Genomic DNA, 57,671 nt, shown 5'->3' with positions numbered 1-57,671 from the left:
ACGTTCGCGTGCTTGCGGATGTCTTCCATCGATGCCGCGTTGTACCCTTTGCGGATGAACAGATCCCTGGCGCCTTTCAGGATCTGCTGCCGCGTGCGCTCGGTTTCTTCGGCGGTTTTCCTGGCCACTGTTTTGTCCGCTCCTTAATAATCTGACCGTTCGGTTTAATTAATGTATACTACAGACCCGCCGTCCGGCGCAAGCGGCCAACGCGGCAGGTCCCGGGATTTCCGCAGCCTTGCGCAGCGTGGCTCCGCAATCCCCCAAGACTGCCGCTGTTCCTGCGGCTGCGCGTCCCAACCAAAAATGAAAAGCCGCACACGGGTACGGTCTCCCGTTCCCTGTACGGCTCTTCCCCTGACTCCCGCAGGCATCATCCCGGCAGCACGATCGTGTTGAACGACTCCGGTTCCATCTCGAACACGTGCACATGCGCGCCGTCCGACAGCCGGAGCGTGCGGGCGTCCTTGAACGGATTGGAGATGACGACGACCCGTTCCCCGTTCGGCGCTGCGAAAGCGATGGCGTTGCCGGTCCACATGCCTTTGAGCCCCAGCCGAACCGAACCCGGCGCGACGAAATGCGAGTAATGCTTCATGACGTAATACTCCGGATTGAACACCGGCTGCGCGGTCTCCGGATCGGCGGTGATCATCGCGTTCTGCTCCCAGCCCCACGTGCTGCGGCCCTTCGGCTCCAGCACCATGTTCCAGTAAACATAGCTGCTTACGCCGTTGAAGAAATAATGCTGGAACAGATTGAAGACGTACCGGGCGTACTCCCACGTGTTGTTGCCGTCGCCGCATTCATTCTCGGTCTGCATGTAGCGCAGTTCCGGATAGCTGGCCACCGTGCGCTGGATCGCGTTTTTGCCGGCCCACTGATAACCGACGCCCTTGATGTATTTGTACGCCCCGGGGTCGCTGAGCACAGTGTGGGCATAGTCATCGTAGTCCGTCGATATTTTTTTGGTGTAGATGTCCCACATGTCCGGCGCGTTGATCGTGCCGAGCCAGATCTCGGCTTCAATCCCGTGCCGCTCGAAGGCCGGCCCCAGATAGTCGCGGATGAAATCGCGCAGTTGCTCGCTCGTCCAGACGCAGGACGGGAACTTCTGGTCCGCGACCACTTCGTTCTGCACGTGGATCTGGTGAATCGTGATGCCTTCTTCCCGATACGCCTGGACGAACTTGACGAAATAGAGCGCGTAAGCCTCCAGAATCTCCGGCTCCCATCGCAGCGTGCCGTAGTTGTAGGCCCGCGGATGCTTCATCCACGTCGGCGGGCTCCAAGGCGAAGCGAACAGCTTGAGCCGCGGATTGCGTTTCAGCGCTTCCCGGATGTACGGGATCAAGTATTTGCGGTCCCGCTCGATCGAGAAATGCGCCATCGCCAGATCGCCGTCGGTCTCGTTCAGGCTGTACCATTCGAGCGCATAATCGCTGGCCCCAATCGGCAGGCGGCACAGGTCGAGCTTCAGTTCGCCGTCGGGCGCGAACAGCGCGTCCAGCACCCGGTTCCGCTGCGCCTCGGACAGCCGGTTCAGGGCGACAAAGCCCAGCTCGTTGAAGCAGCCGCCGAACCCTTCAACAGTCTGGAACGTCTCGCCCGTAATCGTCAGGTTGGGATCTCCGAAATCCGCCGCCTGCTCACCGCCTCCGACCGTCTTCTCCTGCCACATCGCCTGTCTGGTGCTTGAATACCACCGAATCTTGCTCCGGTCCATGTCCGGCCCCCTCCTTGCGTTCAGTCCTTCCCTTGCTGCTCTTCGAGGATCAGCACGCCCCACGGTTCGATCGTCACGCGCTCGCCCGCCCGCACCGTCCGCCCGGACAGCAACTCGACCGCATCGGCGTGCGGATAATCGAACGCCGCGGCATCGCCGGAATAATTCAGCACATAACGGATGACGCGCCCGTGCCGGTTCACGCCGGATTTCGCAATCAACGGGAAGCGCAGCTCCTGATCCTTGCCCCACAGCCCGGCTTCCTTCACGGCCTGCTCCAGCAAGCCGGCCATGACCGCTTCGCCGGCCATGCATCCGATATAGTAAGCGACGCCTTCGCCATAGCGGTTCCGGGTAATCGCCGCATAGCCGCCCCAATACGGATGATCGTAATACGCCAGCACTTCCGCCGTCGTCGGCTGAATCAGCTCCATCCATGACTCGATGCCGTGCCCGTCCCGGCCTACGCCGAACGGTTCGCCCTTGAGCGCCACGCCGTTCGGCTCGACGAACAGGCTGTAGCCGATGCCGCAAGCTTCGCCGATGATGCCCGGCTGCACGCTCGTCCTGACCTTCAGGCACTCGTCGGAAAAACCGCTCTTGAACGTATAGACGACGTGCCCGCCGCCGGCCGCATACGCATTCAGACGATGCAGCAGCTCATCCGGAGCGGCGTACAGCGCCGGGACGACGATGAGCTTGTAGCGTTCCAGATCCTCGCTGCCGGGATGGATGAAATCGACGCCGACGTTCATCTTGTACAGCGCGTCGTACATCCGCCGGACGATGTCGTTGTATTTGATCTTCCCGCCGGGGATCGGGAACCAATCCAGCGCCGTCAGCGACTCGTTGCTGACCAGCATGGCCACCCGGTTCGTGATCTTCAGATCCGCCAGCCGGTCGGACAACCGCTCGAAATCCCGCCCGATCGTCTGCGCTTCCCGGTAGACGCGATTTGGCTGAAAGTCGTGGCTGAGCAGCCCTTTCCAGTACGTCTCGAACGAGTTGTGGATCGAATGCCAGTGCCAGTAGGAAACCATTTTGGCGCCCGAAGCGAGATGGCTGAACGCCTGCAGCCTGAGCTGTCCCGGATAGGGTACCCATTGGGGGAAGCCTTGCGCCTGCGTCTCCATCACGAGATAATTCCCGCCCCCGGCCATCGAACGGGCCATGTCGCCGCAGAACGAAATCTCGGCGCCCGTAAGCTGATCCTGCGACGGGTGGTAAATATCGACCGCCACGACGTCGAAGGGACGCGCCGCCTCGAAATGGTCCACATCCGGCTGCACGCCGTAAGAATACCCGCGCCATTCAAAATCGAAGTTCTGCGTCACGAACTGGTCCGGCCGCTTGTATTCATTCACGATGCCGACCTGCCAGGCGAGAAAATCCGTGACGAGCTTTCTCTGGAATTTCGCAAATTCCGCCCCCAGGCTGCCGTTGATCGTGCCGATGACGGAGGGGAAATCCTCCCAGCTGTCCACGCGGTTGCTCCAATAGTCGAGCCCGAACCGGCGGTTGATCTCGTCCAGCGAGCCGAACTTCTCGCGCAGGTACTTCACGAACTGCAATTGCACATTCGGCCCGGCCGTATGGTAATGTTTCGTCTCGTTGTCCGTCTGGTACCCGATGACCGCCGGATGATCCTTCACCCGCTCCAGCAGCTTGCGGATGATGCGCTCGCCGTAGTACAGATACGCCGGATGCGTGATGTCCATGATCTGCCTGGGGCCGTACTTGCCTCGGCCGCGCGGCGTCTCCGCCAGCACGTCGGGATATTCCTTCACCAGCCATGCCGGCACCGCGTACGTCGGCGTGCCGACGATGACGCGGATGCCCGCTTCGTGCATCGCGTCCAGCACCCGGTCCACGGAGCTGAAATTAAAGACGCCCTTCTGCGGCTCGTACGTGCTCCACGTCGATTCGGCGATCCGGACGACGTTGATCCCGGCTGCTTTCATCATCTCGATGTCCTGCTGCAACCGTTCATAAGGCATATACTCGTCATAATAGGCGACACCGTACAACAGCCGGTCCATCAAACCATCCTCCCCGTCCATTCTAGCCTTTGATCGCGCCTTCCGTGATGCCTTGCATGATGTACTTCTGGAAGAACGCATAGAAGATGACGACCGGAATCGCCGTCAGCACCAGCGAAGACAGGATCAGCGACCAGTCGTTGTTGTACTCGCCGAACAGCATGCTCGTCGACAGAATGAGCGTGTACCGCTGCACGTCCGTCAGCATGAGCAGCGGTAGCAGGAAGTCGTTCCAGATCCAGAGCAGGTCCAGAATCGCGATCGTGACCGTAATCGGCAGGAGCAGCGGGAAAATGATCCGCGCGAACGTCTGCAGCTCGCCGCACCCGTCCATGCGCGCCGATTCCTCCAGCTCCCGCGGCACCGACTTGACGAACCCGTGATAGAGGAACACGGCCATGTTGACCCCGAGGCCGATGTAGATGAACGCCAGCCCCCAGGTCGTGCCCTGGAAACCGAGATTTTTGGCCATCCGGGTAAGCGGGATCATGATCGAGTGGAACGGCACGAGCATCGACGCGATGAACAGGAAGAAAATGAATTGGCTCAGCTTCCCCGGCGTGCGGGACAGCTTGTAGCCCGCCAGCGACGCGCAGACGATGATGCCGGCGATGCCGATCACCGTCACGACCACCGTGTTCAGCGCGCTTTGCAGCATGTTGATTTCGTGGAAGGCATTCGAGTAGTTTTCAAAGTGCAATTTCACCGGAAGCGTCAGCACCGATTTGAGCATCTCGCCCTGCGTCTTGAACGAGTTGACGACCGCCATGTAAATCGGAAACACCGCATACGCCGCGCAGACGGCCAGGAAGAGCGTGATCGCCAGATCGCCGTATTTTCGCCGTTTCACGCTTCCACCTCCCGTTTCTTCAGCACGCTGACCTGGATGACGGTAATGATCAGCACCATGAGGAACAGAATGATGGCCTTGGCGCTTGCATAACCGTAGCGGAAGTTGTTCGAGAACGCTTCTTCATAAATGTTGAGCGCCATGACCTGGGTGCTTCTGCCCGGTCCGCCGCCCGTCAGGCCGTACACGACTTCGAACACTTTGAATGCGCTGTTGAGCGTCATGAACAGGCAGATCGTGATCGCATGGGTGATCATCGGCAGCGTCACCTTGAAGAACGTCTGCAGCGGCGTCGCGCCGTCGATCATCGCCGCTTCCTTCACCTGCTCCGGCACGCCCTGCAGCCCGGCCATGTAAATGATCATCATATAGCCGACGCCGTTCCAGAGCGAGACGGCCAGAATGGAGAAGAACGAAAACTTCGGATCGCCGATCCACGACTGGTCCAGAAACGTAAGACCCGTTTTGACCGCAAGCTGGGGCAGCACCTGGGAGAAGACGAACGTCCACATGAAGGCGCTGATGATGACGCTGATCATGTTCGGCATGAAGAAGATGGTGCGGAAAAAGGTTTTCAGCTTTTTTCTCGATTCAATGAATACCGCGAACAGAAGGGCAAAAACGTTCTGCAATACCACCATGAAGAGAACATATTTCAGCGTGAACCAGATCGAGTCCGTGAAGTACCGGTCGTCCCGCAGCGCTTCGACAAAGTTGCTCAGGCCGACAAAACTGTAAGTGCGGTTCAACCCGTTCCAATCCGTAAGACTGTAATACATCCCTCCGAAAGTGGGAATCAGGAGGAACACCAGATAACAGATGAAGGCGGGCGCCACGAACAACAGCAGAGACACGGTGGATTGATATTTTTTGATCATCTTGAACGCTCACCTTTTCCGGGTGGTTTCGAGAAACAAAGACAGCGCGAGGCTGTCTTTATTTCCCTTATTCCGCTTGCGGGCCCAACCGCTTATTTGTTGATCTTGTTGAAATCCTTCCATGCTTTGTCCAGCGAGGAAATGACGTCATCCTGCTTGGCCTGGCCGGTGTAGTATGCCTGCAGCACTTTGCCGGACTCGTCCTTGACGGCCTGCGGGATGGACGGGTCCTGATAAGCCTTGCCGGCCTTCACATATTCGGCTGCGTCGTTCACCCACGGATAGCTTTCGAACGTATGGTTCTTCGCCACCGGGTTGAACTTCAGGCTTTGATAGAACTCGTTCGTCACCTCGTCATCGAGGATGAAGTTGATGAAATCAAGCGCGACGTCCTTGTTCTTGCTTTCGGGCGACACGACGAACGTCGTCGACGTCGACAGGTTGATCATGGTCGCTTCCGGATTATCGTTGACCGGCAGCGGCGCGACGCCGATCTCGAAGTTCTCGTCGGCCGACAGAATCGTCTCCGCATGCCACGGCCCGTTCACCCACATGGCCGCCTTGCCTTCGGCGAATTGGGCCGAACCTTCGTCCGGACCGATCTCCATGGCGCGGTCGGTGCCATTGGCGTTGACCAGATCGATGATTTCGAACATGCCCTTCATTTCGGAGAACGAGCCGTTGTCCTGGTACATCCGGTCGATGAAGTCCTCGTTTTCCGAATTCGTCAGAGCGCCCACCGTCAGCGGCACGAACAGCTGCGGCATCCAGGCTTCCTTGTAGGTGAGCAGGAACGGCGTAATGTTGTTTTGCTTCAGAATTTCGATCGTTTCCTTCATTTCGCTGATCGTCGTCGGCGGCGTCAGGCCCAGATCGGCGAAAATTTTCTTGTTGTAGAGGTAGCCCCACATCAGCGTTTCCATCGGCACGCCGACCACTTTGCCGTCGATCGTGACGGACTCCTTCACGCTGTCGAGCAGCTTGTCGACGAACGGCTGATCCGACAAATCTTCCAGATAGCCCGCCTTGTAGAACGTCGGAATTTCGTTGATGGCATGGACGGTGAACACGTCCGGCGCATCGTTGGAAGCGAGGCGGGTTTTCAGAATTTGCGGCGCATTGTCGGCGTTGGGCATTTCAAGCTGGATTTTGACGTCGATGTTTTTCTCCGCTTTCTCTTTCTCGACGAACTTCTGGATGAAAGCGTCATACTCGTCCTTCAGACGGGGCTGCGGGATGAACAGCTTGAGCGTAACCTCGCGGGCCTTCTCGCCCTCTCCGCCCCCTTGCGACGATGAGGAAGAAGAATTGCCGTTGTCCGCATTGCTTCCTCCGCAAGCGGCCAGAAGCACGCTCATCAGAAGGAGCAGGCTTGCCACAACCAGGCTGCTTTTCTTCATTTCCGGTGACCTCCCTGTTTGATGTATGGTTGACTGCATGTTCCAGTATAGAAGCCGGAAGCGGTCACGTAATTCAAGAAAATTAACCGCTTTCATTGGACTTTGTTAACCTGGACGACGGCACCGGATTTGCGAATCTCGCCGGGCGTGACGCCGAATTGCTTCTTGAACAGCCGGTAAAAATAAGCGACGTCCTCGTATCCGACCAGCCCGGCCACCGCCTTGATCGACAGGCTGTCCTCCGCAAGCAGCGACATCGCCCGTTCCATCCGCAGCTTCAGAATGTAATCGGTTACGTTCCACCCGGTCTCCTGCTTGAACGCCCGGCTCAAATATTCTTTGCTGACGAAAAAGCGCCTGGCGATGGATTCCAGCGCCAGCGGCTCCGCGTAGTGCTGTTCGATATACTGCCGGACATCGCGCAGGTTGATCTTGTTCCGATACTTGCGTTCTTCCTGCAGCTTGTCAAAGGCCTGCTCATAGAGCTCCCGCAGCGCATCGACGGTGGTGCGCCAATCGGCGGAAGCGGGATCCCAGCGGCGATTCGGGTCGCGGATCTCGAGCCCGTGCAGCACGATCGTCTCTTCCCACTGTTTCCACAATTCGTGATAGACGCGATGGATGAGCGCCCGCGAATGTTCATGATCCAGGAACTTCCGGTACAGCTCTTCGAACGCCCCGCGCAGCGCCTCCCGCTCCCCTTCGGTCAGCAGCGCGGCCATTCGCTTGGCGGCCGCGTCGATGGCGGCGACCGTCTCGCGGTCCAGGACGCCCGGCGTCTGCCACTCCAGCCGTGCGGCAATCTCTTCGCGGCATTTGCCCAGGGCCGTGTTCAACTCCTGCGGATCGATCGGTTTCAGCAAATATTCGTGTACCTTGCTGCGGATCGCCTGCCGGGTATAGACGAAATCGTCATACCCGCTGATGACGATGACTTTCGTGCCGCCGCAATGTTCATCCAGGTATTGCAGCAGCTGCACCCCGTCAACGCCGGGCATGTGCATGTCCGTAATGACCAGCTGCGGCTGATGGCAGCGGATGATCTCCATCGCCTTCCGCCCGTTGTCCGCTTCGCCGATGATCTCCATGCCGAACTCTTCCCAGCGGCCGAATTGCTTGATGACTTCCAGCGTCCAGGGTTCGTCATCGACCAGAAGTGTTTTGATCACCGTTCATCCCGCCCTTCCGTACTGTAAGGAATCGTGACCGTCACCGTTGTCCCTTCGCCCCGTAGGCTGTCGATCCAGACGCCGTACGGCGGTCCGAAATGCATCCTGATGCGCGCGTTCACATTCCGGAGTCCGATTCGCTCTTCGTTCTCCCATACCGGGTCATGGCTGGCCTGAAGCTGCCGCTGCAACTGCGACAATCGCTCCGGCGCAATGCCCGCTCCGTTGTCCCGCACCGTGATGACGACCGTCTCCCCGCTTCTTGCGCAGATGATCCGGACATGCCAGTCGTCGCCGATTTCCGCTTCAAGGCCGTATTTCACCGCATTTTCGACGATCGGCTGAAGCGACAGTTTCGGAATGGCGCAGCCTTCAAGCCCCGGTTCGACTTCGACGGTGAACCGCAGTTTGTTCGGAAAACGCCGCTCCTGGATATACATGAAGTTGCCGACATGCGCGAGCTCTTTGCCCAGCGTCGACAGATCCGACTCCCGGACGATATAGCGGAACATGTCGCTGAGCGCGCGGATGACCTGATAGATTTCATGCGGCGGTTTGGACATCGCCATGCCGCCGATCATCTGCAGCGTATTGTGCAGAAAGTGAGGATTGATCTGGGCCTGAAGCGCTTTCAACTGGGCCGTTTGCCGCTGCAGATTGAGCACATACTCCGTCGTGATATGATCCCGGAGCCGCTCGGTCATGCTGGCGAACTTCGCTTCCAGCATGCCGATCTCGTCAATTCTGGATTTGCCGGGGCGAAAATCCGCAGGCCCCGTCGGCGCCAGCACATTGAACCGCTGCATCGACTTGGCCAGCCGGACGATCGGCTTGGAGGTCTGCAAAGCGATGAAGACGGCCATGCCGGCGGACACGAGCACGGAGATGAGGCCGATGACCAGTCCATATTGGCCGGTCTTGTTGGCGCTTGCATTGATCAGACTGGCCGGCACGATCTTGACGACGAAAAGCGGCCACGAGGGAGCCGCGCTGTAGAACACGTAATATTCGCCGTGTTCGACGACGCCCGCTTCGCCCGTCGCTGCCGCGTCGCGAAGAATGCCGGCGAACGCGGCCGGTTCAAGATCCGCGTCGCCGTATCGGTAGAGCGGATTGCCTTCTCCGTCGGCAATGTACACCAGGCTCTCGTCCTCCGGATTGGCCATGTTCAGCACGCCGCCGAGCATGTCCCAGCGCACATCAAGCAGGATACCGCCCTGCTTGCTCCGGTCTTCGAACCGGTTGATCGTCCGCATCAGATAGAACCGGCCGGGCTGCGACGGATGGTTCACGATCTGCACGTCCAGCCGGTTCTTGAACATCTGCTGCCACGGTTCGGGGATCGACTCGGTGTTGGTGATGGCGAACTCCTGGTTGCTGACATAGAACAGTTTGTTCTTCGTCATCGTGTACAGCTCGATGCCGTGCAGACTGTCAATCTCCGAATACAGCGTGGAAGTAAGCAGATCCATCAGGGCACTCTGCGCCGAGAACTGCCGGCCGAGCGAATCGGAATCGAGCAGGTCGATATTGTCCACGTACGCGGGGCTGTAGAGGATGGAATAGATCAGATTGTTCAGCCGCCGCAGCCGTTCGTCCAAATATTCGCCGACCCAGGTCAGCCTGGAACGGTTGGACTGGATGATTTCCTCCTCCATCGAATCGTGGGCATTCCGCATGGCCAGCAGCGTGACCACGATGACCGGAATGGCCGCGATGAGTACCATGCCCAGCATCAGTTTGTTGCGTATGCTTTTCCTGAAAGGCTGCACCAGCCATCGGAACATGTTCCGCACCGCCTGTCTTTGCCGCATTCAGCCCCTTCATTATACGAGGATTTTCGACTCCGGTGGATACTCCTTTTTATGACTCGGCAGCGCTCAATTTCCGGTTCAGCCCGGCAATCCAGTCATCCAGCTGCCGCTCGGTCAGCTTGCCGCCGCTGAACGACACGAGATTGCGCAGCGGCAAATACCGGATGATCGCCTCGAACATGCCGCCCGCATCCTGCTCCGCGGCCCCGCCGAACGGATTGAACGCGTCCAGCAGCTGCCGCGCAGCCACGGTCCAGGGCTTCGCCTGTTTCATCGCCCCCTCGAAGCTCGCCAGATAGATTCCCCTCAGCGTCCGCTCGTCAAGGACAGCGTCGACCGACATCCGGCGATGCTCCTGGTTGTTGACGGCGAAATGCTTCAGCGAGGTGCCGACTCCCTGGCTCTGCACGCCGCGAATGTGGCTGGCCGCCATTTCGGAAGACAGGTAAGGATCCTCCGAGAAATATTCGAAATTGCGGCCGCACAGCGGGGAACTCTTCGCACATTCCCCCATCATGGATATTAACTTCCAGAGTAGGGGAAAACCGGCGGCCGGTCATTTCATTAGATTAACCGCTTTCATTGGATAATGTTTACCTGATGCTTTGCGACGCACGCCGGTTCATTCAGCTCGCCGATGCATGCGCCCCCTGTCACGCCGTCACGACATCCCGAACCTTGAGTCCGCGGACGAACCAGGCGGCAAAGAGCACCCCGTACCCCGCATTCATCGTCCAGAACAGCGCCTCCTGCAGCGGATCAAGCGCATCCCGGCTCAGCACATGCATGCCGATCGTCAGCAGCGAGTACGGAAAACAGAGCCCCCATTTCGCCACATACAGCCCCAAGCCGATGAGCACCGCCGCCAGACTGAAACCGACGGGCACCGCGAAACTGCGAATCCGGAGCGACAAGCCGAGCTGCAAGGCGCTGATGGACAGGCAGGCGTACCATCCGCGCAAGGCCCACCCGATCGTCTCCGCCGGGAACGGCCCGGGCAGCGCAAGCAGCAGGCCCGCGATCCCGTACAGTCCCATGAACAGCGCCTGGACAAACAGGATCAGCAGCGAGGCGACGATCCATTTCGCCATGAAGACGGCGGCGACCGGCACGGGGGCGGTCATGACCAGGTTCCAGTTGCGGTTCAGATGCTCCAGCCGGCACACCCAGGCGCTCACGATGGCGACGAGGACGGGCAAAAAAAAAAAAAAAAAATACGCCGTAGAACAGGCTGACCTGCGTCCACAGGCTGTACCAGCCGTTCGTCAACACTCCCCGGTTGAGCGCGTAGTTCGCGCATCCGATCAGCAAACTGATGACCGGCAGCACCGCAAGGACTATGCCGATCCGGGAATGCCGCAGTTTGAGCCATTCGGCCGACAAACTCTGTCTCATCGCACCCACTCCTCAAATTTCTTTCCGGGCAACATGCAGGTTGCCGAAGATGAAGAACAGGAGGGCTGTCCCCAGCGCCGCCATCGCGATTCCGCTGTTCCAGGGCTGTGCCGCGAACGTGCCCGCGGATTCGGCATACCGGTACGTCACCGGGGCGAGGTCCAGATAACAGGACCAGATCATCCACCGCCGGACGCCCGCCGGAAACAGCGGCGCGGTAAGCCCGATGAAGCTGCCGAGCATCCCCAGGCACAGCGCGAACGCCTGATTTTTGACGGCCATGGCGATCCATTGCTGAAGGGCCGCAACGGCGAGCGTCGCCAGCATCGTCCCGCCGATGAACCGGAGCAGCCATGGAGCGGGCAGCCCGCCCGGAAACCCCTGTGCCAGACCGTAGACCGCCATCACCGCCGCCTGCACCGCAATGGCGAGCAGCAGCAGGCTGCCTGCGCACCCGTATTTCGCCGCATACAGGCGTCCGCGGCCCACATTGAGCGCGGCGAGCAGCTTCCACGTGGAGCCTTTGTGCTCCATGTCGCACATCCGGGAGACGACGATGGCGGTGATGAGCGGCATGAACAGCCCGTTCAGGGAGGCGGTCATGAACAGGATCGACGCCCACACGGCCTGATCCGGATTGCGGGAGACGGACAGGCTGTTGGACATGCATGCCCACAGCATTTCCGCCGCGAGCAGGAGCAGGATCATGGGAACGATTTTCTTGCGACGAATTTTGTAATATTCGAGCTTGAGCACCCGCATCACAGGCTTCTCTCCCTTCCGGTCAGCTCCAGGAAAATATCCTCCAGACTGCGCCTGTGCTCCTCAATCCGGGTGACCGGAATGTCCCGGGCCACCAGCAGCCGGTTGATCTCCGCCACTTCCCGGTCCGCGAGCGGGCCGAACACGAGCCGGCCGCCGCTCAGGGCCGGGCGATACCCGTGGACGGCAAGCAGCCGTTCCGCCGCGGCATTATCCCCGGTATGGAACCGGATTTCGCCCCGGCTTCGGGATCGCAGGCTGTCGAGACTGCCCTGGAACACCATCCGGCCTTCGTTGATGATGCCGACCGAAGTTGCGATCTGCTCGATTTCCGCCAGCAGGTGGCTGGACAGCAGCACCGTCATGCCGTAGCGCCCGGGGAGCGTCTTGATCAGTTCCCGGATTTCCTCCATCCCCGCAGGGTCCAGGCCGTTCGTCGGCTCGTCGAGGATGAGCAGCCGGGGAAACGCGAGCAGCGCCATGGCGATGCCCAGCCGCTGCTTCATGCCGAGCGAACAGGCTTCCGCTTTCTTGTCCCGGTGTTTCTCCAGCCGGACGATCCGCAGCGCTTCCTCCACATTGCGGTCCGGCAGGCCCCGCAGCCGTTGCACAACTCGCAAGTTCTCCAGACCCGTCAGATGGCCGTAGTACGAAGGCGACTCGATGAGCGAGCCCGTCTGCCGCAGAATCGTAGGACAACTCCGATCTCGGGGAAGAAGAGCGGCGGCAGGCCGGCATCATCCGGCGCCAGGGCGAGAAGCTGCGCTCCCTCGTCAGCGACCTGAACTTGGTCTCGATGCTGGAGTACGAGATGCAGCCGATCCGCCGGGAGCCCGTCCGTCTCTCGGCGATCGCGCGGCAGGCGGCCGCGGATATGCTGAACGGCGGACTCGATGAGCGGTATAAGATCGTGCTGCGGCTGGCCGATGAAGAGACACAGATCGACGGGGACAAAAGGCTGCTGCTCCGGGCGATCGCCAATCTCATGCAGAACAGCGTCCATCACAACCCGGAAGGCTGCCGCATCGCCATCGAGACATTCCTGTCCGAAGACCGGACCCTCTGCCGTCTCGTGGTTCGGGACGACGGGCGCGGCATCCCGCGGGAGCAGTTGGCGGAATTGACGGAGCTTCCGTATTCGTCCAAGCGGAAGCAGCCTCCCCGGCACGGGCACGGCCTGGGTCTGCCGATGGTCGCCCGAATCGCGAAGGCCCACCACGGCAGACTTCTGCTCGACAGCCCGGATGGGGGTGGCTTGACCGCGGCGATGGAATTTCCCGCGGAGGGGGCGTGAGGCCGGATGCGGCCGTCAGGGCGCCACGCCGATCCGGCCCCCGCTCGGCGCCAATAACGGCACGGCGTGCCGTTAATCGGCCTGCGCCTGCCGTGCGCACAGGCAATAACGGCAAAATCTGCCGTTATTGGACGCAGTCAGGCCGATCCGTCCCCCGCTCGGCGCCAATAACGGCACGGCGTGCCGTTATTCGCCCTGCGCCGCCCGCACGCACGGGCATTAACGGCAAATTATGCCGTTAATTGCCCGCATCCTTGCCTTCGGCAAGTCAACCGCCCGCTTCCGCTTCCCCGTTGATCGCCGACACCGCGATGGCTTCGATCCGGATTTCCCCGCCGGACAGGTGCCGCAGCTCGATCGTCCGGGACTCGCCCGGGAACAGGTCGAAGAAATTGTCCGAGCAGACGACTTCCTCCTGCGGAATATCGAGCATGACGAAGCGCGCGAGCCGGTCGGCCGTCACCGCGATCGTCCGCCTTTCGGCGGATCGCTCAACAGACAGCTGCGCCGGCGGGAAGCGGAGATCCTTGAAATCCCGCAGGTAATACACATTGTCCGGGAACCGGCCGCCGTGCGACCTGAGCCGGACGGCGACCGCATCCGGCGCGGCGCCGCCGAGCAGCTCTTCCTCGGCATATTCCGCGAGCTTCCGGGCTTCATTGGGCCCGACGGAAACCGCGACCGCTTCGGTCCGCACCACCCTGCCTTCAAACGTGACGACTTCCAGCACCAGCTCGTCTTCCACCGCCTCCTGTAAATCGTTGACCAGCCAGACGGCCAGCGGCTTGCCGGGATCGTGATCGATCGATGCCGCGACCGGAGCGAAAAATTTCCGCGCGTAGTAATAGGACGCTTTCGGCAGCAGACCGTAATCGATCAGCGACCAGCTCGTTCCCGGCCAGCAGTCGTTCAGTTGCCAGATGAGCGCGCCGGCGGTGAACGGCTTCCGGCGCCGGTAATGCTCGATGCCGTATTTCAGCCCTTCCGCCTGCGTCAGCATGGAGTAGCGGATGTACTGGTCCAGATCGCGGGGAACGCCGGTGTACCCTTCCATCAGCAGCATGCCTTTTTCATGGAAGATGTCCTTGTTGCGGTACGCCATCTCCTCGCTCTGCCAGTAAAACTCGCCTTCCGGAATGTACCGTTCGAGCGTATGGCGGTTGGACGAGGCGTGCATGCCGAATTCGTTGGAGAAGCGCGTGCGGTCCTTCTTGTAGTTTTTGAACGACACGCCTTCCACCGAAATATTCTGCAGCGCGGGTTCCCCGAACTTCCGCGGCTCCACGTTGCCGTGCCAGACCTGCCAGTTGTGGCGGTTGCCGACGTCCTCCGCGTTGTGGTCGTTGCCGCCGTAAGGGGTGCTCGGCCGGTAGACCCGGGTGGGGTCCAGCTCGTGCAGCAATTCCGGAATGAGCTCATGCCAGATTTTCCGCCCGTACAGCGGCGTGGTGATGCGGCCCGCTGTCTTTTCCCGCTCATAGAGCCAGTCGATCTCGTTGTTGCCGCACCAGAGGGCGATGCAGGTGTATTTCCGGAGGCGCCGGATCGCCTTGGCGGCCTCGTCGCACACGTTCGCCATGAAGTTGCGGTTGTAATCCGGGTACAGGGCGTTCGCGAACATGAAATCCTGCCAGACGAGGATGCCCAGCCTGTCGCATTCGCGGTAGAAAACATCCTTCTCGTAAATGCCGCCGCCCCAGACGCGCAACATATTCATTCCGGCATCCCGCGCCAGGGCGAGCAGCTTCTTGTAGCGTTCGTCCTCCGCCGCTCCGATGAAGCTGTGTACGGGAATCCAGTTGGCCCCCTTGGCGAAAACGCGGACCCCGTTCAGGCGGAAACAGAACAGGTTCTCCCCGCTCTCATGCCGCTCCTCCAACACAAGCTCCCGGATGCCGAAATCCTGTTCAACCCGGTCGAGGACATGGCCTTCGGCGTCTTTCAGCGCAACCGTCAGCCGGTACAGGAACGGTTCGCCCAGATCGTGCGTCCACCACAGCTTCGGCCGGTCCACTTCGAGGACGATCGTCGCCTTCTGTCCCGGCAGGCGGACGTCGGCAAAAAGCGACCGCCCGTCCGCCGTCAGGCCGGCGCATCCGGTGACGGACCGCCCGTCCCCCGTCAGGCTGACCTCCACGGTCAGCGGCTCCCCGCCGCACGGCCGGCGCAAAATCTCCGCGTCCACTTCCACGACCGCCCTGCCGTCCAATACGGCGGCTGTGCGGGGAAAGACGGAGAAGATCCGCGCCTTCCTCCATTTCCGCAGATGAACGTCCTTCCAGATGCCGACCGTCGCCAGGCGCGGCCCCCAGTCCCAGCCGAAGTTCATCGCGGCCTTCCGCACCCAGATCCGGTCTTTCTCGAATCCGCACCAATAGTTTTTCTCCTTGTCCCTGACCGGAAGATGCACCGGGTCGAACCGGACCGCCAGGACGTTGTCCCCTTCTCGCAGCAGTCCGGTGACGTCGAACGCGTGCTCCACCAGCATATTTTCCGTGCGGCCGAGTTCCAGACCGTTCAGGTAAACGGTCGCAAACGTATCGAGCCCTTCAAACAGCAGCTCGACGACCTCGTCGTCCTCCGGCTCCCCGTCCCAGGCGAATCGGGTCCGGTACCACCATTCCTTGTCCTCCACCCAGCGGCATTTCATGTCGTTGTGCCCGACGAACGGATCGTCGATCACCTTCTTTCGAACCAGGGTGGAGTGCACGTCTCCCGGCACCTTCGCGTCGAGCCAGAAATAATCGGTAAAATCGGGCGAGGCGATTTCCAGAGGCGCCCGGGTTCCCGGCTCAAACCACTGCAGCTTCCAATTGCCCGCCAGTTTCATTCCCATTCCCTCCGCGTTCCTCCGTTTGACGACTCGCATTCACACGCCGCCGGCATACCGCCGCAGCACCCGGTCGACGGCGGCGCCGTACGCTTCGCCGAACAGGATCAGGTGCACCAGCAGATGGTACAGTTGATAGATCGGTTTGCGCTCCTCGTATTCGGGGGCGACGGGGTACGCTTCCCGGTAGGCCGCGTAGAATCGGGCGGGAAAGCCACCGAACAGCTCCGAGAACGCCAGGTCGCACTCCCGGTCGCCGTAATAGACCGCCGGATCGATCAGCCAGGGACGCCCGTCCAAGCCGGCCAGCCAGTTGCCGCTCCACAGATCGCCGTGCAGCAGCGACGGGGCGGGCCGATCCGGCAGCCACCGGTCCAGACGCTCCATCAATCGGTACAACCTGTCCCTTCTGTGCTTCGGCAGCATCCCGCACTCATCCGCCAGCTTCGCCAGCGGCAGCAGGCGTGAGTCCCGGTAGAAGGCCGCCCAGGAACTGTCCGGCGTGTTCACCTGCGGCAGCAGCCCGATGTAATTGTCCGTGCGAAGCCCGTACCGCCCGTCCGGGCTCGTCTTGCGGTGCTGCGCGGCGAGACCGGCGCCGAGCGCTTCGATCGTCTCCGGGCGGGCCGGTCCGGTCTCGATCCACTCCAGCACGATCATGCCGCCCGTGCCCGTCTGTCCGGGAATCTCCCCGGCGTAGAGCGGCTCCGGAACGGCCAGCGCTTCCGCTTGCCCGAGCAGCGCCAGCCCTTCCGCTTCCCGCTGAAACATGAGCGCCGGCATGTCCCGGCGCACCTTCACGAAGAGCCGCCGCCGCTCCGTGTCGATGCGGTAAGACTCCCCGATATCGCCGCCCCTCGCCTCCCGGACGGACACGATCCGCTCGTCCGCCATTCCGGGTACGGCCCGGGCGACGGCTGCCTGGAGTTCGTCATCATTCATCCGCGCATCCCTCCTGTCGCGCCTCTTCACGCCGTGCGGACGATGTCTGCGGCGTCTCGATGGCGTGGTGAAACGCAATGCACGCTTCGCCGGTTTCGGCATTGTACGCCCTGGCCGCCCCGCCCATCTTCGCCGCAAGCTGCCGCACGATGTAGAGCCCCAGCCCGGCATGGCCGCCTTTGCTGCCGCGGGCTTCCGCGCCGCGATAGAACCTGCGGAACAGGTTCTCCAGATCTTTCTTGCTGAACGGCGGCCCCGTATTGCAGATTTCATACTCGGCCCGGTCGGGGCGGACACGGACGGCGATCCGGATCCGGCCGCCCGGAGGCGTATGCTCCAGACTGTTCGTAATCACATTGTCCAGTATCCGCTCCGCCATTTCCGCATCGAACCGGACCGGCGTATCGGCATCGCCGCGGATGTCCGCCTCGATGCGGATCCGGCGCTGCCGCGCCTCCAATTCATAGTGAGACAGCTTCTGCCTCAGGAACGGGCCGATCCGGACCTCGACCGGCCGGACTTGCAGGCCGGGGCCTTCCAGTTCGGCGATGTACAGCATCCGCCGGACGAGGGCGGAGCATTTCTCCGCATTCTCCCGGATAATGTCCAGGTATCGGGCCTGTTTCGCCGTGCGCGCCGCTTCGGGATCGTCCAGCAGCGCTTCCGCATAACCGAGAATGAGCGACAGCGGCGTCTTCAGATCATGGGCCAGCGCCTCGGTCATGCTGCGCCGCTCTTCCTCCATTCGCCACTGGGCGGACAGGGAGCGCTTCAGTTCGTCCTTCATCTCGGAGAACGCGGCGCTCAGCCGCCCGAGCTCATTGTCGGCGCGGTAATCGAGCTCGAAGTCGAGATTCTTGTTCTTGATCTGATGGGCAGCCGCCATCAGCATCTGCAGCGGCTTGTTCACGCGGGCGGCAAAACGTTTCGTGAAGAACAGAATCGCCAGCACGAAATAGATGAACGGCGTCGCGATCATGACGATAAGCAGCGCCGCGATCCAGTAGCGCCCGCTGTCGCTTGCCGGCGACACCTTCAGCTCATAGGCAAGCAGCACGGCGCCGGACAGCCCGTCCTGACCGCTCACGACGGGCACGGCCCGGACGAATCTGCCCCTGGCCGGGAAGGTCGTGTTGAGCCGGCGGATCAAGTCTTCCGGCTGCGCGACGTAGGCCGCATCGCTCGAGCCGTACACCCGGTTCCCGGCCGCGTCGAACACCTGATAGTCCATGCCGTCCCGCGGAATGACCCGCTCCAGCCGTTCCCGGGCGGCCGGATCGATCAGCGCCCCGCCCTGCTCCCGGATGTACGCTTCAATGCCCGGTATTTGAGCCTCATAATAATTTGCGGGGTTAATCTTTTTGTACAGCAAATAACTGAACAGCCAGATCCCCGCCGCATACGTCACGATCGTCGCCAGCAGGCTGGAGACGACGATCAGCACGATGGTCAGCCGGATTTGCGATTTGAGCGGTTTGTCCTTCACGAGCGCGCGCTCCTTCAGCAGGCATTCAACGTTTGTTCCACTTGTAGCCGATCCCCCACACCGTGGCGATGTACTCCGTATCCGGGTCGACGGCTGCGAGCTTGGCGCGGATTTTTTTTACATGTTCGACGACGGTGGACGAATCGCCTTCCGCATCGAAGCCCCACACTTCCTCGTAAATTTGCTCGCGGGAGAACACCTGCCCGCTGTGCGTGGCGAGCAGTTCAACCAGGTCGTATTCCCGCCGGGTCAGCGGGACGGGCTTGCCGCCGATCGAGAGGGTCCGCTCTTTCAGATCCAGCCCCAGATCGCCGAAGTACAGCTTCGACCGCTTCCGCTCGGCGTTCAGATACTGGGCCCGCCGCTCCCGGCGCAGATTGGCTTCGATGCGCGCCATCAGTTCACGCAGGCCGAACGGCTTCAGTACGTAATCGTCGCCGCCGAGGTTGAATGCGGTGATCCGGTCCATCTCCGACTGCTTGGCGCTCAGGAAAATGATCGGGCACATCACCTCGTCCCGGATCGCCCGGCACACCTCGTAACCGTTCAGATTCGGCATCATGATGTCGAGAATGATCAGATCCGGCTGCTTCCGGGCCTGCCGCACCCCTGCCTCGCCGTCGCTCGCGGTGAGCACCGTGTGCCCCCGCGCCTCCAGCTCCTCCCGCAGCAGGGAGACCAGGTCTTCTTCATCGTCGATGATCAAAATGCAGGCCATCCCCTCACCCCTCAACATCGAAAAAGCTTGCGTCCGTCCCCATCATCAGTCTTCGCCGCGCCGCCCTTCCCATCGGCCGAACCACGCTGCGCCGCCCATCGCAAGTACGGCGAAGAGCAGCAGGGCCGGCAGCAGTCCGCGGGTCAACGCATCCGGCTCCGCCGGGAACTGCGCCAATCTGACCGGCCATGCCCACGGCACAAGCGGCCAGATCCGATCCCCGACGCCGGTTGCGCCGACGATCGCCGCCATCAGCAGCCCGGCTCCTCCGATGCCGACGCTCGCGCCCCATCCGAGGGCGAGGCCGAGCCACTGGTGCAGCGCGATCTGCGGCAGCGCGCCGGCGAAGGCAAGCAGCACGCCGCCATGGAACAGCCCGGCATCCGCCGCGGCAAGCCCGGGGATCAACCGCATGCCGAGCAGCAGCATCGTCGCCGCGCACAGCAGGCCGCCCGCGTTGATGAGCACAAGCAGCAGCAATCTGGCGGCATAGACGACCGGTCTGGATGCGGTGGAACCGAGCAGTGCGCCGTAATGCCCCGCATGTTCCTCCTGCAGGCTGAGCAGTCCGGCCAGCGCTCCGATGGCCAGCGGGAACAGCACGGTCCAAACTTCGAGGAAAACGCCGGGCATCCGCTGCGCCGCGTTGACCGGCAATTGCGACATATACCAGAGGAAGAGCAGCGCGTACGCCGCGGGAGCGGCCATGACGGCCCAGCGGAGCGGCGTCCGCCTCGTCTTCATCCAATCCGCCCGCATCAGGCGCAGCATCGTCACGGCCGGCATGCTTCGATACGGTTTCCTTCGGCGCAGTTCCGGCATGGTCACCGCACCTCTCGGCCCGCGAACCAGCCGGCGGTCAGCGCGGAAGATACGATGAGAAACAGCAGCGATGCCGCGATGCCGAGCGGGATGGTAGAAGGCTCAAGCATCGGATCGCCCGGCTGAAGCGGCACGCCGTTCGGATGCACGCCGATGAGCGGCGCCATGAGCCGGGTCGGCCAGCTCCACGGCACGGCGATCCAGTACGGCTTGGCCGCCGCAAGCACGCCGGCCGGCATCGCCGCGATGCCGAGCGCAAGGCCCCCGAAGGCGCCGAAACGGGCCGCCGCAAACAGGTGGATCGGAATAAGGCTGAGCGAGACCAGCCAGATCAGCAGACTGGCCGCCGCGATCTTCATCAGCGGAACGCTTCCGCCTGCCGTCAGGAGACCGGCCGCTGCGGCCGCGATGATCAGCACGACGGACGACAGCAACTGATAATAGCCTAGCACAACAATTTTGCTCAGCCAAAGCTTCCCGGGATTGATCGGGTTGGCGCGGAGGCTGCGGTAGTTCCCCGCTTTCTTCTCCCGGTTTTCCGCAAGCACGCAGAGCAGCGAAACCCCGATCGGGACGAACAGCACCGGCCACCAGTTGAAGATCATGGCGAGCAGCGCGCGCCAGGGCAGCATGGTCTGATCCGGCAGGTAGAAGCGGATGACGGCGCCGTACAGCGCGAAGAAGAGCGGTGCGGCCAGCGCAAGTTTCTTGGCGAAGCTGCGCTTGTATTTCAGCCGTTCGGCGGTAATCAGGTTCTTCATCTTGCGCCCGCCCTCCTGTCGGAGGCGCGGACGACTTCCATGAACAGCGCCTCCAGATCGGCGTTTTTGTCCAACGGTCCCTGATAGCGCAGTTTCCCGCCGCTGATGATGCCGATGTCGTCGACGATCTGCTCGACTTCGTTCAGCGCATGGCTCGACAGCAGCACGGTGATGCCCTGCGCGGGGAACGAACGGATCAGTTCGCGAAGCTCCTGGATGCCGAGCGGGTCGAGGCCGTTCGTCGGCTCGTCGAGAATGAGCAGCCGGGGCCGCTTCAGCAGCGCGATCGCGATGCCGAGCCGCTGTTTCATGCCGAGCGAGAAATGCGCGGCGCGCTTCTTGCCGGTGTCCGTCAGATCCACCGTCTCCAGCACTTCATCAATGCGGCGCTCCGGCAAACCCAGCATCATCGTGTGGACGTTCAAATTCTCCCGCGCGGTCAGGTTGCCGTACAGCGCGGGCGATTCGATCAGCGCCCCGATCTGTTCGAGGCTGCTTCGGCTCCACGGCTTGCCGTCGAACCACATGGCCCCGCCGGTCGGGCGCAGCAGCCCGGCGATCATTTTGAGCAGCGTCGTCTTGCCGGCGCCGTTCGGCCCCAGCAGGCCGTACACGGTGCCTTCGCGGACGGCGAGCGATACTTCGTCGACGGCCGCCGCATGTTTGAACCGCTTGCTGATGCGGTCGGTTCGCAGGATGCACGTTTCGTTCATGCGCATCATCCCTCGTTTCATCGATGTTCCGTGCCATGAACGAAGCGTATCAGGGAAAAATAAAGAAACGCTAAAGTGTGCGGAAAATTGTGCGGATGCGGATCGGCGGGCAACGGGAAAAAGGGCGCGGAAGCGCGGGAACGAAAGTCGGCGGGACGACGGCGCCGACTTGGAGCGGACGCGGGAGCTGGAACGGAACCGCGTTCCGTAACCGCCCCGCCCGCGCACGGCAACTCAACACCGCAGCCAGACGCTCATCTCGCCGGGCTCCCGGTTCCCCCACAAGTAGTACGGGATCGCCTTAAGCCGCTTCGGCCGCGACGCGTTCCGGAGCGGCCGGTACGGCGCATCCTCCGGCCAGTCCATATCGGCCGGCACCTCGCCGCTCCCCTCGACGACGACGCAGCCGCCCAGCAGATCCGGCACGAACGCAGCGCTCAGCGCGGGATCGTCCGCCAGCGACAGCGCGGCGAGCGGCGCGCCGTTGTCCGCCTCCTCGACGCAATACACGAGCGGACCGCGCTGGATCGCCGCCTTGCCGGCGTTCGCGCGAATCTCCGGACGCGCGCCGATCAGCACCGTCTCCATCGGCAGCAGCCATTCCACACGATCGCCGTCCGACCATTCCCTCTCCACGACCGCATAGCCATTTTCCACGCGGTACGGGCAGGCTGCACCGTTCACCGCAAGCCGCGGCTCAGCCGTCTGGAACCAGTTCGGCACGCGCAGCGCCAGCGCGAACCGCGCTCCGCCCGCTTCCCCGGGAACGGACAATTCGAACCTCACCGTGCCGTCCCACGGCAGCCCCGAGCGCTGGCGCAGCGTCACGGCACGTCCCGCCATTTCAAACCCGGCTTCGCTGCCGATGTACAGGTGAACGTACACCTTGCCGGCCGCCTCGTCGATATCGTAAATGTAATCGTCCAGCGAGCAGAGCAGCCGCGCCACGTTCGGCGGACAGCACGAGCAGCCGAACCATTTCTGGCGCACCGGCTTCACGTGGCGGCGGTCCGGATTCCGCATGCTCGCCTCCGGCCACACCTCCAGCGGATTGACGTAGAAGAAATGCTTCCCGTCCCGGGCCATGCTGCCGAGCACGTTGTTGTACAGCGCCCGTTCCATCACATCGGCGTACTCGCTCCGCGCTTCCAGCCGGAGCATCCGCCGCGCCCAGAAGATTAAGCCGATCGAAGCGCACGTCTCCGCATATGCGAGATCGTTCGGCAGGTCGTAGTCGAACGTGAACGCCTCGCCGAGATGCGTCGACCCGATGCCGCCCGTGATATACATCTGCTTCTTCGTCGTGTTGAACCAGAGCCGTTCGCACGCTTCGCGCAGCCGAACGTCGCCAATCAGCCGGGCCAGATCCGCCATCGCGCTGTACAGGTAAACGGCGCGGACCGCGTGGCCGACGGCCGCCGTCTGCTCGCGCACGGGCAGATGGGCCTGATACACTTCCAGATCCGGCATCCCGGGGTTCCAGATCGGCGTGCGGCCTCGTTTCCATTCCGCGATAAAATAATTCGGCTGTTTCCCGCGCTCATCGACGAAAAACTTGCTCAGTTTCAGATACCGCTCCTCGCCCGTTGCCCCGTACAGCTTCACGAGCGCCAGCTCGATCTCGGGATGCCCGCAGTACGCCCGAAGCTGCCCTTCGCCGGGCCCGAACGTGCGGTCGATCAGATCGGCGAACCGGCAAGCGATGTCGAGCAGCCTCCGCTTGCCCGTCGTCTCGAAATAGGCGACCGCGGCCTCGAACAGATGCCCCGCGCAGTACAGCTCGTGCGCTTCATACAGGTTCGTCCAACGCTTGTCCGGTTCACGAATCGTGAAATACGTGTTCAAATACCCGTCTGCCTGCTGGGCTTTCCCGATCAGCCCGATCACTTCGTCCGCGATGCGCTCCAGCTCGGGATCGGGCTTGAGGCGCAGCGCGTACGCCGCCGCCTCCAGCCATTTGTAGAGATCGCTGTCCTGAAAAACAAACCCGCCGAACTCGCCTTCCTCCAGCCCGGCCGCGATGCGGAAATTGCGGATCGCATGGCTCGGCTCCGCTCCTTCGATCCGGTCGTTCAGCGCTTCCCACTGATAGGGAATGACCGTGCCCGTCACCAACTCCTGATAAGCGCTCCAGAAGTCGTCGCGAATCCGAATGGCTGCTCTGCTCATACCGGCTCCACCTCGGGGATGATAAATTTTGACTCTTCACGACCACGAGTATATGCGGTATCGTCAAGAAGGAACAGCATAAGAACGCGCTTATTCTTATAAAAAATGAGACTGAATCCGGAGAGATCCATGAGCGAGACAACCGTCATCGAACTTGCGACTCCGCCGCTGCCTTATTATCGGGAGTCCGGCTGCGCGGTGTACCAGGCCGGAGACCGGCATCCGAACCGCGCCGATTTCGGGCTGTTCGATCTGCTCGTCGTCGCATCGGGCACGCTGCACATCGGGGAGAACGGGCGGGAATGGAGCCTGAGCGAAGGGGATACGCTGCTGCTGCTGCCGAAGGGAGCGCACTATGCGGTAAGGCCGTGCGAGGAGGAGACGATGTTCTATTGGCTGCATTTCGAACATGCGGACTGGCGTGAAGTTCCCGCGCTGCCCGAAGCGGAAGCGCCCGCTCCTTCGTCGCCCTTCGACCGGCCGAAGACGATCCGGCTGCCGAAGCATGCGCCGCTGTCCGATCCGCGGCTCGCGTTCGACAAGATCCGGCGGCTGCTGGCACTGCCGATCGGAGAAAGCTTCTGGGAGAAGCAGCAGCTCCTGTTCCAGCTGCTCGCCCTGCTCGAACGTGAACAGGCCGGGTCCGCCGAGACGCCGGCCGCGCGGGTCGCCGAGCGCGCCGCATTCTGCCTGCAGCAGCGCTACAGGGAAGAGATCACGAACGAGACGCTCGGCGAATGGCTGCACTATCACCCCAGCTACATCGTCCGCTGCATGAAAAAAGTCTACGGCGTCTCGCCCGCCCGCTACCTGCAGCAATATCGCATCGAACAGGCCAAACGGCTGCTCATCTCAACCGCATGGCCGGTCGAACGGATCGCGGACGAGGTCGGTTTCCGCCATGCCCCGTACTTCTCGGCCTGCTTCAAGCGCTGCACGGGCATGACCCCGCAGGAGTACCGGAGAAGCGCGCATAGACGCGGCGCGCTGCGGAAATAAGCTTGTCCGGCGGCAGCCGGCTGACCGCTCATAATGCGGCAGCCGCTTCGCGGAGCAGCCGTGCCAGCAGCCCGGCATCGACCGGCTGCCCTTCCCTGATTTTCATCGTTCTCCGTTCCGGCGTGAATACTCCTCCTCCATTTATTTGTCCCGCGTATCAGCACCCGCGCCGAGCATCCGCAGAATGTACACCATGCTCAGCGGAATGACGGACATGTTCTTCAGGAAGAACAGCGCGGCGGTGTACACCTGATCGTAGTCGTACTCCTCCATGCCGAGCAGCACCATGTAGCCCTTCATGAAGGCCGGATTCAGCAGCCATTCGAGCGTGGTGTTCATGAGCACGTACAACCCGATGATGAAAACCGCGATCTGGGCGAGGAACGTCACGGGCCAGTTCCGCTCCAGTTCGATCTTCAGGCTGCGCTGCCATCGCTGCCACAGCGCGGAATCGAACACGTCCCGAAATCCGGAGCGGTGCATGAGCGCGAGGATGAGCAGAAAAAGTACCACCCGGGTCGATTCGACGGCGATTTCCATCCACAGCGGCGTATTCAGGTCGTTCCACATCTGGATGAAGCGGAACGTCGACGGGATCAGCGAGAGCAGCACGAGGCTGAGATGCCGGTAGAAAAATCCGATACTCCAGACAAACAAACGGACTCCGTCAGATACGGCATTACGGATTGTCCTGTCCATGAGTCAACTCCCGGGCGGAAAGTATTTCTGGAACCAAAGATAACGTCAAGCGAGTCTGGTGTATTGTAAGAATCGGAACAGCACTTCCCCGCGCATCCCAATACTGTTCAATCCATGGAACACGTGCTATATTTCGTCATAAGCAGAATTTCCTGGAACGAATGGAGGCGAGATCCGGTGAGCAGGCTGACCGTCAGACGTTTGACGCCGCGGATGGAATTGCGGAAATGCGTGAAAGACATCTGGGTGTTCGAAAGCGCCGGAGGCCTGTCCGAGGAGGAGCTGCAGGTCGTGGTTCCCAACGGCTCCGCCAAGCTGATGCTGTATTACAAGGGAGATTTCACGGGGCTGGTGTGTCAGCGCGCATACAAGCTTCCGGAGCACAAGCTGTTCATCCTGGGGGTGTCCGACTGCGCCGCGGTTGCCGAGTTCGACCGGGACAAGCCGTTCGGCTGCATCTGCTTCGAGCTTCATCCCGCCGGCGCCTACAGGCTTCTCGCCGTTTCGCATCATGAGCTGCGCAACAACCTCGTGCCGTTCGAGGAGATCGACGGCGGACCGGTCTACCGCATGTTCGAAGAGCGGATTGTCCTGGCGTCCGACCCGGCGCAGAAAGCGATTTTGCTGCAGGATTATCTGATCAGGCTGCTCTCCCTGACGGAGCCGGACGCGAAATTCGAATACAGCATCCATGCCATCCGGAACTCGCGCGGTCTCCTGCCGATCGCGGATCTGTCGCAGGATCTGGGGGTAAGCGACCGGTGGCTGCGCGCGAAATACGCGGAGCGGCTCGGCCTCAGCCCGAAAACGTTCGCTTCCATCGTTCGTTTCCAGCATTGCTTCCAGGCCTTGATGCGCGACAAGCGCGGCTTCATGGAGAACCGGCAGTTCCAGGATTATTACTACGATCAGGCGCATTTCATCAAGGAATTCAAGCGCTTCATCGGCCACTCGCCGGCCAGGTATTCCTCGCTGCAGAACGAGGTGGGCGAGATTATTTATACGGACAATCCGTGACTCCCTCGGCCAAGACGCGTTCATTCAATACGGCGAAGAGCTGGCCGCCTCGAGATGAAGAAAAGCAACGTCTACAACATCCTCTCCCGCGCCCGTTCGAAAATGAAGGCGACGGAGTGGTATTCGGACTTGGAACGAACTTCACGATCCGTTCGGCGGCCTGCCGTTCATCGCGATGGATCCGGGCGCCGATCTGCTGTTTGACGACGGCCGGCTCAGCGGTTCGACGGCGGTTGTCGATCCGGACAGCGGCTCCGCCGTCCACGCAAAGCCGCTCGCCGTTCTGGAAGCGCCGGACCTTTCAGCCATACACACGTACCTGCGCGGCAAGAACGTCCCGGTTTCCGGGATTGCGGACAATTGGGGCAGCCGGTATTTCACCTTCGTCGATCCCGACGGCAACGGCGTCATCGTGCGGGAAGCCGCGGGCTGAACCGCTTTTTCTCATCTGTTTTTAATGTGCGCGGCGTACAATGGGGGCAGCCATTCCTGTGAAAAAGGAGGGTTGCCCCCATGCGCGTTTTGGCCGTGGAAGACGACCGCCGTCTGCTGGCGACGATCGTGAACATTTTGCGGGAGGAAGGCTATGAGGCCGACGGGGTGGAGACGGGCGACGACGGATTGTATCTGGCGCAGCAAGGCATCTACGATCTGCTGGTCGTGGACATCATGCTGCCCGGCATGAGCGGGCTCGACATCGTCCGAACGCTGCGCGCGGAAGGCGCCGCCACGGAGCGGCCGAACCGAACGGGGATGTGCGCTACAACCGTCTGACCCTGAACACGAAGAAACGGGAAGCCGCCGTCGACGGCGAGCCGCTCGAACTGACGCACAAGGAATTCGAGCTGCTGCTTTTTCTGCTGCGGAACCGGGAGCAAATTTTGACGCGGGACCAGCTGTTCTCGCGGGTGTGGGGGCTCGATACGGAGATCGGCTGCAACGTCGTCGATGTGTACATCTACTATCTGCGCAGGAAGCTGAAGCCGCACGGTTACGACCACGTCATTCAGACGGTTCGGAACGTCGGCTACATGCTGAAGGAGAGCAGGCCATGTTCGCCAAAACCCGGGCCCGGCTGACGCTGCTCAATGCGGCCGTGTTCCTTGTCGTGCTGGCGGTGATCGGGACGGTCGTCTATGCGCTGCTGCGCGCGCAAATTTATGACCGGCTGGATGCCGGGCTCATGGCCGCGGCGCAGCGGTTCGCCCCGGCGGATGAGCCGAGCCGCCGCTACGAGCAGCAGCTGGGCGCGCCGGCGGGCGAAGCCGGAACGGCGGCACGTCCGCCCCTGGAGCGCGGCCCCGTCGTGCTGCTCTGGGACGGACAGGGCGTGCCGTATCCCGCTTCGCTGGCGGATGCGGGGTACGAATCGTTCTATGCGCAATTCGGCGCGCACCGGTCGGCGGAAAGGCCGGTTACGGTGCAGATCGGCGGCCATTATTACCGCACCTTGTTCCTGGCGCTGCCCTCCCCGTTGCTGCTGCATCGGAGCCACAGGCCGCCGGGCGGGGCGGAAGCGGACGTCGGCGCATCCGGCGGGACGGGTTCGGCGTTTGTCTACGGCAGCGATTCCGGCGGGACGGGTTCGGCGTCCGGTAGCGGCTCCGGCGCGGCGGACCCGGCGTCGTCCTCATCACCGGCAGCGCCGATCCCGATCATGCACGTTCAGGCCGTCGTCAATATGGATGCCGAGCAGGCGATGCTGAACAGGCTCGCCGACTGGTTCCTGATCGGGCTCGGGCTGGGCGGCGCGCTGACCGTTCTGGCCGGCCTGTACCTCGCCAATCAGGCGCTCAGGCCGATTCGCCGTTCCTGGGAGCAGCAGCGCCGGTTCACCGCCGACGCTTCCCACGAGCTGCGCATGCCGCTGTCGATCATCCAGGCGAATGCGGAGCTGATGCTGATGCATCCGGATCGCTCCGCGCTGGAACACAGCGAGCAGATCTCGATGGTGCTCGCGGAAGCGAAGCGGATGGCCAAGCTGGCGGACCTGCTGCTGCTGCTCGCCAGGTCCGATTCCGGCCGGGAGGAGCTGCTGCTCGGCGACGTGCGGCTTGACGAGCTGATCCGCCATGTGATGCGGCTGTTCGAACCGCTGGCGGAATTGAACGGGGTGCGGCTCGAGGCGGAGCTCGCCTCCGGCGTCGAGCTGACGGGAGACCGCGACAAGCTGCAGCAGCTGCTCGTCATCCTGCTCGACAACAGTTTGAAGCACACGCCCGCCGGCGGCGCGATCCGGGTCACGCTGACAAGACGCGGCCAGCAGGCGGTCATGATGGTGGAAGATACGGGCGAAGGCATTGCCGGGGAGGACTTGCCGCACATTTTCGAGCGGTTCTATCGCGGGGACCGGTCGAGAAGCCGCGGCGACGGCGGCACGGGCCTTGGCCTCTCCATCGCCCGCTGGATCGCGGAGAAGCACGGCGGCGCGATCACGGCGGCAAGTCAGCCCGGGCGCGGCACGACGATGACGGTCCGCCTGCCGGCCGCGCCCGCGGGAAAGCGGATCGGGCGGTTCAAGTAGGTTTATAATCTGATTTTTATTTGCCGCTCCCATAATGGTCTCCGAAATCTGCGATTCAGGAGGCCATGAACGATGAAGCTTGTGTTGAAACACCGACGGATGCGGAAAATCGCCGGCATCCTGCTCATTGCCGCAGCGATCGCCGGATGCGAGTCCGGGGCCGCGCGAGGCGGGCAGGCCGCGGGAGAGCCCCTTGCGACCGGCGCGGGGCCCGGTCCGGCGAGTCCGGCCGTGCAGCTCGACGCCGCCGTGCGCAGGCAGGTGGCGGAGGCGTTGGCGCAAGCGCTGACGGAGCATTATGTCTACGAAGAGATCGGCCGTGAGATGGCCGAGGCGATCCGGAACAAGCTGCAAGAAGGCGCGTATGACGGCATCCGCTCGCCGGTCGAATTCGCCGACGCCCTGCAGGCCGATCTGCGGGAGATATCCCGCGACGGGCATCTCGGCGTCCGGTATGAGCCGATGCCGCCCGCGCCGGGGGCTGCGCCGGACGGTCCCGCGCCGAGGGCGGCGGAGCCGGGCGGACCTGCGCCGGGCAGTCCCGTGCCGAGGGCCGCGGTTCCAGGGCCGGCCGTCCCGCTTCCGCGCGATGCGGGACCGATGGCGCCGGGCCTGACCGCGCCCGAGCCGGATGGTCCCGCCAAGCCGATCGGTCCGGCGCCGAAGGCTCCGCTCGCTCCGGCGCCCCGGGCGGCCGGGCCGGACGCGGCGGCGCTGCCCGACGTGCGCATCCTCGACGGCAACATCGGCTACATGGCGGTGAACGCGATGCCGCCGTCCGAATCGGCCATGCGGGCGATCGCGGCGGCGTTCGCCCTGCTGAACGGGACCGACGCGCTCATCCTCGACCTGCGCGGGAACACCGGCGGATCGCCGGCCGTCGTCGGCCTGATCGAAGGGTATTTGAGCGAAGGCTCGCCCTATACGACGAACACGGTGCACTGGCGCAACGGCGACCGGCCCGAGCGGCTGCGCACCGCCGATGTCGGCGATCTCGCCTACGGCAGCCGGAAGCCGGTCTACGTGCTCACTTCGCCGGCAACCTTCTCCGCGGCCGAACAGCTCAGCTACGATCTGCAGGCGTTCAAGCGGGCGACGATCGTCGGCGAGACGACCGGCGGCGGCTCGCACACGTCGAACATCGGGCCCGTCCCGCTCGGCCACGGCTTCGTCGCGAATATCCCGACCGGCTATCTGATCAACGCCGTCACCGGCACGAACTGGGAAGGGACCGGGGTGCGGCCCGACGTCGAAGTCCCCGCCGAAGAAGCGCTCGCTGCAGCCTGGTCGCTGGCGGCGCGGACGCTGGCGGAAAGCGCGCCCGACCCGGCGGCCCGCGCCGGGCTGGAGCTACTCGCCGAGGCAAAGCTGAGCGGCGAACCCGATCTCGAGTTCGCCGCTCTGGAAGGCGAATATGCGCCGGTCCAAGGCGGAGGCCCCGGCATGCCGGCGGCGATCCGCCGGGAGGACGGCGCGCTGCGCATCCGGATGCGGGCCGGCTCCTTCGTCCGGGACGCCGCCCTCGTCCACGCCGGCGGCAACCGCTACACGCTGGATGGCTATCCGAGCGGCTTCTCCTGCGCCTTCGTCAAGCGGGAAGACGGCATCCGGCTGCTCGTGTCGGACGCCGGCCGTCTGACCGTCCTCGGCAAACCCGGGCGGTAACGTCAGCGGTCGGACACCGCCCCCATCAGCGCGTAAAAATAAGCGGCCTCGCCCGTGCTGTAGTAATGGTACCAGGCTTCCAGCGCTTCTCCGGACATGACGTCCAGCCGACGCATCACCTCGCGCGCCAGCAGCAGCGCGCCCGCCGAACCGGTCGTGATCAACCGGCCGTCGACCACGACCGGTTCGTCCCTGTAGAACGAAGCGCCCCGGTAGTTCGGGCAGAAAAACGTCAGAAACTCGAGGCTGTTGCTGGTGTGCGGGCGGTTGTCCAACAGGCCCGCTTCGGCGAGCGCGGCGGTCGCGCCGCATATGGCGGCCACGAGGCAGCCGCTGTCCAGCAGTTCGGCCGTTTTGGCCAGAATCGGTCTGTGCCGCGGATCCTGCCAGGGAGTCCGAGAAATTCGCCGTAACGCCGGGCCGCTCCGGCGACGCGTTCTTCGGTGACGCCCGAATTCTCGAACGGATGGACGGCCAGCTCCACGCCTTGCTTCCCGATCGACCTCCGCCAGATGCCCGCGATTTCGCCGCCGACCACCAGCATCGGAGCGTACACGCCGTTGCCGCCGGGGACGACCTTCGGGGCATGCTCCGGCTTGAGCATCGCGCTCCTGTCCTTGTAGCCGAGCAAATATTCGTCGTACCCCGCCAGCAGCGCGATCCCGGGCATCTCCGGGCCATCCCCGCGCTTTTCGCCGCCCGACCAGTAAGCCGTACCGCCGATCGTTTCGGAAAAAAGCACGCCGTCCGCCGCCGCGACCGCTTTTTTCGCCTCCGTGATCGTCAGCCCCGCCCACCAGCCGAAATCGTGCAAAGTCGCCGGACCGTGACCCGTGAAATACCGGACCGCAAGCTCCCGCAGCGCTTCTTCCCCGGACAGGTCGCGCGGGTTCGGCGCCCAGTCCTCCAGCGGCACGAACGTCTGCTGTTTGCCTTCCAGCGGCCCCAGGCAGATCAGCCCGGTCTGGGCCAACACCCACAGGATGTGGTAACCGCGCTGCGGCTTCGTGCGGATCCCCGCCTGCTCGAGCATCTCCATCAGCTCGGCGCGGGTCATCCGCTTCCGCTCCCTCAGCGCGCCCTCGATCAGCCGCCCGCATTGCGCGATCAGCCGGTCATCAATCTCGAGCTGCTGTTGTCTGCGCTTGTCGCGGGCGAGCACGCGGGGAGCGGACAGCCGGACCATCCAGCGCGCGTCTTCCGCGGGCACCGCATGCAGCGTGCCGCGCAATGCCCAGGTGAGCACGATGCGCCGGTCGGCGATGGCCCGCTCGACATCGGCGAGGGTCGCGCTTTCCGTGCGCAGGCCGATCGCCCACGCCGCCTGCGCGTAGTCCTGCGCCTGCAAGGCGCCGAGCCGCCGCACAACTTCGGCGGGCGTCTCCGTTTTCAGGCCGCTGATGAGCAGATTCCGCATTCTGCGGGAGGCGATGGCGGCATGGAGCATGGCATCCACTCCTGATCATACGGATTTCCGGTGTTTGCGATATGATCGTATCGCGCGGGGGCGCCGGCTGTATTGTAAATTTTTGTCCCGGGTAGTCAAAACATCGGCAGGTGGCAGGGGTGCATGCTCGCGGTGAGGCGGTATTCGGTCGGCGTCAGGCCCGAGAAAGCGTGGAACTCTTTGATGAAATGCGCCTGATCGTAATAGCCGCACGCATAGGCGATATCCGCCCAATGGATGTTCTCCGGCTGCCGGATCAGACGCAGGGCCTTCTGGAAGCGCATCAGCCGGCAGAAGCGCTTGGGCGTCATGCCGACTTCGCGCTTGAACTGTTCGATGAACCGCTTCGGGCTGACGTTCAGCCGCTCGATCGTACCGCCGACCGACAGGCCGGCCGGAGCACGGCGGAATTCCGCCAAGGCGTGCGCCACGGCGGCGTCCGGCGTCAGGTCGGAGTGAATGCGGGCGAGCAGCCAGGTTTCGAGGATAAGAAAACGTTCGGGGAGCGACGAGGCGTACAGCAGCTCGTCCCGCAGATCGGCCGCGCCGGGACCGTGCAGATCGGTCAAATCGAGGATCAGGCCGGCCGCTTCGCATGCGGGAACGCCAAGGAACGCGGCGGCGGCGGCCGGCTTGAACTGCGCGCCGATCATCGTCCGCTCGCCCGCGTTGTCCATGATGAAGCAATCCGAGCGGGGACCGATGACGACGGCGTGGCCGAACCGGCCCGCGTCAAGCCGCCGATCCCGCATCGGATCCGGTCGTCGCGCAAGTTCACGACCAGTTGGATCACACCCTCCGGGAGATTGCGCTCCTTCGCTCCCGGAGGGTTGATTCCCGAGAAGAACCAGAGGAAATCCACGAACCGCGCGAGCGGTTCGCGGGGAATGAACGTTCTGTAGATCATATGTCCATTATACACCAGGCTCCGGCAGTTCACGATACGTGAAATAGTCGAAGTCCGCATGTTTTCCCTGTCCGCTCAAGTCCTGCACGCAGATCCCCAGGAAGGCGCCCGTGAAGCCCTGGTCGATCATGCGGCCTTCGATCTTCGCTTCCACGTTCTCGTCGGAAATGACACTCGCGTCCAGCTCCGGCCCGATCGGCGTCCAGTCCTGCCCGTCCCGCGAATAGAGGAACTGCAGCCGGTCGTAACGGAGCGACGCTTTCAGGTGGACGCGCTCCCACCCGTCAACGGACACCGGCTGCTCCAGCGGCTCGTCGTACAGCCCGCGGTCGCTGCACATGATGTTCAGGCATTTGCCCAGCTCTTCGTCGCGGCTGATGTACAGGTAGTAGTAGTTTCGCGTGTTGTAGTAATGGATGAGGCCCGCCAGCTGCTGGAACGTGTCCGGCTCGAACTCGACCGCCGTCTCCGCTTCCGCAACGAACGCTTGCTGCCGGCGCGCGATCAGGCTTTGCCGATGCTTGGAGGAGAGCGATTCCCGCCCGATCAGCCGCAGGTATCCCGACCGCGCGGTCAGCGACGCCCACTGCTCGTCGAGCGGCTCGCGCAGCGTCTGGAAGTGGATGGAGATCCGCTCTCCGTCGAAATGGTCCGTCTCCGGCTCGGGCGGGAACGGATGGTCCGGCAGGTCGGGCGCGGGCACGACCGCCTTCGGGCTGTTCCCGCCGCCGGCCGGGCGCAGCCAGCCGTCCTCCGTCCATTCCACGGGCAGCAGCGCCGTCTCCCGGCCGAGAATGCAGCGCTCCGACGGGCGGAGCGGCCGGCCGCACAGGTAAGCGAAGTACCAGTCGCCGGTCTGCGTCTGCACCAGGCTGGCGTGACCCGCCCGCTGCAGCTCCAGTTCGGGTTTGTTCGCCGCGGTCAGGACGGGATTTTCGGGGTCGACCTCGTACGGACCGAACAATGATCTTGATCGCGCGACCGTCACCGCGTGGTTGAACCGGGTGCCGCCTTCGGCCGTGACAAGGTAGTACCAGCCGTTGTGTTTGTAGAGATGCGGCCCTTCCGTGAGCCCCAGCGGCGTGCCGCGGAAAATGTTGCGGATCGGTCCCAGAAGGCGCCGCTCTTCCGGTGAATACTCCTGCAGCGCGATTCCGGCGAACTTGTTTTTGCCCTTGCGGTAGTCCCAGATCATGTTGACCAGCCACTTGCGGCCGTCGTCGTCATGGAACAGGGACGGGTCGAACCCGCTGCTGTTCAGGTAGATCGGCTCGGACCACGGCCCTTCGATGCTCGGGGCGGTCACCAGATAATTGTGGGTGTCCTTGAACGGGCCGACGTGGCTCTTCACATCCGTGAATACGAGGTAGAACAAGCCGTCGGCGTAGCTCAGGCAAGGCGCCCAGATGCCGCCGGAGTCGGGATTGCCGAGCATGTCAAGCTGGCTCCGGCGCTCGAGCGGCCGGGCGGCCAGGCGCCAGTGGCGCAGGTCGCGGGAGTGGTGGATCTGCACGCCGGGGAACCACTCGAACGTGGAGGTCGCGATGTAATAGTCGTCCCCCACCCGCAGGATGGACGGGTCCGGGTTGAAGCCGCGCAATACGGGGTTGTGGATCGTCTTCAATGGAATTCCCTCCTTTACTCTATCATGTCATAAAGCCGGTCCGACGCGTCAATCATCATTTTTTAGAATGTCGGTCCGATGCGCCAAATTCCGAAGTCGTGCTGCTTCAAAATTTCCGACCGGGTCAGCTTGCCCGAGCAGACGGCCAGCAGCTCCCCGTACAGCCGGCCGCCGACTTCTTCGATCGTCTCCGTGCCTTCGATCACCGTGCCCGCGTTGAAATCCATATTGTCGCCCATGCGGCTGTACATATGGGAATTCGTCGCGATCTTGATGACCGGGGCGATCGGCGAGCCGGTCGGCGTTCCCCGGCCGCTCGTGAACAGGACGACCTGCGCCCCGCCGGCCACCATGCCGGTGAGCTGCTCGATGTCCTGGCCCGGCGTATCCATCCAGACAAGCCCCTTCTTGCTCGGCCGCTGCGCGTAGTCCACCAGCTCCTGCAGCGGGCGGCTGCCCGCCTTGGCCGCGGCGCCGAGCGATTTCTCCTCAAGCGAGCTGAGCCCGCCGCGGATGTTGCCCGGGCTCGGGTTGCCCGTGCGGATGTCCACGCCCATCATGAACGCGCGGCTCTCCATCGCCTGAATCACTTCATATACCCGTTTGGCCACCCGGTCATCGGCGGCCCGGGCCGCGAGCAGATGCTCCGCGCCGATCAGCTCGGTCGTCTCCGCGAGGATGGAGGTGCCGCCGGCGTCCACTACAGCGTCGCTGACCCAGCCGACGGCCGGGTTCGCCGAGATGCCCGAGCAGGCGTCCGAACCCCCGCATTCGGTGCCGACGATCAGCTCGCTGACCGGCACCGGTTCGCGCATGAGCCGCGAGGCGTCCGCGACCATCGCCGCCGCGATTCTCGCGCCCTGCGCGATCGCCATCAGCGTGCCGCCGTGGTCCTGGATCGACACCACCTCGACCGGCTTGCCGCTCTTCGCGATTTCCTCCGCCACGCTCCGCGCCTGGTGCGTCTCGCAGCCGAGCCCGAGCACCACGACGCCGTAGACGTTGGGGTTCGCCCCCATGCCGGCGTAAGTGCGGAACGTCTGCTCGAAGTCGACGCCCACCTGGGCGCAGCCGTGCTGGTGGATGAACGACACCGTTCCCGACACGAGCTGCGTGATCTGATGCGCCGCCTGGGCCGCGCAGGTGATCGTGGGCAGAATGAGCACGTGGTTGCGCACCCCGACCCGTCCGTCCGGCCTCCGGTATCCCCAAAATTGCCCGTCATGATTTTGCAAGTTGATCCCCCCTGCCCCGAACCCCTTCGAGATTGTGAATGTGGACATGCTGCCCCGGGCGAATGTCGGATGTCGCGCGACCCGATCACTTCGCCGTACTTGAGGATGGACTCGCCCGCCGCGATCGGCCGAACCGCAAACTTGTGGCCGAAATCGATCGGCTCAAGCACTTCAACTTCGAAAACGCTTTCTCCGCAAACGACGCGAACCCTCGTGCCGGCGGGAATGTCCGTCAGGGCGACGGCCACGCTGTCGACGGGCTTCATCATTACCACTTTGTGCGCCTTCTGCACGTTGGTCCACGTCGCTGTACACACTGATTACGCTGCTTGTGTGGCAGTTCGGATCACCGATGATTATCTTCCTGGCGGGGCTGAAGCAGATCCCCGAAACGTTGTATGAAGCCGCGGCCATCGATGGCGCGGGACCGTTCAGAAGGTTCTGGAACATTACGCTGCCGTCGCTGACGCCGATCATCTTCTTCAATCTGGTCATGCAAATCATCAACGCGTTCCAGGCGTTCACGCCGGCCTACATCGTAGGCGGCGGACAGGGCGGCGCGATCGATTCCACCCTGTTCTACACGCTGTACCTGTACATCAAGGCGTTTACGGAGTTCAAAATGGGCTATGCCTCGGCGCTGGCCTGGGGGCTGCTGGTGATTTGCGGCGTGTTTACCTGGTTGTTGTTCCTGTCTTCGAGAAAATGGGTTCATTACGAAAGCTGAGGGGAGTACGGACATGTCCCGCGTCTATGCCGCGAACAAAGGCGCCTCCGTCATCAAGACGGTGATCGCCGTCATTGCTTCGGCCGTCATGCTCTACCCCTTGCTCTGGATGCTGGCCAGTTCGTTCAAACCGCAGCATTTGATTTTTCAGGATCTGAGCCTGTGGCCGGATGTTTTCACGCTGGAAAACTACATCAACGGCTGGAACGGATTCACGAATCTCACATTCGGAACGTTCTTCAAAAATTCGTTCATCGTCGTCCTGTTCTGCATCATCGGGAACCTGCTCACCTGCTCGATGGCCGCCTATGCCTTTGCAAGGCTTGAGTTTACGGCCCGCAACTTCTGGTTCGCGCTCATGTTCGGGTCGTTGCTGCTGCCGCACCATGTGGTTCTTATTCCGCAATACATCCTGTTTGACAGTCTGGATTGGATCAACACGTACATGCCGCTTATCGTGCCAAAGTTCCTGGCTTCGGACGCCTTTTTCATCTTCCTGATGGTGCAGTTCATTCGCGGGCTGCCCCTCGAACTGGATCAAGCGGCGAAAGTGGACGGTTGCGGCCACATCCAGATTTACGGCCGGATCATTGTGCCTTTGCTGCTGCCGGCCATCGTGACAACGTCCATCTTCACGCTGATATGGACATGGAACGATTTCTTCAGTCAGCTGATCTACATCAGCGATCCGCGAAAACTGACCGTCGCGCTTGCGCTGCGGTCGTTCATGGACACAATGGGCCAATCCTCCATGGGTTCGCTGTTCGCGATGTCCATTCTGTCGCTGGTCCCGATCTTCATCTTCTTCCTGGTGTTTCAGCGTTGGCTGATTGAAGGCATCGCGACTTACGGTGTGAAAGGTTGATGCATGCCGAACCGTTCAATGGCGACATGGAAATCACAACTTTAAGAAAAAGGGAGAATGGCTTGCATGCACTTGGAAGGCAGAACCGTGTTAATCACCGGCGCAGCTACCGGCATCGGCAAGGCGATCGCCCTGAAATTCGCATCGCACGGCGCCAACATCGTCATCAAATACTCCAAGTCCGAGGCGGAAGCGGAGGACACGCTGCGGGAAGTGGAGCAGCAGGGCGTGAAAGGCCTCGTATGCCGGGCAGACGTCTCCATCGACGAACAGGTCCGCGGCATGGTCGATTCAAGCCTTTGGCCGCATCGACGTGCTGATTAACAACGCGGGAACGACGCAGTTCGTGGCGCTGTCTGATCTGGACGGCATGACCGAGGAAATCTGGGACCGGGTATTTGATGTCAACGTCAAGGGCGTTTTCTTCACCAGCCGCGCCTGCGCACCGGAGCTGGTGCGCAACCGGGGGTGCATCATCAACATCACCTCGATCGCCGGCTTCAGCGGGCACGGCAACTCCTTGGCCTACGCGGCGTCGAAGGCGGCGGCGATCAGCATTACCCGGTCGTTCGCCCGGGTGCTGGCGCCCCATGTCCGGGTCAATTCCATTGCGCCCGGCGTCGTTGTCACCCGTTGGGTAGATGGGCATGACGACCACATCCAGAACTTCGCAAAAGCGACTCCGTTCGGCCGCGCGGCCACGCCGGAGGACGTGGCCGACGCTGCCTGGGGGCTGGTGTGCGGCGGGCAGTTCATTACCGGGCAAACCCTTGTGGTGGACGGCGGTTGGAGCCTCAACAGCATTGTCTGATGTTCCGCCTGCCGCTCTGCGAAAGTTGAGCATACAGGGTTTGAAATCTTTTTTCAGCGGAGGGATGTACCATGGCCACATTGTTTATGGGTGAAGGATTCGGCAGGCCCATCATCATCCATCTGAAGCGGGGGGACCTGCTTCTGGAGAGCATCCGCGACCTGCTTGCGAAGGAGGGGGTGAAAAATGCGGTCTTGTTCGGCGCGGTGGGTTCGATGCGCAAACTGGTCTACCACCTGCCCACCAGCACTGGGCCGACTTCGGACGACCGGTTCATTACCGTGGAAGGCAACGGCCCGATCGAGCTGGGCTCCCTGTCGGGGAACGTCATTGACGGCGATCCGCATCTTCACATCGTCGCCCAGGACGCAAAAGGCACCTATGTCGGCCACCTGGAGGAAGGCACCGAAGTGCTGTTCCTGGCAGAAATTATTTTGGCGGAAATCAAAGACCCGGGCATCCATCGCGTAAAAAATGAACACGGAGTCGTCTATCTGGACCGAAAACCGCAATGATTACGCTGTTCATGACCATTTGCTTTCTCACCTTTCCATTCAACCATAACAATACATGCATTGGAGGTAATCCCGCATGGCCATGACTGACAAAGAATTGATTCAAGAGATTCGAAAATGCCGGCTGGCTGACCTGTCTGACGGAATGGACGCGCTCGGGCTGGTGAACGTCGGCTCGATGTCGACCGAGATGCGCCCGCTGCGCCCCGGCATTTCGTTCGCCGGATTCGCCTGGACCGTCAAGCTCGTTCCCGCACAAAAGACGTTCCATGCCTGCAAGACGGTCGAAGAGTACAAGAAGATGAACGGCGAATGGTGCTCCGACGTCTACACGTTCGCCAAAATTTTGAAGCAGGAAGACATGACCGACAAAGTGCTCGTCATCGACCAAGGCGGCTATCCGGGCGGCGTGCTCGGCTCCGAGAACACGATGGACTACAAGCTGCGGGGCGTGGTCGGCTACGTGGTGGACGGCGGCTGCCGCGACTCCTACGAGTGCAACCGGCAGCAGGCCAACGTCTTCTGCACGAAGCGCACGTTCCACCACGTGTCCGGCCGTCTGGTGCACGGCGGCGTCAACATTCCCGTCGAGTGCGCCGGCGTGACGGTCAATCCCGGAGACATCGTGTGCGCGGACGACGACGGCGTGCTTGTCATTCCCCGCGACCGCGCCGAAGAAGTGCTCATGTTCGCCAAGGCCATTCTCGAAGACGATATGAAAGTGCGGGCTCAACACTATGAAGCCCTGGGCTTCGAGCCGGACGAAACGTTGAACAGGTTGAACGATTGAAGATTGGAGTTTTGGAAAGTGAGCAAGGATTACAAGTTTGAACCGATTGAAACGCACTCGCTGGTCGTCGAGCTGACCAAGCGCCTTCTGAATTACATTCTTTCGGGCAACGTTCGCCCGGGCGATAAGATTCCGGCCGAACGGCAGCTGTCCGAAGCGCTGGGCGTCGGCCGCTCGGCCATCCGGGAAGCGATCAAGGCGCTGTCCGTTCTCGGCATTCTGGAAGTCCGCCAGGGTTACGGCACCTACGTGAAACAGACGAGCTCCTCCCTGCTGACCCAGAGCATCGAATGGGGGCTCCTGCTGGGAGAGAAACATACGATGGATCTGGTGGAAGCCCGGATGCTGTTCGAGGTGGACATCGCCCGCCTCGCCGCCCAGCGGTGGGAAGGATCGGAACTGGATGAACTGCGGGACATTCTCGCCAGGATGAAGAACGCCAGCCTGTCCGAGTTCGTGGACGCCGACGTCCAGTTCCATATGAAGCTGTGCGACATGGCGAAAAATACCGTTCTGAAAAACGTGCTGTCCAGCATCCGCACCCTGCTGCGCACCTGGATTCAATGCGTCATCGACAAAGCCGGCGAGACCGCGTTCTCGTACGAAGACCACCACGCCATCTACCTGGCGGTCTCCGAACGGGACCCCGACGCCGCGGCCAGAGCGATGGAGCATCATATGAGCGATGCTTCCAAACGGCTGATCGAGGTGCTGCGCGAAGCGGACGAAGCGGACAGCGCATCCTGAATCATCCATCCTGGATATTGAAGGAAGTCAGGGCCATGAACTATCGATTCTCGATCCCAACCACGGTGGAGTGCGGAACGGGCATTTCCGGACGCGCCGGCGAATTTCTGCGGGCACGGGGCGCCAGCCGCGTGTTCGTCGTCACCGACGCCGGCATCCGGAATGCTGGACTGCTGGAGCCGGTCCTGCATTCGCTCGAGGAACACGGATTGAAGTACGACATCTTCGATGAGACCGAGCCCAATCCGAGCGCAGAGAGCGTTATGACAGGATTGGAACGGCTGAAGCAGAAGCCGCATGACCATATCCTCGCCCTTGGTGGCGGAAGCAGCATTGATACCGCGAAAGGTATCGGCATTATGGCGACCAACAAGGGGCACATTCTGGATTATGAGGGGGTGAACCGAATCCCGCATCCCGGCCTCCCCGTGGTGGCCATCCCCACCACGGCCGGCACCGGCAGCGAAGTGACCGCTTCGACGATCATCACCAATTCGCAGACCCATTTCAAGGCTGCGGTGATCAGTCCGTACATTTTCCCGCAGCTGGCGCTGCTCGACCCGCAACTGACCGAGAAACTGCCGCAAGAGTTGACAGCCGCCACCGGCATGGACGCGCTGACTCACGCCATTGAGTCGTACACGTCCAAGACGGCAACATCGTTCAGCCGGGCGCTCGCCATCGAAGCGATTCGCATGATCGGGCAGAATCTTAAAAAAGCGTACTTTGTCGGCAACGACCCGGCCAGCCGCGAACAGATGCTGGTCGCGTCGGCAATGGCCGGCATGGCATTCGCGCAGTCCCGGCTGGGCAACGTGCATGCCATATCCCACACGCTGGGCGGCGTCTTCAACATCCCGCACGGCATCGCCAACGCCGCGCTGCTGCCCTACGTGATGAAGTACAATCTGCCCGCTTGTCCGGAGAAAATGAAAGATATTGCGGAAGCGCTGGGATGCCGCGTCGACGGCCTGCCGCTTGATGAGGCGGCGGAACTTGCCGTGCAAGCCGTAGTCGAGTTGAACCGGGCGCTCAATATTCCGTCCAACATTCGCGAGCTCGGAGTCGATTTGAAAGCGCTCCCCAAACTGGTTGAAGATTCGATGCGAAGCGGCAACGTGCTCGTCAACCCGAGATGGACCCGGTCATCCGACATTGAACGCATCATTCGGAACGCATATGAAGGGAATCTGTCGGTTTAACCCTGTCGATTGCCTTCACATTTTGCCGTACTCATGTGGTCCACACCGAAGAATGGAGTGATTGTTTCTATGAAACGGAAGCAAGGCATCGCATTCTTACTGGCTGTTCTGTTGTTGGTGCTGTCGGCGTGCGGCGGAGGCGCCAATGAACCGAAATCCAATTCATCATCCGAAACCGGCGGCTCCGACTCCGGATCCTCAGCGTCAGGCAGCAGCGCGCCGGAGAAAGTGGAACTGCGCATCTCCTGGTGGGGCAACGCCGAACGCGCGAAGTTGTACGACCAGATTCTGGATATGTACGAGAGCGAAAACCCTCACGTGACGACCGTTCGCGAGTGGACAAGCTTCAACGATTACTGGCCGAAGCTCGCTACCCAGGTTGCGGGAAACAACATCCCTGATATTTTCAGTCTGCACGTATTGTTGTATGGCGGCGACTACGGCAGCAGGAACGTCCTCGAACCGCTGCAGCCGTATGTGGATCAAGGTCTGATCAATCTGGACGGCTGGGATCCGGCCGTAATCGACGCGGGCAAGCTGAACGGTGTTTTGTATGCGCTTCCGAAAGGTGTAACGTCCAGCGCCCTGATCTTCAATACGACAATGATCAAAAATCTGGGACTCGATCTGCCGGAAATCGGCACGCTCAGTGAATTCAAATCCTATCTGCAGCAGCTTCGCGACAAAATGCCGGCGGACCAATATCCGATCGTTGACGCCAGCTTCGACGACCACTATGTCGAATCGTTCGTCCGGAGCAAAGGCAAATCGTTCCTGTCAAGCGACGGCAGCGGCCTTGGCTTCGCCAAGGAAGACCTGATGGAGTTCTGGAGCATCTGGGAAGAATTCCGGCAACTCGGTCTCACCGTTCCGGTCGGGATGACTGTCGAGAACACCGGACAGCCCGCGGAGAATTCGCTGTTCGTCAAGCAGCGCGTGGCCATCGACATGAAACCGAGCAACCACGGCAAAATCTACAGCCGCAACCTGCCCGATGTCGAAATCAACATGCTGCGCACGCCGAGTGCGGACAACGCCGTGTTCGAAGCGGCGAGAACCTGCAGGCGCCGTCCTGGGTCATCAGCAACAAATCGCAGCACAAGGAAGAAGCGGCCAAACTGATCAACTGGTTCGTGAACAATGTGGAAGCGCAAAAGATCTACAGCCTGGAGAACGGCATCCCCGGTTCCACGGCGATCCGGGAGGCGCTGAAGCCGGACTTGCATCCGATGGACATCGAGGCGATCAATCACGCGGAAACGATCTCGCCCGATTTGCCGCCCACGGATTACCGCCAGGAAGGCGCTTCGGAAGTTTTCACGCTGTACAAGAAATGCCTGGAACAGCTCGCCTTCGGCCGCATGAGCGTGGAACAAGCGGTGGACGGCTTCTTCCAGGAAGCAGAAACCATTCTGAAACGATAATTTGATTCTCGGAAATGGCTTTGCAGCCCCGGCTCCGGCCGGGGTTGTCACGCTTCTTTCAGTATGAATGCGACGAGGTGCTCCCTCTATGACGTTTACCAGCATCATTCTTCGTCTGGAACTGGACCATCGCATGGCCGCCCTCGGTGATGCCATCGACGTGATCACCGCCTCCGGCGGAGACATCACATCCATGGACATGGTGCGACCCGGACGCGACAAGTCTGTATGCGACATCACGATTCATGTCACAGATACGGCGGAGACCGCCGTACTGGACGCCGTGAAGCTGTACCCGGGACTCCGGCTGATCCATGTGTCGGACCGCACCTTTCTGATGCATCTGGGCGGGAAAATCTCGATTCAGCCGACCGTCCCCATCAAGAACAGGGACGACCTTTCCCGGGTATACACGCCCGGCGTGGCGCGCATCTGCACGGCGATCCGGAACAATCCGGACAGCGCCTACACCCTCACCATCAAGCGGAACACGGTCGCGATCATCACCGACGGAACGTCCGTTCTCGGCCTGGGTGACATCGGTCCGTCCGCTGCGCTTCCGGTCATGGAAGGCAAGGCGATGCTGTTCAAGCAGATGGCCGGCGTCGATGCCTTCCCCATCTGTCTGGACACGAAAGACCCGAACGAAATTGTGGATATCGTGAAAAAAATTTCTCCCGTCTTCGGCGGCATCAATCTGGAAGACATCGGCGCCCCCCGCTGCTTCGAAATCGAACGCCGGCTCGCGGAAGAGCTTGACATTCCCGTGCTGCACGACGATCAGCACGGCACATCCATCGTGGTGGCTGCCGGACTGCTCAACGCGCTCAAGGTGGTCGGCAAGCGTCTGGAAGACATCCGCGTTGTGGTCAACGGCATCGGAGCGGCGGGCGGTTCCATCTGCCGCATGCTGCTGTCCATGGGGGTGCGGCGGCTCGTCCCCGTGGATCGGGACGGCGCGATCGTGCATGGCGGCCGATATGCCAATCCGATGTGGCAATGGCTGGCGGAGCAGCCCCAGGTGGAACGGAAATCCGGCACGCTGCGCGAAGTTCTCGCCGGGGCGGATGTGTTCATCGGCGTGTCGCGGGGCGGGGTGCTGCATGCGGACGATATCCGGCAAATGTCGCCCGATCCGGTAGTGTTCGCGCTCGCCAATCCGGTTCCTGAAGTTGAGCCCGCTGAGGCGCGGCCGCTCGCCCGCGTACTCGCCACGGGGCGCAGCGATTATCCGAATCAGATCAACAACGCGCTTGTCTTCCCCGGCATATTCCGGGGAGCGCTCGATTGCCGCGCCCGGCGCATCAACGACCGGATGAAGCTGGCGGCTGCACAGGCGATAGCCGGCGTCGTCTCGGACCATGAGTTGAACCGGGACTACATCATTCCCGGCGTCTTCAACGAAAGGGTCGTGCCGCGGTTGCGGCGCGCCGTCATCGAAGCAGCCATCGAAACCGGAGAGGCGAGGCGGATTCCGCCGGATTTCCGCAATGGCTCCACGGGTTGACGCGGATCTGTTTACAACAAACCCGTACGCAATGTAATATAGACTCAAAGATCATAAAACTATATTTTATATTATAAAACTTTGAGTCAAGGAGTCATTGCGACATGCCGATCATCCAGGCGCTGGACCGGGCGCTGCGCATTCTCGACCTGTTCGACGAGCACACCCCCGAGCTGAAACTGACCGAGATCAGCGCGCGCATGCAGCTGCACAAAAGCACCGCGCACGCGCTGCTGCGAACGCTGCAAATCCACGGCTACATCGAGCAGGACGAGGAGAGCGGCAAGTACCGGCTCGGCCTTCGCTTGCTGGAAAAAGGACAGATGCTGCTGCAAAATCTCGACATCCGCAACGTGGCCAGACCGCATTTGCAAGCCCTTTCGGACGCGACCGGGCAGACGGCGCATCTGCTCATTCTGGACGGCCGGGAGGGGGTGTACATCGACAAGGTGGAAGGGGCGCAGGCGGCCATCCGCTATTCCCGCATCGGCCGCCGGGTGCCGCTGCACAGCAGCGCCAGCGGCAAGGTGCTGGCCGCCTTCCAGCCGCCGGACGCGCTGGAGCGTCTGCTGGCCGGCTACAGTTACGTGCGGCACACGCCGAACACCATCGATTCCGAAGCGATGTTTCGCCGGGAGCTGGATGAGGTTCGAAAGAACGGCTGCGCCTTCGACCGGGAAGAGAATGAACCCGGCGTCCTGTGCATCGCGGCGCCGATTTTCGGCCATGACGGGCAGGTGCTTGCCGCCATGAGCCTGTCGTGCATGACCGCGCGGGTGGACGAGGCGGAGGCGCAGCGGCTGGCGGAACGGGTGCGGAAGACGACGGCGGAGATTTCGGCCCGCCTCGGGCACCGCTGACGGAGAGCTGCACCCCCTCAAAAAAGATTATTTGAATGGAGTGAACCAGATGCGCATTATTCGTTACATCGGGGACGACGGAGCTGCGCGCCTCGCGGCGGTGACCGACGAGGAGCAGGCTTTCCCGCTCCGGTCGCCGGACTTCATGGCGCTGGTGCGGGAAGCGGACGAGGCGGGGATCACGCCGCTGGAAGCGGTGCGCCGTCAGATCGCGGGCGCACAGCCGCTGCCCGGCGACTGGCGCGAGTTGAACCTGCTGACGCCGGTGGATGCGCCCGAGGTGTGGGCGGCCGGCGTCACTTATGAGCGCAGCAAAGAAGCGCGCAACGAGGAGTCGAAGGGCGCCGCAACCGGCGATGAAACGTTCTACGACAAGGTGTACCGGGCCGAGCGGCCGGAGATTTTCTTCAAGTCGACGAACGCCCGCACGGCGCGGCCGGGCACACCCGTCTGCATCCGCAGCGACTCGGACTGGCAGGTGCCCGAGCCGGAACTCGGCATCGTGCTGGACCGCGGCGGCCGCATCCTCGGCTACACGGTCGGCAACGACATGAGCTGCCGCGACATCGAGGGCGAGAACCCGCTCTATCTGCCGCAGGCGAAAATCTGGCGCCGCTCCTGTTCCATCGGTCCGGCGATCCGGCTGGCGGAAACCGTGCCGAATCCGTATGACCTGACGATCACCTGCCGCATCTATCGGGACGGTCAATTGGCGGTGAACGAGTCGGCCAATACGGGGCAGCTCCGGCGGAAGCTGGACGAACTGGCGTCCTTCCTCGTGCGGGACAACGTCGTCTTCGACGGCACCGTGCTGCTGACCGGCACCTGCATCGTGCCGCCCGACCGGTTCACGCTGCAGCCCGGCGACCGGATCGAGATCGACATCACCGGCATCGGCACCCTGATCAACCCTGTCGCGGCGGCGGACGCGGCAATCCAGGATTAAGTCTCACAATCGGGAGGAATCATCGATGGCGAATGCCCCTGTTTTCCAAAACTACATCAACGGCGAATGGCGCGGCTCTTCCACCGGGGACACCGTTGCCAGCGTGAACCCGGCCAATCGCCATGACATTGTCGGCCTCGTGCCGAATTCGGGCCGGGAAGACCTCGAGAGCGCCGTGGCCGCCGCGGATGCGGCCCGGACGGCGTGGCGCAAGCTGGCGGGACCGGCGCGCGGCCAGCTGCTGTACAAGGCCGCGGACATCCTCGAAAGCCGGATTGACGACATCGCCGAGACGATGACGCGCGAGATGGGCAAGACGTTCGGCGAAGCGAAGGGCGAAACCGCGCGCGGCGTGGCGTTGCTCCGCTACTACGCCGGCGAAGGCATGCGGAAGATCGGCGACGTCATCCCGGCCACCGACGCTGCGGCGCTCATGTTCACGACGCGTGTGCCGCTCGGCGTCGTCGGCGTCATCACGCCGTGGAACTTCCCCGTCGCCATTCCGGTGTGGAAAATCGCCCCCGCCCTCATCTACGGCAACACGGTCGTCTGGAAACCGGCGACGGAGACGGCGGTTACCGCGGCCAAGGTCGCGGCCTGCTTCCATGACGCCGGGCTGCCGGCGGGCGTGCTGAACCTCGTGATCGGCAGCGGCTCGGTCATTGGCCAGGGCATCGCCGACCATCCCGGCATCCACGGCGTCACGTTCACCGGCTCCAACGGGGTCGGCAAGCGCATCGCCCAGGCGGCGCTCGCCCGCGGCGCGAAATATCAGCTCGAGATGGGCGGCAAAAACCCGGTCATCGTCCTGAAGGACGCCGATCTGGAGCTCGCGGTGAACGCGACGATCAGCGGCGGCCTCCGCTCGACCGGCCAGAAATGCACCGCGACGAGCCGCGTCATCGTGGAGAAGGAGATCTACCCGGCATTCCGCGAGAAGCTGCTGGAGAAGATCGCCGCGCTCAAAGTCGGCAACGGCATGGACGCATCGACCTGGCTCGGCCCGTGCGCGAGCGAGAGTCAGATGGAGACGGTGCTCGGCTACATCCGCAAGGGCGTCGAGGAAGGCGCGGAGCTCGTGTGCGGGGGCGAGCGGTTGAGTGAAGGTGAGATGGCAAACGGATTTTTCGTGGCGCCGACCGTTTTTGACCGGGTGACGCCCGACATGACGATCTTCCGGGAAGAAATCTTCGGGCCGGTGCTGGCGCTGGTGCAGGCGGAAAATCTGGAAGAAGCGCTCCGTCTCGCCAACGATTCGGAGTACGGCCTGAGCGCGTCCATTTTCACGCGGGACATCGGCAGCATCCTGACCTTCATTCAAGACATGGACGCCGGGCTGGTGCGGGTGAACGAGGAGACGGCCGGCGTCGAGCTGCAGGCGCCGTTCGGCGGCATGAAGAACTCCAGCTCGCATTCGCGCGAACAGGGCACGGCCGCGATCGAGTTCTACACCGCCATCAAGACCGTGTTCGTGAAGGGTTGAGGAGCGACCGCCATGTCATCCGTTCTGGAAAAAATCCTCGGCCGCCCGGACGACGACGACTACCGCATCGACACGCACGCGCCCGGCCCGGAAGGGTCGCTGCCGCTGACGCCGGAGATGCTGCGCGAGAGCCCGAGCGGCGACCTGTTCGGGTGGTCGCAGAACGTCGGCATGGGCTGGGATCCCGCCCGGCTGCTCGGTCCGCAGGTGCTCATCCTCGGCACGCAGGGCGGCATCCGCGATGAGGACGGCCGTCCGGTGGCGCTCGGCTACCATACGGGCCACTGGGAAGTCGGCCTGCTGATGCGGGCCGCAGCGGAGGAAGTGGCCGGCCTGGGCGGCGTGCCGTTCGCCGGGTACGTCAGCGACCCGTGCGACGGCCGTTCGCAGGGCACGACCGGCATGTTCGACTCGCTGCCATACCGGAACGACGCAGCGATCGTCATCCGCCGGCTCATCCGCTCTCTGCCGACCCGGCGGGCGGTGCTCGGCGTCGCCACCTGCGACAAGGGGCTGCCGGCGATGATGCTCGGCCTTGCCGGCACATGGAATCTGCCGTCCGTCATCGTGCCCGGCGGGGTCACGCTGCCGCCGACGCGCGGAGAGGACGCCGGCAAGATCCAGACGATCGGCGTCCGGTTCGCGCGCGGCGAGCTCTCGCTGGAGGAGGCGGCCGACCTCGGCTGCCGGGCGTGCGCCACGCCGGGCGGCGGCTGCCAGTTCCTCGGCACCGCCGCGACCGCGCAGGTGGTCGCCGAGGCGCTCGGCCTGACGGTGCCGCACGCGGCGCTCGCCCCTTCGGGGCAGCGGGTCTGGGCGCAGATGGCGCGCCAGTCCGCCCGCGCGGCGCTGCACATGGCGGAGAGCGGCCTGACCACGGGCCGCATCCTGACCGACGCGTCCATCCGCAACGCGATGGTCGTGCACGCCGCGTTCGGCGGCTCCACGAACCTGCTGCTGCACGTGCCCGCGATCGCGCACGCGGCCGGCCTGCGCGTGCCGGACGTCACCGACTGGACCGCGGTGAACCGGTCCGTGCCGCGCCTTGTCAGCGCGCTGCCGAACGGGCCGGTCCCCCACCCGACCGTGCGCGTCTTTCTGGCGGGCGGCGTGCCGGAGGTGATGCTCCATCTGCGGCGGCTCGGCCTGCTCGATGAGACCGTCCTGACGGTGACCGGCGAGACGCTCGGCGCCGTGCTGGACTGGTGGGAATCGTCCGAGCGGCGCCATCGGATGCGGCAGCACCTGCTGGAGCGGGACGGCGTCGACCCGGACACGGTCATCTATCCGCCGGAGAAGGCAAGCGCCGCCGGCCTGACGTCGACCGTCACCTTCCCGGTCGGCAACATCGCGCCGGAAGGCTCGGTCGTCAAGTCGGCGGCGATCGATCCGGCGCTGGTGGACGAGGACGGCGTGTACCGGCACGTGGGCCGGGCGAAGGTGTTCACCTCGGAACGGGCGGCGATCCGCGCGATCAAGGAAGGCCGCATCGTCGGCGGCGACATCCTCGTGCTGATCGGCTGCGGGCCGTCGGGCACCGGCATGGAGGAGACGTATCAGCTCACGTCGGCTTTGAAGCATTTGCCGTTCGACGGCAAGGTGTCGCTGCTCACCGACGCCCGGTTCTCCGGCGTGTCCACCGGCGCCTGCATCGGCCATATCGGACCGGAGGCGCTGGCGGGCGGACCGCTCGGCAAGGTGCGGGACGGCGACTGGATCGACATCCGCATCGACCTGAACCGGCTGGAAGGCCGCATCGACATGGTCGGCGACGGCGAAGCTCCGGCGACCCCCGCCGAAGGGGCCGAGGTGCTGGCCCGGCGCGGGCCGCACCCGGACATGGCCAGCCATTCGCTGCTGCCGGACGACACGCGGCTGTGGGCCGCGTTGCAGGCGGCCAGCGGCGGCACGTGGCGCGGCTGCGTGTACGACGTCGACCGGATCATCAAGGTACTGGAGGCGGGCACGAAGGCGCTGGCCGCTGCCCGGGAAGACGGAGAATCGGCGAGCGCTGGCGGCACGGTGAATGCTGGCGGCAAGGAGAGCGCTGGCAGCGCATGAACCCGGACGACATGAAGTTCATGAACGTCTGCCATCAATGATAAAGGGCTGTCACTGACGGCATCTTATGCCGTTGGTGACGGCCCTTTCTGTGATTACCCAGACGTTCGCCCGACCGGAGCAAGTGCTAACGAAACTACGACACGCTATTCCGCCCGAGGGTGCCGATTTCAGAATGCTATTTCAATCAGGCCATTTTCGCCCCCGCAAAGCCCGAACAGCGTACCTCAGTTTCGTTGCGTTTCCGGAACCCCACGTTTTGTCACAAATCAAGCCGCTGAGTTTCGTTAGGGAGCCTTCTCGATCCCAAAAACTCGGCGGATGACCAGACTGCGCAATTCTAACGGAACTCACAGCCGTTATAGGCCCCATCCGATGCGTTTCAAAATTCTGACGGAACCCAGATACCTTATTGCGGTCCGAACCGGCCAAAAATCGCCTGCTCAGGCCAAATAAGTGCGCTCAGTTCCGTTAGAATTTCCAAAAGGGGCAATTTCGGAAAAATAGCGTCTCCCGGTTCCGTTAGCGCATACTCCATCCATTGGCGCACACCCCGACACACCGGCATCCCAAACAGCGGTGCACGATCTCCCCAACTTCGGCGCACCGAGCTATCGCCCTGTACTTCACCCTCACCTCACCACAATGCCAAGAGGACGTGCACCAGCACGTCCCCTCAGCACGTCCCTTTCATCGTTCGCGCTGCTTTTTAGTGGAACTTCGGCAGCCAGTCGCCGTGCGCCTCGATCAGATCGTCGCACAGGGCGACGATGTCGTCGATCGACAGCTCGGCCGACGTGTGCGGATCGAGCATCGCCGCGTGATAGATATGCTCCTTCTTCCGCGTAATCGCCGCTTCGATCGTCAGCAGCTGCGTATTGATGTTCGTCCGGTTCAGCGCGGCGAGCTGCGGCGGCAGATCGCCGACATACGTCGGCGTCACCCCGCTGGCGTCCACCAGACAGGGCACCTCGACGCAAGCTTCCTTCGGCAGATTCGTGATCAGCCCGGTGTTCATGACGTTGCCGCCGATCTTGAACGGCACATCCGTCTCGATCGCTTCAAAAATATAGGACGCATACTCGTTCGAACGCTGGTGCTGCAGATTGACGTTGTTCACGAGCGACTCCCGCATTCTTTTCCAGTCCTCGATCTGCTTCACGCAGCGGCGCGGATACTCGTCCAGCGGAATATTGTACTTCTCGATCAGCTCGGGATATTGCTTCTTGATGAAATACGGATGATACTCGGCGTTGTGCTCGGACGATTCCGTCACATAATAGCCGAAGCGGAACATCAGCTCGAAGCGGACCATGTCGTCGTGCTTCTCTTTCTGCTTCTCCCGCGCCCGCCGCTTGATCTCGGGGTACAGGTCCACCCCGTCCTTCGTCACTTCCAGCAGCCAGGCCATATGGTTGATGCCGGCGATCTTCCACTGCACGCCGGACGGGTCCATGCCCAGCGACTTGAACAGGTGCGGGACGCAAGCCTGCACGCTGTGGCACAGGCCGACGGTGCGGACGCCGCCGTATGTATTCATGACGTTCGTCAGCACGGCCATCGGGTTCGTGTAATTCAGGAACAGCGCGTCCGGGCACACTTCCTGGATGTCCCGCGCGAAGTCGAGCATGACCGGGATCGTCCGCAGGTTCCGGAAAATGCCCCCGATCCCCACCGTGTCGCCGATCGTCTGGCGCAGCCCGTATTTCTTCGGCACTTCGAAGTCGGTGATCGTACACGGGTCATAGCCGCCGACCTGGATCGCGTTGACGATGTATTTGGCTCCCCGCAGCGCTTCCTTCCGGTCGGTGTACGATTTGATGCGGCAGGTGCTGCCGGTCGTCGCCTTGAGATTGTTGAGCATGTTCTCCGAGTCTTTCAGCCGCTCCAGGTCAATATCGTACAACGCCAGTTCGAATCCTTGCAGGGCCGGCGTCAGCATGCAGTCTCCGAGGACGTTTTTGGCGAAAACGGTGCTGCCGGCGCCGAGAAACGTAATCTTCGACAATGCGCTCATCCTCCATTCTGTAAGCGGTAATTTTGACTTGATTATAATGCCGGCACCGCGATCACACCATGGAAGTATGCCATCTTGATATGGAGAAATGTAGGGATCAATCTCCATTTGACACCCGTTCTCGCCCGCGGTACAAACAAACTGTTGATTCAGTAATTCAGTAAATCAGTAAGACCAATTAAACCACCGAGGCGATTACGCATGAAAATTCCCACCAATCTGAAACACAAACCGGTCATCGTCTGCGAAAACTACGAAAACGTCGACGGCAAATACGCCTATCGCTCGGACGCCAAGGGCATTTCACTGGGGCTGGCGCAATGGAACGACCGCGGCAAGCTCGATATTTCCGCCAAGGTCTGGCGGCATACGGGCGGGAAATGGTCGCGGCAGTCGGAGGAATTGCCGCTGCACCGCGTGCTGGATCTCGCGATTCTCGTCTGCCGGGCGCAGCTGCATTTTCAGGACGCCCACCGGTACGAGAAGCTGTATGATCCGGAGAACCCCCGAATCGACCGGGTCGGCCTGCAGGGCGACGCCATGACGGTGGAAGTGTGCACGGACAACGAGATGATCGACGAGGACATCCGCCTGTTCAGCCAGGCGCTGAGCCAGGAAGGCGAAATTCTCGGCGAGCGGCGAGCAGCTCGACGTGCTCATGTTCTCCGATCCCGCTTCCTACGCGCAGCGGGTCAGCATCGGCATGGTGGCGCCGATCGACGAGTTCATCGCGAAGGTAGGATTCAACGTCGCCGACGAATATCGCGTCGACACGACGCTGGGGGCAAAGTGTACGCCCTGCCCGGCAAGTTCAACCCGTGGTACGTTCTGCTGAACAAGGACCACCTCGACGCGGCCGGCCTGCCGGTACCGCAGGACTGGACCTGGGACGATTTCGGGCGGTACGCGAAAGAGCTGACCACGGAGTTTCTGAAAGATGACGGTTCCTCCAACCTGGACAGCCCGCTTTTCCGCAAGACGCTCGAGCTCAGATGGCAGATGGAGAAGGAAGACCAGTCGGCGGTGCCCTACGCGGACATGCTGTCGCAGAAGCTGCATTACCGCACCCAGTTCTTCAATCAGGACGCGAGCATGATCCTGATCGGCAGCTGGATGAACAGCGAGCTCGGCGGCACGGAGCAGAACCCGCTGGACCACCATGTGGCGGTCGCGCCGTATCCGAAGAACGATCCTTCCGATCCGATCGGCGTCACGCCCGTCACGACCGATTTCATGGCGGTGGCCGAGAAGTCGAAGCACAAGGAAGAAGCGTACACGTTTATCCGCTGGTACACGACGGAAGGGCTCGCCAACTACGGGCGCAACATCCCGTCCTGGACCCAGGTGGACGGCAGCTCGCTGGAGAAGGCTCATCGAGAGCATACGGGAGATGAACCCGAACGTCCGGGCGGCGATCCTGTCCTGCCATTCCCAGTTCCACTACGCCCAGCAGGCGATGAAGCTGAAGGTGCAGGACTATCTGCTGAAGGATACGTTCGACCCGTCGGAGCTGCACGATCTGCTCCGTCAGTTCAAGGCGTCCCTGGACGAGGAGCGGCTCACGGACCGTCAGCGGGAGCAGCTTCGCCGCATGCTGGACAAGAACCGCGAGAAAATGAAAGAGGCGTTCATCCGCAGCGCCATCCATCAGCCGATCCCGCATCCGGAAGCGTGGCTGCAGGAGCTGAAGTCGTTCGGCCTGCGGACGGACGACGCGGTCTTCCTCCCGGTGCTGGCGCATGTCGACCGCATGCAGCAGGCGTGGAAGCGGTTCCTGACCGAAGACGTGCTCCGCTACGCCATCCACAACGTGATCGACGAGATCACGTCCGGCCGCCCGGAGGTCGTGCATTTCTCCTACAGCGCGCGGCGGTCGATCTTCGTCTTCGCCTTCGAGCGGAGCCTGAAAATCAATCCGCACGACGAAGCGGCGGCCTGCGTCAGGGAAGTGCTGCACCATCTCCGGCGCTCCCTGAAGCTGTCGATGTCGTTCATCATCGGTGAACGGTGCGCCGCGCCGCGGGAGCTGCAGAAGGAGCTGGCGGACCTGCTCGGCGGCCAGCGCTTCTATCTGGAAGAAGGGGCCGTGGTCAAAAAGCAGCCGCCGACCTATGCCGGCATCGAGCTGTTCCGCTACTACGACCGGGCGAAGGAAGAGTTCCGGAACACGCTGCTCGACCGGCGGGCGGACGTGCTGCCCGCCGTCGTTCGGCGATGGATCGGCTATATCCGGGACAATCCCCGGCCTCCCGAAGCGATCAAGGACTGGGTGCTCAAGCTGGCGCTCGATCTGAAGCTGAAGGTGCACGCGATGCAATACTTCCAGACGACGCAAGCCGAAGAGGCCTGCACCGGGAAATCTTCGAGATCGACTCCCTGTCAGAGCTGGAAAGCTGGCTGGTCGCGTACTTGAGGTCGCTCCGCCCCGTCGTCGACGACATCCTGCAGACCGGCTGGGTGCGCACGTTCGTCTGGCGCAAGCGGGCGTGCCCCGTGCGGAGCTGTGGGAGAAGCTGCCGGAGCGGGTGCGCGGGCAGGTCGCTTCGGCCTTGAAGCAGACCCGCAGCCGGAAGCCGTGCTTCAACAACTGGCTGCTGTTCTCCGCCCTGATCGAGGCGGCCTTGCTTCGGATGGGCGAAGACTGGGACCCGATGCGGGTCGACTACGCCCTGAAGCAGCACGAACAGTGGTACGCCGGCGACGGCGCGTACGGAGACGGACCGCATTTCCGCTGGGATTACCACAACAGCTTCGTCATCCATCCGATGCTGATCGATCTGCTCGCGGAGGTCGGCGCGGAGGACCCGGAATGGGAGGCGATGAAGGAGCCGGTGCTGCGCCGCGCGCAGCGGTACGCGGAAGTGCTGGAGCGGCTCATCTCCCCCGAGGGAACCTTCCCGCCGATCGGGCGGTCGCTCGCCTACCTGTTCGGCGTGTTCCATCTGCTCGCCCAGCTCGCGCTGCTGCGGCGGCTGCCGGAGCCGCTGCCGGAGCCGCAGGCGCGCGCCGCGCTGACGGCGGTCATCCGCAACATGATCGAGCCGGAGGGCACCTTCGACGGCAACGGCTGGCTCCGCATCGGCTTCCGCGGCCACCAGCCGTGGATCGGCGAGCCGTACATCAATACGGGCAGCCTCTACCTGTGCACCGTCGTCTTCCTGCCGCTCGGCCTGGTTGTGTCGGACCCGTTCTGGAGCGGCGAGCCGATGGACTGGACGGCGAAGAAGATCTGGTCCGGCGGCCAGGCGAAGATTGACAAGGCGCTGGATATCTAGACTCCCATCTGTAACCGTTTTCGATTTTAATTATGAAATTGCCGCCTTGGCCGTTATAATTGTCGTGTGCAACCATGAACGAAAGGCGGGCTTGACGGATGTTGAACCGAAAAGCTTATCTGCGGAAGATCGAGGAGAAGATTGCGGCGGGAAGATTCAAGGATGACTGGGATTCGCTTTCGGCTTTTCAACTGCCGAATTGGTACAGACAAGCCAAATTCGGCATCTTTATTCACTGGGGCGTTTATTCGGTGCCTGCTTTCGGCAATGAATGGTACCCCCGCAACATGTACATCCGGGGATCGAAGGAGTACGAACATCACCTTGCCACATACGGAGAACATCAACACTTTGGCTACAAAGACTTTATCCCGATGTTCAAGGCGGAGAGGTTCGATGCGAATGAATGGGCGGAACTGTTCACCCGGGCCGGCGCCAAATATGTGATGCCGGTAGCCGAGCATCATGACGGCTTCCAAATGTACAAAAGTGAGTTGTCGCGATTCAATGCCTATGAACAAGGGCCGTGCCGGGATCTGCTCGGCGAGATGAAACAGGCGTTTGAACGCCATGGACTGGCATTCTGTGTCTCCTCTCATCGTGCGGAGCACTGGTTCTTCATGTCCCACGGCAAGGCGTTCGACTCCGACATCCGGGAGCCGCTCGTCTGCGGCGACTTTTATTGGCCTGCGATGCCCGAACCCGATCATCAGGATCTGTTCGGCTCCCCGCCCCATGAGGAGTTTCTGGAAGACTGGCTGCTCCGCTGCTGCGAGCTGGTCGATCAATATCGGCCGAAAGTGTTCTATTTCGACTGGTGGATCCAAAACGCCGCGTTCAAACCTTATCTGAAAAAATTCGCCGCTTACTACTATAACAAGGGCGAGGAATGGGGAGAGCCGGTCATTATCAACTACAAGCATGACGCCTTCATGTTCGGCACCGCGGTTCCCGACGTGGAGAGGGGACAATTTGCGGATTTGAAGCCGTATTATTGGCAGACCGATACGGCCGTTGCACGCAACTCTTGGTGCTATACGCCGAACAATGCGTACAAAACTCCCCGGGAAATCGTGCAGGATCTGGTCGATATCGTGAGCAAAAACGGCAACCTGCTGCTCAATGTCGGGCCGAAAGCGGACGGCACGATTCCCGAGGAGGACCGGAACATCCTGCTCGCCATCGGCGATTGGCTGCGGGTGAACGGCGAGGCGATCTACGACACGACATACTGGCGGACTTACGGCGAAGGTCCGACGGAAGTCAAGGAAGGCCATTTCACGGATGGAACGGCCAAACGGTTTACAAGCGAAGATATCAGGTTTACGGTGAAAGGGCGGTACCTGTACGCGACCGTGTTGGCCTACCCGGAGGACGGTGTCGTACGCATTCGGTCCTTGCGGGAACATTCGCCCCACTTCCACGGCATAATCAAGGACATCCGCGTATTGGGCTTTGAGGAACAGCCCGAATGGGAACGGAACGGGGATGCGCTGGTCTTGCGGACGAAGTCCGTGTCCAGCTCGATGCCGGTCGTCTTCCGGATGATGATCGATTAAGGTTCCGCCGCCGTATATCGTCTGAAAAAATCCCCGCCCTGCACGGAGCGTGCAAGGAGCGGGGATTTTGCGGATGAGGGTCAGACCACTTCCAACTCGTCGCTGCCGGGAATCGGACCGAACGACGCATGCGGCTCCGCCTGATACCAGAACGCGGTCGACGCGATGTCGTCCCGCCGGGACAGATATCGGCCGTCCGGCATCCAACCGAGCGCCTGGATCGTCACCTTCAAATCCTCGTCGAACCGGATCGGGTCCATGATGTGCCATCGGTACATGCCGAATCGCTGCTGGCTGCGGTACAGGCCGTCCGGCTGGATGACCTGATGAAGGCCGAGGAAGGGTGTCGAGAAGACGCCGTACTGGCCGGGCGATCGCTTTTGTGCTTCAGATTCGCATCATTTGTCCGAGACGACCGGAAATTCGATGCGCGAGTCGTACATACCTCCGAGATGGATCGTTTGCCTGGCTGCTCTCGTGTCCGCAATCAACGCCCATGTGCCGGCGATGTTGGGGTGGACGTGATAGGCGGGAAAATCCGATGATGACACGTCCACCCGAATGCGGGATCCCCGCTTCACCGTCCAGGTGATCGGCCAAAGCTCGATGACAGCCTCCACCACATCGCCCGGAGTATATCGAATCGGGACAGTTGCGCCATTCCGATAGGCGAGGCTCGTAATGCCGTCCCGGATATTGACGGCTTTCCCGTCCGGCAAGACCTCCATAACCTGGACGGTGAAGGCCGTGTCTTCCGCATCGGAACGGACGAACAGGCGGGCGCGTATCCGCCCTGTGATGCGCAAATCTTCCGCCAGCGGCTCCGAGACGAAGTTGATGACATCCGCCCGCGCACCCGTCGGCGGCTGGACCACGCTCGCCGGCGGCACCGCGTCGGGGTCCCCGGTCAGGTAATGCATGACCGCCGCCCCGCCGCGCGAAGGCACCGGATTGTCCGGATCGTAGCGATACGAGACGGACGAAGGTTCCGCCGCCT

At 62.3% G+C, this 57,671-nt stretch carries 48 protein-coding genes and 9 pseudogenes (2 of these 57 cut by a window edge); 27 read left to right on the top strand and 30 right to left on the bottom strand.

The window, feature by feature from the left end; genetic code table 11:
• The 12 genes and pseudogenes from C6W55_RS09100 to C6W55_RS09045 form a co-directional block, all read right to left on the bottom strand.
• Positions 1-128 carry the beginning of a TetR/AcrR family transcriptional regulator gene (locus C6W55_RS09100; protein WP_286892409.1) on the bottom strand. It extends 469 nt beyond the left edge of the window, so 128 of the gene's 597 nt are visible here — the first part of the coding sequence; its start codon is at positions 126-128; the stop codon falls past the left edge of the window.
• A 245-nt stretch (positions 129-373) separates the two neighbouring features.
• Complete coding sequence (locus tag C6W55_RS09095) at positions 374-1,726, bottom strand: glycoside hydrolase family 30 protein (protein WP_483316358.1); 1,353 nt, start codon at positions 1,724-1,726, stop codon at positions 374-376.
• 20 nt (positions 1,727-1,746) lie between these two features.
• Entirely contained in the window at positions 1,747-3,765 is a 2,019-nt protein-coding gene (locus C6W55_RS09090; RefSeq protein WP_286892408.1) for a beta-galactosidase, read from the bottom strand.
• 22 nt (positions 3,766-3,787) lie between these two features.
• A complete protein-coding gene (locus tag C6W55_RS09085) occupies positions 3,788-4,615 on the bottom strand; it encodes a carbohydrate ABC transporter permease (RefSeq protein ID WP_015253441.1) in 828 nt (275 codons plus the stop codon).
• Positions 4,612-5,493 (bottom strand): carbohydrate ABC transporter permease, encoded by an 882-nt coding sequence (locus C6W55_RS09080; protein ID WP_286892407.1) that lies wholly within the window; start codon positions 5,491-5,493, stop codon positions 4,612-4,614. The genes C6W55_RS09085 and C6W55_RS09080 overlap by 4 nt, the downstream gene beginning before the upstream one ends.
• A 92-nt stretch (positions 5,494-5,585) precedes the next feature.
• Positions 5,586-6,893, bottom strand: a complete 1,308-nt coding sequence (locus C6W55_RS09075) for an ABC transporter substrate-binding protein (RefSeq protein WP_286892406.1) — start codon at positions 6,891-6,893, stop codon at positions 5,586-5,588.
• A gap of 92 nt (positions 6,894-6,985) precedes the next feature.
• Positions 6,986-8,062, bottom strand: coding sequence for a response regulator transcription factor (locus tag C6W55_RS09070; RefSeq protein ID WP_286892405.1), 1,077 nt, complete (start codon positions 8,060-8,062; stop codon positions 6,986-6,988).
• Positions 8,059-9,849 (bottom strand): sensor histidine kinase, encoded by a 1,791-nt coding sequence (locus C6W55_RS09065; RefSeq protein WP_286892404.1) that lies wholly within the window; start codon positions 9,847-9,849, stop codon positions 8,059-8,061. Before C6W55_RS09065 ends, C6W55_RS09070 begins: the two co-directional genes overlap by 4 nt.
• 274 nt (positions 9,850-10,123) lie before the next feature.
• Positions 10,124-10,387 (bottom strand): annotated as a pseudogene (locus C6W55_RS09060) (glycoside hydrolase family 3 N-terminal domain-containing protein); the annotation flags it as partial.
• Positions 10,388-10,529: 142 nt separating this feature from the next.
• A pseudogene (locus C6W55_RS09055) lies at positions 10,530-11,271 on the bottom strand (ABC transporter permease).
• A gap of 12 nt (positions 11,272-11,283) precedes the next feature.
• Positions 11,284-12,036, bottom strand: coding sequence for an ABC transporter permease (locus C6W55_RS09050; protein ID WP_015253435.1), 753 nt, complete (start codon positions 12,034-12,036; stop codon positions 11,284-11,286).
• A pseudogene (locus tag C6W55_RS09045) lies at positions 12,033-12,728 on the bottom strand (AAA family ATPase); the annotation flags it as partial. The pseudogene C6W55_RS09045 and the gene C6W55_RS09050, both read right to left, overlap by 4 nt.
• Here C6W55_RS09045 and C6W55_RS09040 point away from each other — a divergent pair.
• Positions 12,728-13,327, top strand: a pseudogene (locus tag C6W55_RS09040) (sensor histidine kinase); the annotation flags it as partial. The pseudogenes C6W55_RS09045 and C6W55_RS09040 overlap by 1 nt on opposite strands.
• Before the next feature lie 268 nt (positions 13,328-13,595).
• On the opposite strand, the gene C6W55_RS09035 reads toward C6W55_RS09040, so the two are convergent.
• The 8 genes from C6W55_RS09035 to C6W55_RS09000 all read right to left on the bottom strand — a co-directional run bounded on the left by C6W55_RS09035 (position 13,596) and on the right by C6W55_RS09000 (position 23,768).
• Positions 13,596-16,157, bottom strand: a complete 2,562-nt coding sequence (locus tag C6W55_RS09035; protein ID WP_015253434.1) for a beta-mannosidase — start codon at positions 16,155-16,157, stop codon at positions 13,596-13,598.
• Between the two features lie 39 nt (positions 16,158-16,196).
• Entirely contained in the window at positions 16,197-17,099 is a 903-nt protein-coding gene (locus C6W55_RS09030; RefSeq protein WP_286892403.1) for a fructosamine kinase family protein, read from the bottom strand.
• Positions 17,092-18,585 (bottom strand): sensor histidine kinase, encoded by a 1,494-nt coding sequence (locus C6W55_RS09025; protein ID WP_213483508.1) that lies wholly within the window; start codon positions 18,583-18,585, stop codon positions 17,092-17,094. Before C6W55_RS09025 ends, C6W55_RS09030 begins: the two co-directional genes overlap by 8 nt.
• Positions 18,586-18,610: 25 nt before the next feature.
• Positions 18,611-19,303, bottom strand: a complete 693-nt coding sequence (locus C6W55_RS09020; protein ID WP_286892402.1) for a response regulator transcription factor — start codon at positions 19,301-19,303, stop codon at positions 18,611-18,613.
• 45 nt (positions 19,304-19,348) lie between these two features.
• Positions 19,349-20,125 carry a lantibiotic immunity ABC transporter MutG family permease subunit gene (locus C6W55_RS09015; RefSeq protein ID WP_286892401.1) on the bottom strand — a complete coding sequence of 259 codons (777 nt, stop codon included), beginning with the start codon at positions 20,123-20,125 and terminating at the stop codon, positions 19,349-19,351.
• A gap of 2 nt (positions 20,126-20,127) precedes the next feature.
• Positions 20,128-20,886, bottom strand: a complete 759-nt coding sequence (locus tag C6W55_RS09010; RefSeq protein ID WP_286892400.1) for a lantibiotic immunity ABC transporter MutE/EpiE family permease subunit — start codon at positions 20,884-20,886, stop codon at positions 20,128-20,130.
• The gene (locus tag C6W55_RS09005) at positions 20,883-21,599 is read right to left on the bottom strand and encodes a lantibiotic protection ABC transporter ATP-binding protein (protein ID WP_213483512.1); all 717 of its coding nucleotides are present in this window, start codon (positions 21,597-21,599) and stop codon (positions 20,883-20,885) included. Before C6W55_RS09005 ends, C6W55_RS09010 begins: the two co-directional genes overlap by 4 nt.
• A gap of 234 nt (positions 21,600-21,833) precedes the next feature.
• Positions 21,834-23,768 (bottom strand): glycoside hydrolase family 127 protein, encoded by a 1,935-nt coding sequence (locus C6W55_RS09000; protein WP_286892399.1) that lies wholly within the window; start codon positions 23,766-23,768, stop codon positions 21,834-21,836.
• 129 nt (positions 23,769-23,897) lie between these two features.
• Between C6W55_RS09000 and C6W55_RS08995 the strand changes: the two genes are divergently transcribed.
• Positions 23,898-24,767 carry a helix-turn-helix transcriptional regulator gene (locus C6W55_RS08995; RefSeq protein WP_286892398.1) on the top strand — a complete coding sequence of 290 codons (870 nt, stop codon included), beginning with the start codon at positions 23,898-23,900 and terminating at the stop codon, positions 24,765-24,767.
• A gap of 141 nt (positions 24,768-24,908) precedes the next feature.
• On the opposite strand, the gene C6W55_RS08990 is transcribed toward C6W55_RS08995, so the two are convergent.
• Positions 24,909-25,424, bottom strand: a complete 516-nt coding sequence (locus C6W55_RS08990; protein WP_286892397.1) for a hypothetical protein — start codon at positions 25,422-25,424, stop codon at positions 24,909-24,911.
• A 219-nt stretch (positions 25,425-25,643) separates the two neighbouring features.
• Between C6W55_RS08990 and C6W55_RS08985 the strand changes: the two genes are divergently transcribed.
• The 6 genes from C6W55_RS08985 to C6W55_RS08965 all read left to right on the top strand — a co-directional run bounded on the left by C6W55_RS08985 (position 25,644) and on the right by C6W55_RS08965 (position 30,672).
• Positions 25,644-26,483 carry a helix-turn-helix domain-containing protein gene (locus C6W55_RS08985; protein ID WP_286892396.1) on the top strand — a complete coding sequence of 280 codons (840 nt, stop codon included), beginning with the start codon at positions 25,644-25,646 and terminating at the stop codon, positions 26,481-26,483.
• A 175-nt stretch (positions 26,484-26,658) separates the two neighbouring features.
• Positions 26,659-26,916 (top strand): VOC family protein, encoded by a 258-nt coding sequence (locus C6W55_RS08980; protein WP_213483517.1) that lies wholly within the window; start codon positions 26,659-26,661, stop codon positions 26,914-26,916.
• An 80-nt stretch (positions 26,917-26,996) separates the two neighbouring features.
• The gene (locus C6W55_RS18110; protein WP_353682028.1) at positions 26,997-27,257 is read left to right on the top strand and encodes a response regulator; all 261 of its coding nucleotides are present in this window, start codon (positions 26,997-26,999) and stop codon (positions 27,255-27,257) included.
• Complete coding sequence (locus C6W55_RS18105) at positions 27,239-27,562, top strand: winged helix-turn-helix domain-containing protein (protein WP_353682027.1); 324 nt, start codon at positions 27,239-27,241, stop codon at positions 27,560-27,562. The genes C6W55_RS18110 and C6W55_RS18105 overlap by 19 nt, the downstream gene beginning before the upstream one ends.
• Positions 27,535-29,007, top strand: a complete 1,473-nt coding sequence (locus C6W55_RS08970; protein ID WP_286892395.1) for a sensor histidine kinase — start codon at positions 27,535-27,537, stop codon at positions 29,005-29,007. Before C6W55_RS18105 ends, C6W55_RS08970 begins: the two co-directional genes overlap by 28 nt.
• A gap of 72 nt (positions 29,008-29,079) precedes the next feature.
• The gene (locus C6W55_RS08965) at positions 29,080-30,672 is read left to right on the top strand and encodes a S41 family peptidase (protein WP_286892394.1); all 1,593 of its coding nucleotides are present in this window, start codon (positions 29,080-29,082) and stop codon (positions 30,670-30,672) included.
• Between the two features lie 2 nt (positions 30,673-30,674).
• Here C6W55_RS08965 and C6W55_RS08960 read toward each other — a convergent pair whose 3' ends face one another.
• From C6W55_RS08960 to C6W55_RS08940, 6 genes are all read right to left on the bottom strand, one after another.
• Complete coding sequence (locus tag C6W55_RS08960; RefSeq protein WP_286892393.1) at positions 30,675-30,995, bottom strand: DJ-1/PfpI family protein; 321 nt, start codon at positions 30,993-30,995, stop codon at positions 30,675-30,677.
• The gene (locus C6W55_RS08955) at positions 30,905-32,119 is read right to left on the bottom strand and encodes a winged helix DNA-binding domain-containing protein (RefSeq protein ID WP_286892392.1); all 1,215 of its coding nucleotides are present in this window, start codon (positions 32,117-32,119) and stop codon (positions 30,905-30,907) included. Before C6W55_RS08955 ends, C6W55_RS08960 begins: the two co-directional genes overlap by 91 nt.
• Before the next feature lie 95 nt (positions 32,120-32,214).
• Positions 32,215-32,871: a helix-turn-helix domain-containing protein gene (locus C6W55_RS08950; protein ID WP_286892391.1), complete on the bottom strand. Its 657-nt coding sequence runs from the start codon at positions 32,869-32,871 to the stop codon at positions 32,215-32,217.
• Positions 32,769-33,026 carry a DUF6597 domain-containing transcriptional factor gene (locus C6W55_RS18100; protein WP_353682026.1) on the bottom strand — a complete coding sequence of 86 codons (258 nt, stop codon included), beginning with the start codon at positions 33,024-33,026 and terminating at the stop codon, positions 32,769-32,771. The genes C6W55_RS08950 and C6W55_RS18100 overlap by 103 nt, the downstream gene beginning before the upstream one ends.
• 7 nt (positions 33,027-33,033) lie before the next feature.
• Positions 33,034-34,650, bottom strand: a complete 1,617-nt coding sequence (locus C6W55_RS08945) for a glycoside hydrolase family 43 protein (protein ID WP_213483524.1) — start codon at positions 34,648-34,650, stop codon at positions 33,034-33,036.
• 62 nt (positions 34,651-34,712) lie between these two features.
• On the bottom strand, positions 34,713-35,933 hold the full coding sequence (locus C6W55_RS08940; protein ID WP_213483525.1) for a UxaA family hydrolase: 1,221 nt from the start codon (positions 35,931-35,933) through the stop codon (positions 34,713-34,715).
• 259 nt (positions 35,934-36,192) lie between these two features.
• On the opposite strand from C6W55_RS08940, the pseudogene C6W55_RS08930 reads away from it, so the two are divergent.
• From C6W55_RS08930 to C6W55_RS08860, 14 genes and pseudogenes are all read left to right on the top strand, one after another.
• Positions 36,193-36,612, top strand: a pseudogene (locus C6W55_RS08930) (carbohydrate ABC transporter permease); the annotation flags it as partial.
• Positions 36,613-36,625: 13 nt separating this feature from the next.
• Positions 36,626-37,477 carry a carbohydrate ABC transporter permease gene (locus tag C6W55_RS08925; protein WP_286892390.1) on the top strand — a complete coding sequence of 284 codons (852 nt, stop codon included), beginning with the start codon at positions 36,626-36,628 and terminating at the stop codon, positions 37,475-37,477.
• Positions 37,478-37,534: 57 nt separating this feature from the next.
• Positions 37,535-38,288, top strand: a pseudogene (locus tag C6W55_RS08915) (SDR family NAD(P)-dependent oxidoreductase).
• Between the two features lie 71 nt (positions 38,289-38,359).
• Positions 38,360-38,803 carry a PPC domain-containing DNA-binding protein gene (locus C6W55_RS08910; protein WP_286892387.1) on the top strand — a complete coding sequence of 148 codons (444 nt, stop codon included), beginning with the start codon at positions 38,360-38,362 and terminating at the stop codon, positions 38,801-38,803.
• A 76-nt stretch (positions 38,804-38,879) separates the two neighbouring features.
• A complete protein-coding gene (locus C6W55_RS08905; protein ID WP_286892386.1) occupies positions 38,880-39,593 on the top strand; it encodes an RraA family protein in 714 nt (237 codons plus the stop codon).
• 18 nt (positions 39,594-39,611) lie between these two features.
• A complete protein-coding gene (locus tag C6W55_RS08900; RefSeq protein ID WP_286892385.1) occupies positions 39,612-40,340 on the top strand; it encodes a FadR/GntR family transcriptional regulator in 729 nt (242 codons plus the stop codon).
• A 35-nt stretch (positions 40,341-40,375) separates the two neighbouring features.
• Entirely contained in the window at positions 40,376-41,542 is a 1,167-nt protein-coding gene (locus tag C6W55_RS08895) for an iron-containing alcohol dehydrogenase (protein WP_286892384.1), read from the top strand.
• Positions 41,543-41,611: 69 nt separating this feature from the next.
• Positions 41,612-42,664 (top strand): ABC transporter substrate-binding protein, encoded by a 1,053-nt coding sequence (locus C6W55_RS08890; RefSeq protein WP_286892383.1) that lies wholly within the window; start codon positions 41,612-41,614, stop codon positions 42,662-42,664.
• A gap of 20 nt (positions 42,665-42,684) precedes the next feature.
• Positions 42,685-42,966: a hypothetical protein gene (locus tag C6W55_RS08885; RefSeq protein WP_286892382.1), complete on the top strand. Its 282-nt coding sequence runs from the start codon at positions 42,685-42,687 to the stop codon at positions 42,964-42,966.
• A gap of 88 nt (positions 42,967-43,054) precedes the next feature.
• The gene (locus C6W55_RS08880; protein WP_286892381.1) at positions 43,055-44,473 is read left to right on the top strand and encodes an NAD-dependent malic enzyme; all 1,419 of its coding nucleotides are present in this window, start codon (positions 43,055-43,057) and stop codon (positions 44,471-44,473) included.
• Between the two features lie 104 nt (positions 44,474-44,577).
• The gene (locus tag C6W55_RS08875; protein WP_015253415.1) at positions 44,578-45,333 is read left to right on the top strand and encodes an IclR family transcriptional regulator; all 756 of its coding nucleotides are present in this window, start codon (positions 44,578-44,580) and stop codon (positions 45,331-45,333) included.
• Positions 45,334-45,382: 49 nt separating this feature from the next.
• On the top strand, positions 45,383-46,279 hold the full coding sequence (locus tag C6W55_RS08870) for a fumarylacetoacetate hydrolase family protein (RefSeq protein WP_286892380.1): 897 nt from the start codon (positions 45,383-45,385) through the stop codon (positions 46,277-46,279).
• A gap of 25 nt (positions 46,280-46,304) precedes the next feature.
• Positions 46,305-47,762 (top strand): alpha-ketoglutaric semialdehyde dehydrogenase GucD, encoded by a 1,458-nt coding sequence (gene gucD, locus C6W55_RS08865; RefSeq protein ID WP_286892379.1) that lies wholly within the window; start codon positions 46,305-46,307, stop codon positions 47,760-47,762.
• Positions 47,763-47,774: 12 nt separating this feature from the next.
• Complete coding sequence (locus C6W55_RS08860) at positions 47,775-49,823, top strand: YjhG/YagF family D-xylonate dehydratase (RefSeq protein WP_286892378.1); 2,049 nt, start codon at positions 47,775-47,777, stop codon at positions 49,821-49,823.
• Positions 49,824-50,532: 709 nt separating this feature from the next.
• Here the strand turns inward: C6W55_RS08860 and melA are convergent.
• Entirely contained in the window at positions 50,533-51,831 is a 1,299-nt protein-coding gene (gene melA / locus C6W55_RS08855) for an alpha-glucosidase/alpha-galactosidase (RefSeq protein WP_015253410.1), read from the bottom strand.
• Positions 51,832-52,041: 210 nt separating this feature from the next.
• Here melA and C6W55_RS08850 point away from each other — a divergent pair.
• The 5 genes and pseudogenes from C6W55_RS08850 to C6W55_RS08830 form a co-directional block, all read left to right on the top strand.
• Positions 52,042-52,479: pseudogene (locus C6W55_RS08850) on the top strand (DUF6530 family protein); the annotation flags it as partial.
• Positions 52,469-53,208: pseudogene (locus C6W55_RS08845) on the top strand (ABC transporter substrate-binding protein); the annotation flags it as partial. The pseudogenes C6W55_RS08850 and C6W55_RS08845, both read left to right, overlap by 11 nt.
• A 22-nt stretch (positions 53,209-53,230) precedes the next feature.
• On the top strand, positions 53,231-54,253 hold the full coding sequence (locus C6W55_RS08840; protein ID WP_286892377.1) for a response regulator: 1,023 nt from the start codon (positions 53,231-53,233) through the stop codon (positions 54,251-54,253).
• 73 nt (positions 54,254-54,326) lie between these two features.
• On the top strand, positions 54,327-55,115 hold the full coding sequence (locus tag C6W55_RS08835; RefSeq protein WP_483316357.1) for a DUF2264 domain-containing protein: 789 nt from the start codon (positions 54,327-54,329) through the stop codon (positions 55,113-55,115).
• A gap of 98 nt (positions 55,116-55,213) precedes the next feature.
• On the top strand, positions 55,214-56,674 hold the full coding sequence (locus C6W55_RS08830; RefSeq protein WP_286892376.1) for an alpha-L-fucosidase: 1,461 nt from the start codon (positions 55,214-55,216) through the stop codon (positions 56,672-56,674).
• 80 nt (positions 56,675-56,754) lie between these two features.
• Here C6W55_RS08830 and C6W55_RS08825 read toward each other — a convergent pair.
• Both C6W55_RS08825 and C6W55_RS08820 read right to left on the bottom strand, forming a co-directional pair.
• Positions 56,755-57,027, bottom strand: a pseudogene (locus C6W55_RS08825) (DUF2961 domain-containing protein); the annotation flags it as partial.
• Between the two features lie 45 nt (positions 57,028-57,072).
• Positions 57,073-57,671 carry the 3' portion of a CocE/NonD family hydrolase gene (locus tag C6W55_RS08820; protein ID WP_286892375.1) on the bottom strand. It continues 1,081 nt past the right edge of the window, so only the last 599 of its 1,680 coding nucleotides appear in the window; its start codon lies beyond the right edge, outside the window; its stop codon occupies positions 57,073-57,075.

Source organism: Thermobacillus sp., assembly GCF_003390775.1.
Taxonomy (GTDB): domain Bacteria; phylum Bacillota; class Bacilli; order Paenibacillales; family Paenibacillaceae; genus Thermobacillus; species Thermobacillus xylanilyticus.
The sequence above is the reverse complement of the archived record's forward strand: the minus strand, read 5'-3'. Positions and strand labels throughout refer to the sequence as shown.

Bases quoted from the DNA above. Each gene is read 5' to 3' on its own strand.
- C6W55_RS09095 (WP_483316358.1), bottom strand. From the start codon at position 1,726: ATGGACCGGAGCAAGATTCGGTGGTATTCAAGCACCAGACAGGCGATG.
- C6W55_RS09090 (WP_286892408.1), bottom strand. From the start codon at position 3,765: ATGGACCGGCTGTTGTACGGTGTCGCCTATTATGACGAGTATATGCCT.
- C6W55_RS09080 (WP_286892407.1), bottom strand. From the start codon at position 5,493: ATGATCAAAAAATATCAATCCACCGTGTCTCTGCTGTTGTTCGTGGCG.
- C6W55_RS09075 (WP_286892406.1), bottom strand. From the start codon at position 6,893: ATGAAGAAAAGCAGCCTGGTTGTGGCAAGCCTGCTCCTTCTGATGAGC.
- C6W55_RS09065 (WP_286892404.1), bottom strand. From the start codon at position 9,849: ATGTTCCGATGGCTGGTGCAGCCTTTCAGGAAAAGCATACGCAACAAA.
- C6W55_RS09035 (WP_015253434.1), bottom strand. From the start codon at position 16,157: ATGAAACTGGCGGGCAATTGGAAGCTGCAGTGGTTTGAGCCGGGAACC.
- C6W55_RS09030 (WP_286892403.1), bottom strand. From the start codon at position 17,099: ATGAATGATGACGAACTCCAGGCAGCCGTCGCCCGGGCCGTACCCGGA.
- C6W55_RS09020 (WP_286892402.1), bottom strand. From the start codon at position 19,303: ATGGCCTGCATTTTGATCATCGACGATGAAGAAGACCTGGTCTCCCTG.
- C6W55_RS09015 (WP_286892401.1), bottom strand. From the start codon at position 20,125: ATGCCGGAACTGCGCCGAAGGAAACCGTATCGAAGCATGCCGGCCGTG.
- C6W55_RS09010 (WP_286892400.1), bottom strand. From the start codon at position 20,886: ATGAAGAACCTGATTACCGCCGAACGGCTGAAATACAAGCGCAGCTTC.
- C6W55_RS09005 (WP_213483512.1), bottom strand. From the start codon at position 21,599: ATGAACGAAACGTGCATCCTGCGAACCGACCGCATCAGCAAGCGGTTC.
- C6W55_RS09000 (WP_286892399.1), bottom strand. From the start codon at position 23,768: ATGAGCAGAGCAGCCATTCGGATTCGCGACGACTTCTGGAGCGCTTAT.
- C6W55_RS08995 (WP_286892398.1), top strand. From the start codon at position 23,898: ATGAGCGAGACAACCGTCATCGAACTTGCGACTCCGCCGCTGCCTTAT.
- C6W55_RS08980 (WP_213483517.1), top strand. From the start codon at position 26,659: ATGGATCCGGGCGCCGATCTGCTGTTTGACGACGGCCGGCTCAGCGGT.
- C6W55_RS18110 (WP_353682028.1), top strand. From the start codon at position 26,997: ATGCGCGTTTTGGCCGTGGAAGACGACCGCCGTCTGCTGGCGACGATC.
- C6W55_RS08970 (WP_286892395.1), top strand. From the start codon at position 27,535: ATGTTCGCCAAAACCCGGGCCCGGCTGACGCTGCTCAATGCGGCCGTG.
- C6W55_RS08965 (WP_286892394.1), top strand. From the start codon at position 29,080: ATGAAGCTTGTGTTGAAACACCGACGGATGCGGAAAATCGCCGGCATC.
- C6W55_RS08955 (WP_286892392.1), bottom strand. From the start codon at position 32,119: ATGCTCCATGCCGCCATCGCCTCCCGCAGAATGCGGAATCTGCTCATC.
- C6W55_RS08950 (WP_286892391.1), bottom strand. From the start codon at position 32,871: ATGCGGGATCGGCGGCTTGACGCGGGCCGGTTCGGCCACGCCGTCGTC.
- C6W55_RS18100 (WP_353682026.1), bottom strand. From the start codon at position 33,026: ATGATCTACAGAACGTTCATTCCCCGCGAACCGCTCGCGCGGTTCGTG.
- C6W55_RS08940 (WP_213483525.1), bottom strand. From the start codon at position 35,933: ATGTCCACATTCACAATCTCGAAGGGGTTCGGGGCAGGGGGGATCAAC.
- C6W55_RS08925 (WP_286892390.1), top strand. From the start codon at position 36,626: ATGTCCCGCGTCTATGCCGCGAACAAAGGCGCCTCCGTCATCAAGACG.
- C6W55_RS08910 (WP_286892387.1), top strand. From the start codon at position 38,360: ATGGCCACATTGTTTATGGGTGAAGGATTCGGCAGGCCCATCATCATC.
- C6W55_RS08905 (WP_286892386.1), top strand. From the start codon at position 38,880: ATGGCCATGACTGACAAAGAATTGATTCAAGAGATTCGAAAATGCCGG.
- C6W55_RS08895 (WP_286892384.1), top strand. From the start codon at position 40,376: ATGAACTATCGATTCTCGATCCCAACCACGGTGGAGTGCGGAACGGGC.
- C6W55_RS08890 (WP_286892383.1), top strand. From the start codon at position 41,612: ATGAAACGGAAGCAAGGCATCGCATTCTTACTGGCTGTTCTGTTGTTG.
- C6W55_RS08880 (WP_286892381.1), top strand. From the start codon at position 43,055: ATGACGTTTACCAGCATCATTCTTCGTCTGGAACTGGACCATCGCATG.
- C6W55_RS08875 (WP_015253415.1), top strand. From the start codon at position 44,578: ATGCCGATCATCCAGGCGCTGGACCGGGCGCTGCGCATTCTCGACCTG.
- C6W55_RS08870 (WP_286892380.1), top strand. From the start codon at position 45,383: ATGCGCATTATTCGTTACATCGGGGACGACGGAGCTGCGCGCCTCGCG.
- gucD (WP_286892379.1), top strand. From the start codon at position 46,305: ATGGCGAATGCCCCTGTTTTCCAAAACTACATCAACGGCGAATGGCGC.
- C6W55_RS08860 (WP_286892378.1), top strand. From the start codon at position 47,775: ATGTCATCCGTTCTGGAAAAAATCCTCGGCCGCCCGGACGACGACGAC.
- C6W55_RS08840 (WP_286892377.1), top strand. From the start codon at position 53,231: ATGAACCCGAACGTCCGGGCGGCGATCCTGTCCTGCCATTCCCAGTTC.
- C6W55_RS08830 (WP_286892376.1), top strand. From the start codon at position 55,214: ATGTTGAACCGAAAAGCTTATCTGCGGAAGATCGAGGAGAAGATTGCG.